Annotated in this window: 46 protein-coding genes (1 of these 46 only partly in view); 19 read left to right on the top strand and 27 right to left on the bottom strand. The window is 52.2% G+C overall.

The window, feature by feature from the left end; genetic code table 11:
• Window positions 1–122, top strand: the 3' end of a protein-coding gene (locus SE18_RS08375; protein ID WP_054533986.1) for a glyoxalase/bleomycin resistance/extradiol dioxygenase family protein. It extends 325 nt beyond the left edge of the window; only the last 122 of its 447 coding nucleotides appear in the window; the start codon falls outside the window, past its left edge; the stop codon is at window positions 120–122.
• Window positions 123–234: 112 nt separating this feature from the next.
• On the opposite strand, the gene SE18_RS08370 is transcribed toward SE18_RS08375, so the two are convergent.
• Complete coding sequence (locus SE18_RS08370; protein ID WP_054533985.1) at window positions 235–1389, bottom strand: helix-turn-helix domain-containing protein; 1155 nt, start codon at window positions 1387–1389, stop codon at window positions 235–237.
• Between the two features lie 207 nt (window positions 1390–1596).
• Here SE18_RS08370 and SE18_RS08365 point away from each other — a divergent pair, with 207 nt between their 5' ends.
• A complete protein-coding gene (locus SE18_RS08365; RefSeq protein WP_054533984.1) occupies window positions 1597–1803 on the top strand; it encodes a response regulator transcription factor in 207 nt (68 codons plus the stop codon).
• Window positions 1804–1946: 143 nt separating this feature from the next.
• A complete protein-coding gene (locus tag SE18_RS08360; RefSeq protein WP_054533983.1) occupies window positions 1947–2405 on the top strand; it encodes a hypothetical protein in 459 nt (152 codons plus the stop codon).
• 188 nt (window positions 2406–2593) lie between these two features.
• On the opposite strand, the gene SE18_RS08355 is transcribed toward SE18_RS08360, so the two are convergent.
• The 5 genes from SE18_RS08355 to SE18_RS08335 form a co-directional block, all read right to left on the bottom strand.
• Entirely contained in the window at window positions 2594–4291 is a 1698-nt protein-coding gene (locus tag SE18_RS08355; protein WP_054533982.1) for an ATP-binding response regulator, read from the bottom strand.
• Window positions 4292–4294: 3 nt separating this feature from the next.
• Window positions 4295–4741 (bottom strand): response regulator, encoded by a 447-nt coding sequence (locus SE18_RS08350; RefSeq protein ID WP_054533981.1) that lies wholly within the window; start codon window positions 4739–4741, stop codon window positions 4295–4297.
• A gap of 1 nt (window position 4742) precedes the next feature.
• Complete coding sequence (locus tag SE18_RS08345; protein ID WP_054533980.1) at window positions 4743–6980, bottom strand: ATP-binding protein; 2238 nt, start codon at window positions 6978–6980, stop codon at window positions 4743–4745.
• A gap of 70 nt (window positions 6981–7050) precedes the next feature.
• On the bottom strand, window positions 7051–7287 hold the full coding sequence (locus SE18_RS08340) for a hypothetical protein (protein WP_054533979.1): 237 nt from the start codon (window positions 7285–7287) through the stop codon (window positions 7051–7053).
• Window positions 7288–7490: 203 nt separating this feature from the next.
• Entirely contained in the window at window positions 7491–9146 is a 1656-nt protein-coding gene (locus SE18_RS08335) for a M20/M25/M40 family metallo-hydrolase (RefSeq protein ID WP_054533978.1), read from the bottom strand.
• Between the two features lie 166 nt (window positions 9147–9312).
• Between SE18_RS08335 and SE18_RS08330 the strand changes: the two genes are divergently transcribed.
• Together SE18_RS08330 and SE18_RS08325 are read left to right on the top strand one after the other, a co-directional pair.
• The gene (locus SE18_RS08330; protein WP_054533977.1) at window positions 9313–10521 is read left to right on the top strand and encodes a PQQ-dependent sugar dehydrogenase; all 1209 of its coding nucleotides are present in this window, start codon (window positions 9313–9315) and stop codon (window positions 10519–10521) included.
• 243 nt (window positions 10522–10764) lie between these two features.
• Entirely contained in the window at window positions 10765–12009 is a 1245-nt protein-coding gene (locus tag SE18_RS08325) for a hypothetical protein (RefSeq protein ID WP_054533976.1), read from the top strand.
• 6 nt (window positions 12010–12015) lie between these two features.
• Here SE18_RS08325 and SE18_RS08320 read toward each other — a convergent pair whose 3' ends face one another.
• The 3 genes from SE18_RS08320 to SE18_RS08310 all read right to left on the bottom strand — a co-directional run bounded on the left by SE18_RS08320 (window position 12016) and on the right by SE18_RS08310 (window position 14699).
• Window positions 12016–12705, bottom strand: a complete 690-nt coding sequence (locus tag SE18_RS08320) for a DUF4166 domain-containing protein (protein WP_054533975.1) — start codon at window positions 12703–12705, stop codon at window positions 12016–12018.
• A 1-nt stretch (window position 12706) separates the two neighbouring features.
• Complete coding sequence (locus tag SE18_RS08315; RefSeq protein ID WP_054533974.1) at window positions 12707–13387, bottom strand: hypothetical protein; 681 nt, start codon at window positions 13385–13387, stop codon at window positions 12707–12709.
• Between the two features lie 151 nt (window positions 13388–13538).
• On the bottom strand, window positions 13539–14699 hold the full coding sequence (locus tag SE18_RS08310; RefSeq protein WP_054533973.1) for a metallophosphoesterase: 1161 nt from the start codon (window positions 14697–14699) through the stop codon (window positions 13539–13541).
• Between the two features lie 231 nt (window positions 14700–14930).
• Here SE18_RS08310 and SE18_RS08305 point away from each other — a divergent pair, with 231 nt between their 5' ends.
• Window positions 14931–15410 (top strand): PRC-barrel domain-containing protein, encoded by a 480-nt coding sequence (locus SE18_RS08305; RefSeq protein ID WP_054533972.1) that lies wholly within the window; start codon window positions 14931–14933, stop codon window positions 15408–15410.
• Window positions 15411–15473: 63 nt separating this feature from the next.
• On the opposite strand, the gene SE18_RS08300 is transcribed toward SE18_RS08305, so the two are convergent.
• The gene (locus SE18_RS08300) at window positions 15474–15884 is read right to left on the bottom strand and encodes a hypothetical protein (protein ID WP_054533971.1); all 411 of its coding nucleotides are present in this window, start codon (window positions 15882–15884) and stop codon (window positions 15474–15476) included.
• 224 nt (window positions 15885–16108) lie between these two features.
• Here SE18_RS08300 and SE18_RS08295 point away from each other — a divergent pair, with 224 nt between their 5' ends.
• The 4 genes from SE18_RS08295 (at window position 16109) to SE18_RS08280 (ending at window position 19465) form a co-directional block, all read left to right on the top strand.
• Window positions 16109–16621 carry an RNA polymerase sigma factor gene (locus SE18_RS08295; protein WP_054533970.1) on the top strand — a complete coding sequence of 171 codons (513 nt, stop codon included), beginning with the start codon at window positions 16109–16111 and terminating at the stop codon, window positions 16619–16621.
• On the top strand, window positions 16618–17691 hold the full coding sequence (locus SE18_RS08290; protein ID WP_054533969.1) for an anti-sigma factor family protein: 1074 nt from the start codon (window positions 16618–16620) through the stop codon (window positions 17689–17691). The genes SE18_RS08295 and SE18_RS08290 overlap by 4 nt, the downstream gene beginning before the upstream one ends.
• Before the next feature lie 32 nt (window positions 17692–17723).
• The gene (locus SE18_RS08285; RefSeq protein ID WP_054533968.1) at window positions 17724–18551 is read left to right on the top strand and encodes a hypothetical protein; all 828 of its coding nucleotides are present in this window, start codon (window positions 17724–17726) and stop codon (window positions 18549–18551) included.
• A gap of 245 nt (window positions 18552–18796) precedes the next feature.
• On the top strand, window positions 18797–19465 hold the full coding sequence (locus SE18_RS08280; protein ID WP_054533967.1) for a Type 1 glutamine amidotransferase-like domain-containing protein: 669 nt from the start codon (window positions 18797–18799) through the stop codon (window positions 19463–19465).
• Window positions 19466–19587: 122 nt separating this feature from the next.
• Here SE18_RS08280 and SE18_RS08275 read toward each other — a convergent pair whose 3' ends face one another.
• The 3 genes from SE18_RS08275 to SE18_RS08265 all read right to left on the bottom strand — a co-directional run bounded on the left by SE18_RS08275 (window position 19588) and on the right by SE18_RS08265 (window position 22087).
• Entirely contained in the window at window positions 19588–20328 is a 741-nt protein-coding gene (locus tag SE18_RS08275) for a hypothetical protein (protein ID WP_054533966.1), read from the bottom strand.
• Window positions 20318–20884, bottom strand: a complete 567-nt coding sequence (locus SE18_RS08270) for an RNA polymerase sigma factor (RefSeq protein ID WP_054533965.1) — start codon at window positions 20882–20884, stop codon at window positions 20318–20320. Before SE18_RS08270 ends, SE18_RS08275 begins: the two co-directional genes overlap by 11 nt.
• Before the next feature lie 393 nt (window positions 20885–21277).
• Window positions 21278–22087 (bottom strand): hypothetical protein, encoded by an 810-nt coding sequence (locus SE18_RS08265; protein ID WP_054533964.1) that lies wholly within the window; start codon window positions 22085–22087, stop codon window positions 21278–21280.
• Window positions 22088–22371: 284 nt separating this feature from the next.
• Between SE18_RS08265 and SE18_RS08260 the strand changes: the two genes are divergently transcribed.
• Together SE18_RS08260 and SE18_RS08255 are read left to right on the top strand one after the other, a co-directional pair.
• The gene (locus SE18_RS08260; RefSeq protein WP_054533963.1) at window positions 22372–22824 is read left to right on the top strand and encodes a hypothetical protein; all 453 of its coding nucleotides are present in this window, start codon (window positions 22372–22374) and stop codon (window positions 22822–22824) included.
• Window positions 22825–22945: 121 nt separating this feature from the next.
• On the top strand, window positions 22946–23272 hold the full coding sequence (locus tag SE18_RS08255; RefSeq protein WP_054533962.1) for an MFS transporter: 327 nt from the start codon (window positions 22946–22948) through the stop codon (window positions 23270–23272).
• A gap of 238 nt (window positions 23273–23510) precedes the next feature.
• Here SE18_RS08255 and SE18_RS08250 read toward each other — a convergent pair whose 3' ends face one another.
• A complete protein-coding gene (locus SE18_RS08250) occupies window positions 23511–24803 on the bottom strand; it encodes an NAD(P)/FAD-dependent oxidoreductase (RefSeq protein ID WP_054533961.1) in 1293 nt (430 codons plus the stop codon).
• A 193-nt stretch (window positions 24804–24996) separates the two neighbouring features.
• Here SE18_RS08250 and SE18_RS08245 point away from each other — a divergent pair, with 193 nt between their 5' ends.
• A complete protein-coding gene (locus SE18_RS08245; RefSeq protein ID WP_054533960.1) occupies window positions 24997–25623 on the top strand; it encodes a hypothetical protein in 627 nt (208 codons plus the stop codon).
• Window positions 25624–25787: 164 nt separating this feature from the next.
• Window positions 25788–38009, top strand: a complete 12222-nt coding sequence (locus tag SE18_RS08240; protein ID WP_054533959.1) for a hybrid non-ribosomal peptide synthetase/type I polyketide synthase — start codon at window positions 25788–25790, stop codon at window positions 38007–38009.
• A 62-nt stretch (window positions 38010–38071) separates the two neighbouring features.
• On the opposite strand, the gene SE18_RS08235 is transcribed toward SE18_RS08240, so the two are convergent.
• On the bottom strand, window positions 38072–38647 hold the full coding sequence (locus SE18_RS08235; RefSeq protein ID WP_054533958.1) for a dihydrofolate reductase family protein: 576 nt from the start codon (window positions 38645–38647) through the stop codon (window positions 38072–38074).
• Between the two features lie 96 nt (window positions 38648–38743).
• On the bottom strand, window positions 38744–39232 hold the full coding sequence (locus tag SE18_RS08230) for a DUF1579 domain-containing protein (RefSeq protein ID WP_054533957.1): 489 nt from the start codon (window positions 39230–39232) through the stop codon (window positions 38744–38746).
• A 244-nt stretch (window positions 39233–39476) separates the two neighbouring features.
• Between SE18_RS08230 and SE18_RS08225 the strand changes: the two genes are divergently transcribed.
• Together SE18_RS08225 and cas6 are read left to right on the top strand one after the other, a co-directional pair.
• Entirely contained in the window at window positions 39477–40676 is a 1200-nt protein-coding gene (locus tag SE18_RS08225; protein WP_152976584.1) for a hypothetical protein, read from the top strand.
• A 364-nt stretch (window positions 40677–41040) separates the two neighbouring features.
• Window positions 41041–41994, top strand: a complete 954-nt coding sequence (gene cas6, locus SE18_RS08220; RefSeq protein ID WP_054533955.1) for a CRISPR system precrRNA processing endoribonuclease RAMP protein Cas6 — start codon at window positions 41041–41043, stop codon at window positions 41992–41994.
• Window positions 41995–42129: 135 nt separating this feature from the next.
• Here cas6 and SE18_RS08215 read toward each other — a convergent pair whose 3' ends face one another.
• From SE18_RS08215 to SE18_RS08185, 7 genes are all read right to left on the bottom strand, one after another.
• Window positions 42130–43107, bottom strand: a complete 978-nt coding sequence (locus SE18_RS08215) for an ABC transporter permease subunit (RefSeq protein WP_054533954.1) — start codon at window positions 43105–43107, stop codon at window positions 42130–42132.
• A gap of 30 nt (window positions 43108–43137) precedes the next feature.
• A complete protein-coding gene (locus tag SE18_RS08210) occupies window positions 43138–44232 on the bottom strand; it encodes an ABC transporter permease (protein WP_054533953.1) in 1095 nt (364 codons plus the stop codon).
• Entirely contained in the window at window positions 44229–45743 is a 1515-nt protein-coding gene (locus tag SE18_RS08205) for a sugar ABC transporter ATP-binding protein (RefSeq protein WP_054533996.1), read from the bottom strand. Before SE18_RS08205 ends, SE18_RS08210 begins: the two co-directional genes overlap by 4 nt.
• 81 nt (window positions 45744–45824) lie before the next feature.
• The gene (locus SE18_RS08200) at window positions 45825–46829 is read right to left on the bottom strand and encodes an ABC transporter substrate-binding protein (protein WP_054533952.1); all 1005 of its coding nucleotides are present in this window, start codon (window positions 46827–46829) and stop codon (window positions 45825–45827) included.
• Window positions 46830–46993: 164 nt separating this feature from the next.
• A complete protein-coding gene (locus tag SE18_RS08195; RefSeq protein ID WP_054533951.1) occupies window positions 46994–47995 on the bottom strand; it encodes an ABC transporter substrate-binding protein in 1002 nt (333 codons plus the stop codon).
• A gap of 197 nt (window positions 47996–48192) precedes the next feature.
• A complete protein-coding gene (locus tag SE18_RS08190; protein ID WP_054533950.1) occupies window positions 48193–49722 on the bottom strand; it encodes a sensor histidine kinase in 1530 nt (509 codons plus the stop codon).
• Window positions 49723–49739: 17 nt separating this feature from the next.
• The gene (locus SE18_RS08185) at window positions 49740–50984 is read right to left on the bottom strand and encodes a response regulator (protein ID WP_054533949.1); all 1245 of its coding nucleotides are present in this window, start codon (window positions 50982–50984) and stop codon (window positions 49740–49742) included.
• Window positions 50985–51302: 318 nt separating this feature from the next.
• Between SE18_RS08185 and SE18_RS08180 the strand changes: the two genes are divergently transcribed.
• Genes SE18_RS08180 through SE18_RS08170 form a run of 3 tightly spaced genes read left to right on the top strand, consistent with a single transcriptional unit; the run spans window position 51303 to window position 54843 of the window.
• Window positions 51303–52688 (top strand): hypothetical protein, encoded by a 1386-nt coding sequence (locus SE18_RS08180; RefSeq protein ID WP_054533948.1) that lies wholly within the window; start codon window positions 51303–51305, stop codon window positions 52686–52688.
• Window positions 52685–53683 (top strand): AAA family ATPase, encoded by a 999-nt coding sequence (locus SE18_RS08175; RefSeq protein ID WP_054533947.1) that lies wholly within the window; start codon window positions 52685–52687, stop codon window positions 53681–53683. The genes SE18_RS08180 and SE18_RS08175 overlap by 4 nt, the downstream gene beginning before the upstream one ends.
• On the top strand, window positions 53680–54843 hold the full coding sequence (locus SE18_RS08170) for a vWA domain-containing protein (RefSeq protein WP_054533946.1): 1164 nt from the start codon (window positions 53680–53682) through the stop codon (window positions 54841–54843). Before SE18_RS08175 ends, SE18_RS08170 begins: the two co-directional genes overlap by 4 nt.
• A gap of 73 nt (window positions 54844–54916) precedes the next feature.
• Here SE18_RS08170 and SE18_RS08165 read toward each other — a convergent pair whose 3' ends face one another.
• The 4 genes from SE18_RS08165 to SE18_RS08150 all read right to left on the bottom strand — a co-directional run bounded on the left by SE18_RS08165 (window position 54917) and on the right by SE18_RS08150 (window position 57651).
• Window positions 54917–55681, bottom strand: coding sequence for an MBL fold metallo-hydrolase (locus SE18_RS08165; protein ID WP_054533945.1), 765 nt, complete (start codon window positions 55679–55681; stop codon window positions 54917–54919).
• A gap of 41 nt (window positions 55682–55722) precedes the next feature.
• Window positions 55723–55935 carry a DUF4287 domain-containing protein gene (locus SE18_RS08160; protein ID WP_054533944.1) on the bottom strand — a complete coding sequence of 71 codons (213 nt, stop codon included), beginning with the start codon at window positions 55933–55935 and terminating at the stop codon, window positions 55723–55725.
• Window positions 55936–55984: 49 nt separating this feature from the next.
• The gene (locus SE18_RS08155; RefSeq protein ID WP_054533943.1) at window positions 55985–56743 is read right to left on the bottom strand and encodes an MOSC domain-containing protein; all 759 of its coding nucleotides are present in this window, start codon (window positions 56741–56743) and stop codon (window positions 55985–55987) included.
• 176 nt (window positions 56744–56919) lie between these two features.
• A complete protein-coding gene (locus SE18_RS08150; protein WP_054533942.1) occupies window positions 56920–57651 on the bottom strand; it encodes a GNAT family N-acetyltransferase in 732 nt (243 codons plus the stop codon).
• Between the last annotated feature and the right edge of the window lie 20 nt (window positions 57652–57671).

The raw sequence follows: 57671 nt of genomic DNA, 5'->3' as shown, positions 1-57671 counted from the left end.
TGTGGCAGCAACTGGCAGTTGAGGCAACGATCATCGAGCCAATCGCCCAATCGCCCTGGGCGCAGCTCTTTGGAATGCTGACCGATCGCTTTGGGGTTACATGGAGCTTTGATGTCGCCTAAACGGTAATTCGCAAAAAACCATTAAAAAAGCCTCTCGTTTATGGCGAGGGGCTTTTGGTATACGGCAGATAACAATAATAGCTCATTAGCATTCTTTCGGCGTATGGCTGCTTCAATTTTGCACTGGCATACGAACTTCAAAATTATCATAGGCATAGGTTGCAGTAGAGCCTTGCAACGGCAGGCGCATCATAAAATTGATTGTTCCCTCGGCTATGGCATCATCGAACACTTTTGCGACAAACGTTCCATTCATATAGATCCAGAAATAGCTATCATAGGCAATAATTTCAAACTTATTCGGCAAATCACGGTATATATCACTGAGGATAATATCGCTCAATGTATTTAAATCCTTGTGTAACTTCCGCATCACCATGCGCTTTGATGGTTGTTTGAGATACACAAAGTAACTATCTTCGTGATTAATGTTGCCACGCATCCGTAGCGCAATGCCTGCATCGTTATCAGGATCACCTTTGAGCTGTTGCAGATCAAAGGTGACATAGAAATTACCAACCGCAGGAACAAGCGTTTGGGTATCCCACGCGAGCGCACCTTCAGCTCTTAAGGCGGTTGCTGTCAATACATAGCGCCCATCAGTTATTTCAGATACAAGGCTGGCAGATGAATCGCCGCGTGTGCCAACCACCCATCCATGGCGATTATCATCAAATGCGTCGTGAAAGAGACTCTTCCATTGTTGGGCGTTTGCCAGCACCAGCTGTGGATCATCAATCGAGGGCAGTGCAGCAGCCATTTTCGGTCGAAAGACGAAGCCATCAATCGACAGATACAAAAGCCAAAGGATCAGCAGTTGAGCGCTTGCCAGCCGTACTTTTTGGCCGCCAGGCCTGCGCTGCTGCAAGGCAGTTTTTTCTGGCGGGTTCGTTGGGCTTTGTGGCAGTTGCTTGAGGGTTGGAGTTTGAACGTGATGCAACTGCTGCTCGAAGCCTTGGAGATACTCGATGACTTCGCTAATTGAATACTGTTGGGGCTTTGGAACTTTCCCAGTTGCAAGAATCAAGGCTTCGATTTCAATTGCCGAAAGTGCAAAGACTTTGCCAATGGTATCGAGCACAACTCGTTCGTTGGGTACAGTCGAATTATTCTTCCAATTGTAAATTGTTTGTGGCTTAACCCCTAGCGCTTCTGCCAAGTCAATAATCGTTCGTGGTTTCCACTTACTGCGCAGAAAATAGTCGAATACCTCAGCATAGTTGATAAATCCATCATTGCGTTGAAGCAGTGATCGTTTTTCACCCAAGGCTAGCTCCTTTGCCTATAGATCTAGACCAATCCATGTGTCCTGCATACGTTTGCGATGATTTGACTGCAATTTTGACATGAGATTTGATGATCGTCAAAGGCTGATTGGATTTATTGGCCTAAGCTTAGGGTGATTAATCACGCTAACTCATTAATGAGTTTTTACCCATTGCGCAATGGCATTCGCTTCAGGAAGGATGCCAGCATGAAAACCACGACCCAAACCAAGCTCTTGCAACTCACACCACAAGTTCGAGCAGTCGTCATGTTGCTGTTGGAGGGCAAATCAAATAAAGAGATTGCCAACACCATGAGTATCGCGATTAAGACCGTTGAACAATACCTAACGCTTGCCTATAGGACATTTGCCGTCGATGGCCGCGTCCAATTGCTGCTTGAGCTTTTAAAATAGCTTGCCGATTGCACATTAATGTTTTACAGGGTTATCCCTGATTGGGTTCAAAGCCTGCGCATTTTATACTATGGGCAATGCAAGGCCGCGCAGAATATCCACCAGTGATCGAATCCGCTCGATTTATTGAGGAGGAACCTAGAATGAAGAAATTGTTATCGATGTTGGCTGCATTGTTGCTGGTTTTCAGTGCCTTGATCGTTCCCCAACCGCAAGCAGCCGCTGCCGCCCCCGAGGCAGCACCAGTGATGACCTATATGCGCTTCAATCGCTATGGTGGCGATATTTATGCCACCTATTGTATCGCCTCAGCGATGAGCCATGACATTTATTGGGGTGCAACTGCACCTGTTCAGTGGAACACATGGGCAGGCTACGGGGCAATCAATAATTGCGTCACCAAATATCTGTTTTCGCAAGTAGCTTCAGGTGAGCAATTGTATGTAGATGTTTTTGCCTATGCTGATTGGGGGGAAAGATATTATTTTACAATCACCGCCAATGGTTCAACCAATATTTACTGCGAAATAGATAATAATACTTCAAGCGATGATATGCAACCCGGAGTCACTACGGCCACATCCTGCGCCTTTGTGCAATAGTGAATAACGGCTTAGTGGGAGCACTTCTAATTAAGTGCTCCCACTAAGCATGATTAAATAAAATCATAGTTACTCAAACTGAAAAAGGATCGCACAACGAAGCATTATCAGCATCAGAACAAGACTGAACACAGCAATGCCTCGGAGCAATGCGTAATGAGCTGGAGTTAGCAGTGCGTTGCGTGATTCTACTCCGTTGTTGGTAGTTCAGAACTCATGGTTGGAATCCGAATCGTAAAGCAACTGCCGATGCCTTCGTGGGATTCGATCTCAATACTGCCGCCGTGAGCCGCCACAATTTCTTTCACCACATACAAGCCAATCCCAGAGCCAGAGATCATCTGCATGCGCGCTGATGGCACACGATAAAAGCGTTTGAACACATGGGGCAAGGCTGTTTTGGGAATCCCAATCCCTTGATCGTGAATTTGGATGCTGACCTCGTGGGCGAGCATGGTTGCCTCGACCGTAATGGTGCCCCCGTCGGGGCTATATTTAACCGCATTTTGCAGTAAATTCATCAACACCTGCTCTAAGCGTCGGGCATCGCCATAGACCATCATTGAGCCAGGCGCTGAAACTTGAACGATATGATGACGGGTGGTCATTGCTTGGATCGCAAGCAGCACATCATCAAGCAACGAGCCAATGTCGACTGGTTGGCGCTGAATTTCAAGTTGGCCTTCCGTCAGGCGCGAAATATCCAGCAACTCGCTTAGCAACGTATTCAGCCGATTGCCTTGTTCAAGAATCATCGTCAGATCAGCTTGCATCTGGGCGAGTGGTGCTGAGCGGGCCATACGGCGTTGTAATAATTGAGTGCGTCCAAGTAAGCCAGCCAAAGGATTTTTGAGTTCGTGCGACGCGATCGATAAAAAAGCTTCGCGATCGGCAATTGCGGTTTGGGCATCGCGATAAAGCGCAGCATGCTCGAATGCATTGGTCAGGCGCAAGCAAATCTCTTGCAGAAACTGGGGATCAATTGCCGCAGACTCGATCGCTACTGATTGATAAATGCCAAAGATTCCATAACAATGATGGGCTGATTGCAAGGCAAACAGTTGGCTTCCGCCATCAACGGGAAAGAGCGTGGTTGTACTGACAAGTTGGGCAAATTCCAGACTATCTGCGGCCAGAATAATCTGGGTTAAACAGCGCTGAACATGAGGATCGCTTGCATAGGCATGCATTATTTGCGCGCCAAGCGCTGCACAATCGGGCGCACTCGCCAGCGCAAGTTCAGGCAACCATTGCTCATCACGGTCAAGCAAGGCCACAAAACAAAGCCAACCTTGGCCAAGCGTCTGAATAATCCGTTCCAACACCCCAGTAATGCTCGCCGGGTCGGTTTGCAAGCGATACAGAAGCATGCCAATTTCGGCCAAACATGTTGCTTGGGCCTCGGTGCGCGCTTGGGTGATCAATGCTGCGCGCAATTGTTGGTTGGTTGCCTGCAACGCCGCTTGCTGGGCCACAATCTGGCGGCGCAACTGAACCCGCTCGATCGTTTTTTGGAGCGTAATCATAAAGGTCTGATCAAGGGCCGTCGATTTGACAACGTAGTCGTAGGCGCCATGCTTCATGGCCTCGACCGCAACCTGTTCATTGCCAACCCCAGTCAGCATAATGCAGGCTACTTCATGATCGTGGGGATAGGCAAGAATCTCGATCAACACTTGCAAGCCATCGGTAGGTGGCAGCGAATAATCAAGAATTAGCACATCCAAGGCGGTTGTTTGCCAAATCTGCCGCGCTTGGTCAGCAGTTTCGGCTTCGAGTACCCGATAGGTTGCGGCCTGATCGCGCTGAATTAGGCGTCGATAGCGATAGCGATCAGCCTCCTGATCATCAAGAATCAAAATAGTCCAAGCATATGAATCGAGCATTCATTACCGTCCATAAGGATGACACACGACCTCAAACCAATACCGATAGAGAACATGCATCGTCTGTTGAAAGCCTGCGACATTAAGCGATTTAACCAGATAGCTATTGGCTCCATCCTGATAGCAACGGGTGATTGCATCGGGATTAGCTGATGTAGTAAGGATAACAACCGGAATTTGGCGCAACACTGGTGAGGTTTTGATCTGAGCTAGAACCGTAAACCCATCCATTGCAGGCAGATTCAAATCCAAGAGAATCAGGTCGGGCAACGAACTGCGTGGCAGCGTCACCGATGTTTCGTGTAACAAATGCAGTGCTTGATCGCCATCGTAACAACGCACAATCTCCAGCGTTGGATTAAAACGCGAAAAACTGCGCTCAATCAGAGCACAGTCTTCATCACTATCATCAATGACTAAGAGTTGGCGTTTGCGTAATGTTTGATACATCCTAGGCCCCACGAATGGTAAAGGTGAAGATGGTTCCCTTCCCGAGCGTTGATTGCACCGCTACTATACCACCATGGCGCTCGATGATCTTCTTTGCAATAGTCAGGCCAACGCCTGTGCCGCCACCGAACTGATCGCGCCCATGTAAGCGTTTGAACAGCCGAAAGATCGTTTCATAGTGCGCTTCAGCAATCCCAATCCCATTATCTTCGACGTCAATCCGATACCAAGGCTGCTGATCTGCATCCAAGGGCAGCGCTGTAGCGCTAATTTCAACCCATTTATGGGCTGCTTGCGAATATTTCAGCGCATTGCTTAGCAGATTTTGCACAACCTCGCTCAGATGCAGCGGATCAGCAAACAATATCGGCAATGGCCGAGGAATCCGAATTTCCAGCATTTCTGGCTGAATGAATAAGGTTTCAGCGACATCATGGATTAAACTGGCCAAATTAACTGGCTGAAACTGCAATTCAACCCGCCCAAGCCGGGAATGATGCAGCAGCGAATCGAGCAAGGCATCCATGCGTTGGGTCAAACGCAACATGGTTTGGAGCTTAGCTTGGCCAGCAGCATCAACTTTATCTGCATAATCTTCAAGCAGAAAATGAGCATAGGTGTGAATGCCGCGCAACGGTTCTTTTAAATCGTGTGAGGCGCTATAGGCAAAGGCATCAAGCTCGGCGTTACTTTGCTCCAAGGCGCGATTAAGTGTTGATAACGCAGTAGCTTGTTGCAACAGCAGCGTTCGAATTGTGTCACGGATTGTTTTGGCAACAGCCAGTTCTGCATCTGTCCAAGCAACACTATGCAAGGCTCGCTGCTCTTTCCATTGGGCAAACGATTGGCGTGGGCTAATCCGAATGCCATCGTCGGCAAGTGTGACTGCTTTGGTTGGTTCGCCAGCCCAGGTAATCGTTTGAATTTCTTCTGGGCGAAACCAGAGCAGATAGTGATCGGTCTCGCCAACCAAGGGCAATGCCAACACGCCACTTGCAAGCGCAGCCAAGGCCGCAAATGGCGGATGCTTGGTTGCCAACGACGCAGTATGATAGCCATCATCAATCGTCGCTGGCTGCGCCCGAATCCAACTAATAATTGTCCGAATATGATGCGTGCTAGGCGTTTGGCCAAGCACAACCAACTCATCGTTGGTATGAATCGCAACCCCACCAGCAGCAATTAAATCGAGTAGGGTATGCTGACCTGCAACCAAGCCATCCATCCAGCGCTGGGCGCTCGTCATCTGCTGCAACAAGCTGGTTTGAATCGTCGCGAGCTGCTGGGTGGCTGCATGATCGTGATAATGAACTTTGCTGGTCAACGCCAGCGATACCGACTGGCCCAAAACCTCACATGCAGAACGCAGGGTGCACGAAAGATAATGCGGCTCGGCATGATGGCAGGCAATCAAGCCCCATAACTGGCCTTCATAAACCAATGAAACCGACATCGAGGCCCGCACACCCATATTGGCGAGATACTCGCGATGCACTGGTGAGACACTGCGCAGAACGCTATAACTAAGATCTAGAGGCTGGTGATCGGGCGTTGCTACGGCCACAATCGCAACTGGCATATAGCGCGCATCGGGAATGAGCCGCAGCCAATTGCGTAGATACAAGGCCCGCGCTTGGGGCGGAATATCCGAAGCAGGATAATGCAAGCCGAGAAACGATTCTTGGCTGGGGTCAACGGCTTCGGCAATTACCGTCCCGTGACCATCAGCATCAAATTGATAGATCATCACCCGATCAAAACCAGTCAGTTGGCGCACTGCGCGCACGGTTTCAGCGCAAAATGGCTGAAACTCAGGAATTTGTTGCAAACGGGCAACGATGCTCCGTACCATTCGGTAAGCATCGTGCGGGCCTGTTGCGCTGGTGAGCGTAGGCTCGAATTCAAGAATAAGTGTATCCTGATGGCGATGTAAAATCCCGTCACATACCTTCTGCGTGGCTTGCAACGGAACCGTCCAAAGATAGAGCGGATTTTGATCAAGCTGTTCGTGGGCTACAACTGAACGCAGATACGCCAGTTGGTCGCTACTAATCAGCAGTTCTAATGATTGGTTGAGCAGTTGTTCAGGCGTATAGCCAGTAAAATCCAGACTATTGGCGCTAATTTGCAGAATCTTAAAATCCGGTTCGCTGAGCACCAGCAACAAACCATGAGCTTGAATCATGCCCGGAATATGAATGGGTTCGGTTGCACACTGGTCGAGATCGCTTATGGTCATGATCTATCCTTTCAGCAGAGAACCTACCCATAATCCTAGCACTAGTTTGGCGATCTAGCGCTCATGTTGATTAGGTGCTGTCATTGGCATCTGTTCCAGAGCTTGACCAACCATCGAGCAAATCGGCCCAAGGCGGCGTGCAGCCAGCTCGCTCCCATTCGGCAGCATAGCGCGCCAATTGATCTGGCCGATGCTGCTGCATCCAACGCAAATTTTCGATCATGGCGGGGGTAATCTGGTTGCGAACTGCTCGATACGCCTCCTGAACTGTCATCCCCGCCTGCATGAGGGTTTCAAGCATTGGCATATGCATTCCTTTCTGTGCAACGATCAAGCGCTTTAGCCAGACCATAGCAAGAAAATCGGGCTGCGTCAATCACTAATTTAAGGTTAATTAATGAATATTTATTATGTAAAATTAGGTTTTTGTCCAGCCCATTACTTTTAGTCAAAACAGGCCTAAACCCACAAACAACCCTCGCAGGAGTCGTTTGTGAGCGTGCACCCCAATCAATCAGCTAAAACGTCACATGCGACGCGCCAAATCAGCTCGGGCAGGGTATTGAGCAAATAGGGCATATAAACCCGTTCCAGCCGCTGATGGTAATCACGGCCCCAAGGCCCAATATTGATGGTCGGCAGATTGAGCGTGCGCACAAGCGTGTAATCGAATTTCAGGCGAGAACCCCACAGCGGCGTGTTGGCAGCAACAATTGCTTGATCGGACTGCTCCATTGCACTGCCATAAAAGCTCATATCCGAAATTCCAGCGAAAAATGGCCGCAGCTTAATCGTGGTGGAATATTCGGCGGCCAGTGCTTGGGCATGGCGTTCGCAGGCCGCGCGCAGGCGATGTTCGCGCTCGCTACGCCCAGTAACTAAACTGTGTGGATAATGCAGCGAGCCAAAGCCTACTACAGCAGCCGGGCCACTCATGCCAGCACAACGCCAGAGATAGGCAACCAATTGGCGGCTGAAGCTTGGGGCATCGAGAGTGTGATCGGCTAGTAGCGCTGTGGTAAGCGTGGCGAAATTGCTAGCAAATGAAGGACCGCCATGCTGCTGCGCCCGCAACATAAGCTCTGCATAGCTCAGCACCTGCGCCCGCCAACGCACTGGTGCTGCCGAGCCAACCAAAGCTGCATAGCGTTGGGCCTGCGCAAACTGGGTTGCGAGCACTGCGTCGAGGGCTTCACGAGTCACAGCCATAAATTGATCGAGAACCATGCTCGCTGGGCGGCCATGGGTCAAATAATTAAAATAGCACCAAGCAGTGCTCGGGGTTGTCACATCGTAGAACGCTTTGAGATCGCTTTGTTTGAGGCTAATTGGTGGAGGGGCAAGCTCGCCCTCGGCCTCATCGCAGAGATCAATATTACACTCAATGGCTTGGGTGACTGCTGCCGCCATGCGATTCACATTAATGCCATCGAATGGATAGCCAGCATGAGTTTCGCGCCCAACCAAATAGATTAATGGCAAAAACTTGCCAACCGTGCCCAAAAATATCGCTTGGCCTTGCTCCCCAGCAGCTTGATCGCTCGTAGCATCAAGATTAATTGCTGCTGCCAGCTCAAGGCCCCATTCCTTGGCCAGCTGATGCAAGTGAATGGTTGCCGAGCGTGCGCCATGTGAGGCTTCCTCTTCGTCGGGAGTCGCAATAAACAACAGATTACCCCGCCGCTCTGGATGGGCGGCAAAATGTAGCAGCACCGCTAGACCAACCGCCAAGCCGCTCTTCATATCCAACGCACCGCGTCCAGGCAGAAAGTCGCCTGAACGCAAATCGTCAAGCGCCAGCTGGTCGGTGCGGCTTGAACCATGCTCCAAGCTTGCAATCAAGCGCGGCAGCAACGCCTCGGGATCAGTGGCCCACTCAGCTAAATCGCCATAATTCTCGATACTGACCACATCGTAGTGGCCTGCCAAAACAACCGTAGTTGGGCCTGTGCCGCGCACGAGTGCATACAGATTCGAGCGCTCATAGCCATCATCGACGGTGCGCGCTAGGCGCAACTGGCTCGGATGAGCGGCAAAATAGGGTTGTTGGCCCAACCATTCCGCCAACTGTTGTGACCACTGGCATTCACCTGGGGTATTGGTGACACTCGGCCAACCTACGAGCTTAAGCGTCAGCTCGCGGACAATCTCAGACCATGCGTCCATTGCGATCTTCCTTTGCGTCAACGCCCAAACAACAGCGTTTGGGTTCAGGGTATGCGCCAAGCATAGCGCGTTTTGTCAAAGCTGGCTATTGCGCAGCGTGGTTGGTACGGAATGTGCCAGTAAGCCTGCAAGAGAATCCGGTTATAACCACATAGGAGGAAGCGCAATGGCACACCGTCGCGTTGGACGATTGCTTGGCATCGCGAGTATCGCACTAATGCTGAGTATACAAGGCCATGTTTTTGCCGAAAATGCCCCCCCACCCCCGAATGGCGAAATTGTAGAACCGACCAAACTGCCCTTTGACCCAGCCCTGGTGCAGCAACTCCGCGTGCCAGCTGGATTTTGGATTGACGTCTGGGCCAAAGATGTTGGCAATGCCCGTATGATGACGATGGCGCCCAATGGGATTCTTTACGTGACTCGCCGCGAACAAGGCGATATTTTGGCGCTTGAAGATACCGACCAGAATGGCCAAGCAGATCGCATTTGGACGGTCGCAAGCAACTTGCCCCTTGCCCATGGGCTGACGATTCATGAAGGCTGGTTATATGTTGCCACCGATAAAATCGTCCAACGAGCGGCCTTGCGCGATGATGGCTCGCTTGGCGAATGGACCATGCTGATTGATGATCTGCCTGATGCAGGCCAACATCCCAATCGAACGCTAGCGGTTGGCCCCGATGGCAAGCTCTATATTACGATTGGCAGCACCTGCAATGCCTGCGACGAACCAAATCCAGAAAGTGCGACGATTCTTGTGGCCGAACTCGACGGCAGCAATCGCCAAATTTATGCTAGTGGGTTGCGCAATACGATTGGCTTCGATTGGCATCCTGGTAGTCAACATCTCTGGAGCTTCGACCATGGTTCAGATTGGCGCGGCAACGATCAGCCTCCAGAAGAGTTAAATTTACTCCAGCAAGGCGCCAATTATGGCTGGCCATGGTGTTTTGCTAACCAACAAATTGATCCCTATATTCCCAATGCCCCAAAAGATCAATCCAAGGCTGAGTTTTGCGCCAAAACCCAAGCGCCGATTTTGACCTACACTGCCCATAGTGCCCCAATTGGCATGGCCTTTTATGATCAAAGCCAGTTTCCTGCTGAGTACCATGGCGATGCCTTTGTGGCGATGCGCGGTTCGTGGAATCGCAACCCACCAAGTGGCTATAAAGTCGTGCGGGTACGCTTTCAAAATGGCTGGCCGGTGGCAGTTGACGATTTCTTGACTGGCTTTTTGTTCGAGCAAAATGGCCAATATGCCCAATTTGGGCGGGTTGCTGGCATTACGCTCGCGCCATATGGCTCGCTGTTTGTCAGCGACGACATGAACGGGGTTATTTATCGTATTTCGTGGGCTGGCACACCCTAAGTTGCTATAGATCAATGATTTTAGCCAAGCAAGACAGGCATGGAGCACACCGCTCTATGCCTGTCTTGCTTAACAAATCAACCACACAGAATGAGTCAAACGCTGCCTAACAATTGGTCAATTTAAGTTGCATTGAGCCTCATACAACCGCTATACTAGCGTCATGCAAGCGCTGCCATGGTAGTCAATTCACCATTTTAGCCATTCGTTTTAGCCGATCGTGAGGATTGCATGGACCCTTCCATGACGATGTTGCAAACCTGTCTTGTCTCCTATCGTACCTTCCTTCAGCGTTTGCCGCCAAGTCAGTACACCGATTTTTGCCGCTGGGTTTTGCAACCTACGAATCCGCTTTTAACTGAATTTCTCCACCTCAGTAGCCTCACCCAAATGTGCTCGCTTTTTACCTATCTCTACGGACCAGCAACTAATGATCTTGCTCACTGGGATCATCTGTGTGCTGAGTTTAGTTCGTTGTTGCTCTACCAACGCTATGAAGTTGTGTCGGATAATTTGGCGATGGGCTTGGCATTAAGCGCCGCTGCTCATGGCGAGGTGGTTACAACCTTCAATACCATGCTGATCGATGTGCTGACCGATACAGCGCCAATTGCCCTCCCGCGCTTGCAACAGATCGTTGCTGCGGTTCCATGGCTTGATCAGCATCTTGCTGCCGAGCGCTATCGGGCGATTGTGCAGGCCTTCCGTGCCGATGCCGATCTTGAAGCATGGGTTGCGCTTTCGGCCAATATTGTTGCTTGCCGTGATGTGCTGAGCCAAATTTTGCATCCAGTCGCCAATGCACGTATTCGCCAAAGCTTAATCGCACGCTACTATGCCATGAACACGTTGTGCAGCCCTGGTGTACGCAGCATTGAGGAATTGCTTGCCTTACAAACTGCAACAATGCTGGTCATTCCGACCTTAGAATATTGTGTTAATTTGTGGAGCCAGATCTATCTTGATGATCGCACAGACCAAAATCGGATTGCAACCGATCCCAAGCTGCGAATGTTGATTAACGATGCCAATAGCTTGGTGCGTTGTCTCAACGATTGTGGCCCGTTGCTGCTCAGCGCCGATGCGCAAACGATTGCCCAGCACTACCGCCATTTACACCAGAGCGTTCCAGCCCACGACGATGAAGATTGGCTCGCATGGTTTGTGCGCGCCGCTGATCGCGTGCCTCATTTCTTCCGCCTCCATAAAGATGTTGCCTTCCGCGAGTTTAATCTGCTGTTTGCAGGGCTTACTGCTGAGCAACCGATCCCAAGCGTAATTGAGCAATTAATTAGCAACACCCAAACAATTGCCCAGCACTACCAAATCATTCTGCGCCACTTCGAGGCTGCCAGCCAGCAACTTAACCAAACGCCACTGTATAGCATTCCAGTGGGCATCATCACGCGCATGGTCACTTTCCACCAGCAACTCTATGCCAACCACTATGGCGATATTATGGGCGAATATGCGGTTGCGGCTGGCTAAGCCACGTTAGGCTCGGCGTTCAAGCCGCTGGGGAAAAGCCTTGGCCGGAAGCATTGTGGCGCACATTGGCCGCCACTCGACCGTAAATGCCCCCTGATAACCAAAGACTGGCCCCCACAGTGGGTTTGTCACTACCACGCTAATCCGAAATTGTGCCGTTGCGTCGTCGTACCATTCACATACCTCGGCAGTGCCCGAAAGGATGCGCGGAAACTTAAAGCCCAACCATCCCTCATAGAAACGTTGGGCACCTGAGCGCAAGCACATGCCGCCGCGTGCATCAACCCACATGGCTAAATCAACAGCAAAATGCTGATGCGTTCCAAGATAATCGACAATACAGGCCCGCTGATCGCTATAGACCATGTAGGCATCGAAGCGGCGTTTGGTCTGCGGATTGACCTGAAATGTGCGCAGCCATGTAACCGTCTCACGCCCCGCCGCATCGCGATAGGCATAATTTTCAAGCGTAAACGGAATCTGGGTGCCCCATTCAGCAAACATGATGTGGCGCGCTTGCCCAGCGTGCAACAATGGCCGCAGTGGCAGGCCACCATTCCAAATCATGCTCATCTGGCCTTGACCAATCGCCGCCATTTCGCTACTGCTAGCTAGCCCAAAGCGGCGCTGAATTTGCGGATGCAGGCGGTCGAAGTCAGCACCTAAGGCCTGTTGATAAATCGATTGAGTTTGCATCTTAGCGCTCCTTGTAGCTCCAAAAACAATGCTGTGCCGAAGGAATCTGGGCTGAACGAACTTTGCGATACCTGAGCATGCCAACTAAAAGCAACCCAGCGCTGACCAAGCCAAGTTGCCAAGCAACTAATGTGAAGCAAATAAACAGCATGCCAAGTATGGCAAGCACCGCGATCCGTTGCTTAAGCCATGTGCGCAAGGCAAGTGCTGGATCAAGCTGCTGCTCGACCCACAAGCGCAGGCGGTCAAAGCTCCATGCCGTTGCCCACGCCATCAGCGGGCGAAACAGCAGGCGATCGATCAGCCACCCCAGCCGCCCAAAGCGCGTCTGATAGTCGTAGCTGGTCGAAAAATCAATCCCGTCGCTCGTTGGGGTGTAGAGCCAATAGCCTGCCCCAGAGCGAATCAGCGACAGTGGATGCTCCGACCAAAAACGCAAGGCGGAGATCATACGTCCATCGGCGAGCTGCTTGGTGCTCGTTTCGCCGCGACCCGTAATCTGGAGGCCAAAGCCAATGTGGGTGGTATAGAGAAAGGCTTGGGGTTGAGCGTCATCAGCACGTTGGCAATACTCAATTGTCGAAAAGCGCAGATCCCAGCGCTGATGAAGATTCGGCTGTTGGGTTGCTTGCCACAGCGCCGCGAAAGAAGCATGAATTTTGGTTTTAACAACTATCGCCATCTGCACAGCTCCGCATAAGTACCATCCTCTGATGGGGCTAGCATAGCGAAGCGATGTTACACGCGCGTTACAATGGTTTTTAACAAACGAATGCCGATGATCAGATCGATCATCGGCATTCTTGAAAATAAAATGCGGGTTATCGCTTGGCCTATGGCTCAAAACGCAGCTTAATCTGCACAACTTCGGGAACCGTGCCAACCCGAATTGGCGGCCCCCACGTGCCAAAGCCCGATGAGACCACCAGATTGCTTGAGCCTTTGCTCAATTGACCCCATTGTTGCTCATAGCTCAGGCCCGTAATCAACGTGAAGGGAAATAATTGCCCAGCATGGGTATGCCCCGACACCTGAAGATCGGCTTCAACTGCAACCGAATCATCAAAGCGGTTGGGGTTATGATCCATAATCAGCAGAGGTAACGAGCGGTCAGCGCCTTGCAGAATCTCAGTCAAGGGCATACCGATCACATCGCTTGTGGTGCGTGGCCCGCCAATGTCATCGCGGCCAACCAACAGCAAGCTATTATCGACCGTGACCCATTCATCAACCAACATCTGAATGTCAGCCTGGGCTAGGTCAGCCCGAAAGCGTGCTAACTCATCGGCGCGCACATCGTGATTGCCCATAATCGCATAGTTGCCTAACCGCGACTCAAGCTTGCTCAGCTCGTTAGCCATCGCTTGATCGACAAAAGGTTGCAAATCGTCGTCAATAATATCGCCAGCAATGAGCACCAGATCGGGCTTAAGCTGATTGACCATCGCCACCATTGCTTGCACGCGGCCAACACCATTGCTGTAGCCAAGGTGCGTATCCGATACCACAACGATGCTTAATTCACGCGCTGGCCCTGCCTGTTTGGGTACGCTAATCGTATATTCGGCCACGACTGGAGTGCGTGCGCGCCATGTTCCATAGCCAATTAAGCCCACCAGCAGTGCAATAACTGTTGCGCCCGTGGCAAGCAGCGTGCGCCGCGAATAAGCCACGCCCTTGGGAGCGCTACCAGTCAAACGCAACAGCCAACGAATCAGATCAACAAGGCCGAGCAACATTCCTGCATAGACAAAAATGCTCATCCAATAGCCACCAATCGGCGTAAGTAGGGCCATCAGGCTCGTTGGCACGCGGCCAGCAATAAAGCGGCTCACAAATGGAGTACTAGCAAGGAGCCAAAAGCTGAGCCAAAAGAGCCAGCGCGGAATTCGCTGGGGAGCAATGGCCTGCAACCATTGCCATGTCCGCCGACCAATATACAGGTTGATACCGCCGTACAGCACGAAGACGAGCGCGAAGAAGACGAAGGTCATGCCAATACTTTCTCACTGATCGCCATAGGCCTATGGCGATGTTAATAGGCCAGAAAAATCCAGCGGGTTAAGCAGCCGCAGCGCTGAGCAGCATTCAATCGAACGCGATCAAACATGCTACAAGAATGATAGGCAGGTGTAGCAGCGCTGTCAATGCAATCTTATCCTTGGAATGAGATGTGCTTTGGAGTTACTTCAGAACAATCAACCTAGCTACAAGGAGTTTTGGGTATGTACACGGTCAACAGTTTGTTTGGCAAACCAGTTATCGCCCAAGCAACCGGAGAGCGCATCGCCACGGTGCAAGATGTGGTGCTTGATCAACCACCAACGCGGGTTGTTGCCCTGCTGATCGATATTGGCGGCTGGTTATCGACCGCTCGGGTCATTCGCTGGGAACAGGTCATTAGCCTTGGCGATGTTGTGTTGGTAAGTGGCGATCCGCTCTACACAACAATTAAAGAAGATCCTGAATTAGCAGCGCTCATTAAACAAGCCCATCAAATCACTGGCACAACGATCATCACGGTTGATGGAACCCAAATTGGCACCGTGGCCGATTTATCGATCGATGAGCGTGGCACAATCCTTGGCTACCAAATTAAACAAGGCTTCTTTCAAGATTTGCGTGGTCGCAGCCTGCTACCAGTTGAGCAGGTGCGTTCGTTTGGCAATGATGCGATTATTGTTGAACAGCCACCGCAAGCCTAAACTGATACCTCTGTGACACAGATTAATTTGACCTGCCATTGTGTAGCACATGGCAGGTTTTGTTTATTGGGTAACCTCAACATACCAACTCATGATTAATGCATCCATCTGCCACGGCTCATCAGGAAAAAGCAATTCCCACGCATGGCACAAAAAGCCATAGCGATCGGTCGGATAGCGACTAAATTCAATCAGCTGTTGCCAAACATCAAGAAAGTCATCATCCATAGCTGCATCATAGACATTAAGGCAATAACGTAGCGATTCCTTCATATGATATTGAGTACGAACCTCCGCAGGATTCGTGGTAGGCGCAAATTGTGGTTGGAGATAGTTGTGAATAAAGAGTGCTTGATTCTTGCGATCATCAAGATAGAGTGAGCGATTGAGTTGCGGGTCTGAAAGCGTCCATGTCCGAATCATCAAGGTATAAAATACAATATTCCGATCAACCTTAATCTGTCTCATTCCCATTGCTGTTGCCTCGTTACTCCGCTAATTACCTAAAACGAGTGTAGCATACTTGGGGTATGCAGCAAAAATTACTTACGCCTCAAATGTGCCATTTGCGCACGACATAGCACCGAAAAACCACAGATTTTGAGCAATTTTTGAAATTCGTTTGGATTGGTGAAATGCTAGGGCATGCTTATTCGTCTTTAAAGGCAATTCGTTTGATCTGGATTTAAGGATTGTGTATGGTGGTTGACTCAGTGCCTCTGGCCGAGGCTGCCGTGCGAGAATGCTTGGCCGCGTGGTTTGACCAATATAACCTCGCGATCTTTCGCTACCTCGTGCGCTTGATCGGCGATGAGGAACAGGCGGCTGATTTGCTGCAAGAAACCTTTACCAAGGCGCTTGTTGCCCTCCGCACCCAAGCCTTGCCAAATAACCCCTATGCGTGGCTCTGCCGCATTGCGGGCAATCTGGTGATTGATATGCTGCGACGTAAACGCCGCTGGAGCTGGCTGCCATTTCAAACCAGCACACCTTCGCATGAACACGCGATTGCAACCGCTCAAGATGTGCGCGATTGCTTGGTTCGGCTCAACCAGCGTGAAGCAGAACTCTTAGTGATGGTGCATTGCGTTGGCCTTAGCCCCAGCGAAATCGCCGAGTTGCTCAGCGAAAACGTCTCGACCGTACGGGTGCGCCTGCATCGTGCCCGTCATCGCTTCCGCGACTTGTATACCGGGGAGAGTGAATTGTGAATTGTGCTGAGATTAAAACCATATTGGCTCAGGCTGCGGATGTGGCTCCTGCAGATGCCGCCGCTTTTGAGCAGCACCTCGCAACTTGTCAGCAATGCAATGCGCTCTTGGCGGAACTAGAGGCCCAAACCGAGCAATCGTTTGCGCTGCTGGTGCAGAGCGATGCCCGCCCGCCAATCGCAACCGTTGCCGCAATTCATGCCCAGATTCTGGGCCAAACCCAGCCAACCCGCTTTTGGCAACGTCGCTCAGCACGCTTGCTCCAACTGGTGGTAATTGCCATGCTTTTGGCATGGTTCGGCATTGAAGCCCTCAATCGAATGCCAATCAAGCAGCCTTCAACGCTTGCGCAGCTGCAAACACTGCTGGCAAGTGCATCGCCCGCTGTTGCAGTCGTGCAAGCCACACCGACCTTGAGCGTCGTGCAGCCGAGTACGACCAATCAACCAGTTGCAACAAGTGCAACCAGCCAACCAGCGGTTACTCCAGATCCATCGAGCCAACCAACCATGGTCGCCAAGCCATTGCCAAGCCCAATTCAGGTCGTGCCAACCAGCATTCAGGTGCAACCAACCAGCGTGCCAACCAATCCACCGACGATTCCGGTGGCCTCACCGCCATTGGCCACCACCATTCCATTGCCAACCAATGAGCCAGTGCCTTCGCCGCAAGCGACCAATCAGCTACCATCAGCTACGCCCATGCCCGAAGTGAGCACCGAGCCAACCGAGGCACCTGCTCCAACCAAGGAAACAGGCCCAACCAGCGTGCCACCAAGCAGCCCTGTGCCAACAACTGGCTCGCAGCCGACGGCAAGCGCAACCCAAGGGTTTCCAACCATGCCGCCGATCGCAACCACGGTTCCAACCCAAAGCCCGAGCGAAACCGTGATTGCAGGCTCGCCAACACCGACAGAACCGTCGTTGCCGCCGCTGACTGCGATTGGCACCGTAGGGCCGCCAGCGACTTTAACCCCAACACCGACTAGTGTTGCGCCAACCCCAACTGACAGCTTGCCACCAACGCCACCGCCAACCAGCACGCCGTCGTTACCAACCGCAACCCCATAATTTTATTGTTATTGTTATTCGGAGGAAGCCCAATGCACAGCACCCATTTGATCAAGCGTCCATTGCTTCGCGTCTGGCTCATGATGGTCATTATTGCCTTTGGTGGCGCGTTTATGCGCATGCCAGTGGCCCAAGCTACCAACCAAGCTAGCCCATTCGCTCCGCTCAATTGCCCGCCAGGCGAAACCGAAGAACTGATTGAGCCAACCTTGCTCACCCTCTCACCAAGCAATCCGCTGCCAGGCGAAACAGTCCAAGTCACTGGCTATGGCGGTTATATTCAGTGTAGTGGTGGGCTGTATAACGAATCGGCGCGTTCGTTTGACCTAACCCTCGATGGTGCGGTTGTCGCGCAACTTGGTTGCTATGCCAATCGCTGCCAAACCACATTCGTCGTGCCAACCACGATCAATCCCGGCAACTACCAAGTCTCGACTGTTGGTGGCTCGCAGCTACGGATTGATGTGCAAGCAGAACGGCCAACCTTCTTACCAACAGTGTTCAACGGGCTAGCAACAAGTGCGGCCTTTATGCCACCAGTCGGTGGCCTTAGTGGTTGCCCTGCCAACGAAACTGCAACCCTGATTCCGCCCAGTTTAGCTAGCTTGAATCCAAGCAGCGTTGCGCCTGGTGGCTCGGTGGAGGTCGTTGGCAATGGTGGCTATATTCACTGTAGTGGTGGACTGTACAACGAATCGGCGCGTTCGTTCGACTTAATGCTCGATGGCGCGGTTGTGGCCCAACTTGGCTGCTATGCCAATCGCTGCCAAACCACATTCGTCGTGCCAACCACAATCAATGCTGGCATCTACCAAGTATCAACTGTTGGCGGCTCGGAATTGACCTTGGTTGTTGAATAAGATTGAAGCGTCGATTGGATGCTCTAGCGCCGCGTAGTTGGTTTAATCAAGTACGCGGCGTTTTGTTTAAAGTAATCAAATTATGTCAATCTGAAATATAGTTCAGCTGACCTTTGGCATAGTCCCTCAGCTATTTCAGCAGCACCCAGCAGTTTATATCCTTATCAATCTTAGTTCTAAGTGTATAACTTACGCTTGACAACAAGGCTACAATAGAACGGATGAGCTTATTTGGAGTATTGATGATGAAGTATCTGCTTACTTCGGCAGGCATGACCAACCCCAGTATTCATGCGGCGCTTGTTAGTTTGTTAAACAACCCAATCGCTGAATCAAACGCGCTGTGTATTCCAACTGCAAGCTATGCCAATCCTGGCGGCTTTGGCCAAGCCTGGAATTTCAGCAGCGGCAACGAGCCGCAAACGCCGATGTGCGAATTGGGCTGGAAATCCTTGGGAATTTTAGAACTGACGGCCTTGCCCAGCCTTGATCGGGCGCATTGGTTGCCGCAGGTTCAAGCCTGCGATGTGCTTTTGGTCGGCGGCGGCGATCCGCTGTATTTACATTATTGGATGCAGCAATCGGGCTTGGCTGAGCTATTACCAAGTTTGAGCGAAACGTTGTATGTTGGGCTTAGCGCTGGCAGCATGGTGCTTACTCCGGCGATTGGTCAATTTTTTGTCAATTGGACGCCACCGCATGGGGGTGACGACAAAACCTTGGGCTTAGTGGATTTTAGTATCTTTCCGCACCTTGAGCACCCAGCCTTGCCGCACAATACCTTGGCCAATGCAAAAACATGGGCCGCCAGCCTCAACGGGCCAAGCTATGCAATCGACGATCAAACTGCAATCAAAGTCGTTGGCTCGGCGGTTGAGGTCGTTTCTGAAGGTCAGTGGCAGCAGTTTGGCTAGGGAGTGTACGTTTATTGTTAATATTGTTCTGTTTAGCATACTATTTTGCAAAAATTAATATTTAAACAACTAGCCCTAGCCCTCACTTCCTAACCAATGAAGAAGTGAGGGCTAGCGGATCGTTATTGCAAACTTAGCGCGAAATTAATCAATTCTTGCTTGGAGAGGTTGACCGAAGAAAGCATATACGAGATGTCGCCAACCTGCCAGCGCAGCGTTTTATTGGGATAGTTCGAATTCCATACGGCAACCGTCCCATTATTAATAAAGCCGCCTTGGAAATATTCAGCACTGGCATTGCCCACTTGAACAATTTCAACCTCAGCGGTCGCACCAATCTGAAGATAGAGCGGCCCTTGTTTGGCGGTTAAGGAGACTCGTGCATTGTTACCTGCATCGAGATAATGGATGTGGGCAAACATATCTGGTTGTTCGCCATCGACATTGATTTCGATCGAATGGATTTCTGGCGGAAGTTGGGCGGGGGTCAAAATATCAAAGCCAACAAGGGCCTCAGCTTCGGCAACGGTTGCAACACTATCGGGGAAAATTATTGGCCCGCTGACTGATTCGACAGTATCCGATGGGGCACGATACAAGCCAAAGAACTCGCTCAGTGCTGCGACAAAACCGCTTGGAGCGGCAAACCACAGGCTTATGAGCAACAACGTAAGGCTCGCCATCAACATACCGTGCCAGCCAAAAGGGCGGCGTTGTTTAGTCACGCTCGCTTGCATCCATGGTGCCTCAGCGTGACGAGCATGAAATTCCTTGCTGGGATGCTCGCCAAAGTCGCGCAACAGGGCGCTAATTGCTTGCTCTGCTGCTGGGTGAATCTGGTCGTTTAATTGATTATGCGTCATGGAACAGATCCTCTGCTAAAGTTGGATAGCGGTTTTGCAGAAGTTTCAAGGCTCGATGGATACTGACCGACACTGAACTCTCGGAACAACCAAGATGTTGGGCGATTGTCTGCACGCGCCAGCCTAGAAAGTAGCGCATAATCAGATGATCGCGTTGGGTCAATGAAACATGATTCAGCAGTTCGAGTGCCAACTGCTGCCGCTCACGCAACAGGGCTTGTTGTTCAGGCGTAGGCGGCAGATCGGCCTGGTCTCGTTGCTGCGTTACTGCACTTGAAACCCGGCGATGTTGATCGATCACAATTCGCCGCGCAATCGTAATAATCCAGCCAAGCGCTGCCTCATCGTTGCCGCTGAAACGATGACGCTGCTTCCATGCCCGCGCAAACGCCTCGGCGGTGTAATCTTCAACATCGCTTTTTGGTGAGCCATGCAGCATATACACATAGCGAAAAACCACGGCATGGGTTTGCTGATAAAACAGCGCAAAACTGGCTTGGTCTGCCAGCGGATGAGCCACGCCAAACACATCACGGACTCGCGTTATAAGATCCATCGGCGCTCCTTCTCGGATGTATCGATAGGTTCTATAAAAGGAAACGCAGCACCAACAAAAATCTTACATCGCTGAGCAAGGAATCCCAGCACGCTGGAGGATTGTGCTAGGATTCGCCCACGGATGCGAGGCAGAGTGGGGGAAATCTGCGGCTCGTGCTGACTCATAATCACCAGATTAAACATCACCCAGGATCGCTGCATAATATTGTATACTGCTAGCGTGCGCTAGGCTAAAAGAAGCGCTTGGCAAAAGCAAATGGTTGTATTTGGCTGCATCGCTTGGGTTCTCTAAGCACCAACAAGTCTTGGTGCTCAGGCGTTTATCGGCGCTGTGGCGATACGCTGGTGGCCATAACGGTGCAGTCGTGTGCGCATCAACGAAGAAATAGCACTATCGTTGGAAAACAACATCACTAGCTGCCCCAAGCAGCATCACGCCACAGCCAACCATGGCATAGATAAACGATGGATCGCTCCATAAATTTGACAGCATGGTAATAAAATTCGGCAGAAAGAGGCATGCTAACACTATGGCGCTACTGCCGATAACCCGCCGAATAACACGTTCATCCCTGATGAAAAAACTGCTACAACTTACAAGAAGAATACAGAGACTAAGGCCGCCCGTCACCAGTCCATTGTGCTCAATCCCAATCCACGCTCCCCCATCTGCATACCGCTTCCAGAGGGTGGCCGAGACAGCGAGCGTTATCACTGCCCCCAGCCCACTGAGTCCGCCATAGAGGCGGCGGCCAAAACCCTGCGCAATAAACGAAACATGCTGCTGCGATGGACGCCACCACGAGGGAGCAGGCCGGATCGTACAGCAGACAGCAATCAGGATGAGGAAACTGCCCAGCACAGGAATCCATAGCACGGGCCAAAGCGTCCATCGGATGGCTGCCGGAAGAAATAATGCTCCAAGAATCAGCGCACCGCTTCCGATCAACCAGCGCAGAGGATCTTCATTCAACGCAAAAAAAGGAATAGATAAGATTAACAACATCAGACTGAGAAGTCCCGTTAATAGGCCTGTATGATCAACACCAACTACCGTTCCTTGAAACCCTCGGGCATCGATAAATCGCGCTCCAGCAAAGAATGACCCAAAGAGACAGCTTATAACCCCAAGCATACAGAGACAGCCCGAACGACGACCATTGGCAGCGACACCATGCGCTGGTGGAACCTGATACGACATAGCATATCCTCGCAAACTAAATGGCATAGGCTTCTACAGTAGACGGGCGGCAAATTTGCTGAAATAATGAGATCAATCAGGATACTGGTTGCCCGTGCAAGCCTGAGGATTCCAATCCATGATCCGAAGTGCGATCTGCGTGGAATAGCTGGTGGAACGTGATAGGCTATACAACCTCGAGACGAAGCAACAGGAGGATCGGTCAAAAGTATACGAATCTCACGCACGAAGGGAAATGATAGAATGCTGAAGAATTGGCTATTTAATGGTTAAAATCATCAATTATGTCAAATAAATATCTACATTGGTTGAGCTTGCTGACCATTATTTGCTTGCTTCTGAGCCTGAGCGCTTGCCAAACTCACGAGCAAGTCCTTCCGACAGCACCGTCGCGCGTAACCGCAATTCCAGCAGCGCTATTTCTACAACTTCAGCCAAACCTGCAATGGCCAGAGCCAGCAGCGCTGAGCAGAGGCGTGCTGAATATTCAGGATGGTTGTTTACGCTTGGTTTCGGCGCATGATCCCCAAGGCTATGCCGTAATTTGGAAAGCAACCATAATCTTTGATGGCAGCAATATCAGCGATCTGCAAACGAAGGTTCAAATCCAGCTTGGTAAGCCAGTAACGCTGGGCGGCGGCAGCGTGGGTGCTGATTATCTTGCCCATGTGCAGCAGCCGAATAGCTCATGCCTGGCGCCGTATTGGTTTGCCACCCATATTCCAGCCAGCCAATAATTGGTCCAAAGCTCGAAGCCGCAAATGGCGCTGCTAATGATCAGGGTTCAACCTGCACATTTAGTATACTCAGCTGGCTATCCAGCACATGAGTCATTAAATTGATGGGTAAGGAAATGCTATGTACAACGTACCACAGAATATTGAAAAACCAAACTGGCCGCTCTACCTCCTTGATGTGCTAGCGCCCGTGGTGGTAATTCTCAGCATCATCATCTGGGTATTAATCGAAGATCAACGCTGGTATGGGATCAATACAAAAGCGCTTACTGGGGCAGAACTGAGGTTCTATCAACAGTGGCATTATCTAAAATATGTTGAGTTAGGTTTAGCGATTTGCTTAGCCAGCTATTCATTCGCCAAACGGCGGAGTTTGAAGCTACGCGAACGGCTCTCCTGGCTGATGCCAATTGGGTTGCTTTGGCTCTATTGGATGCAGCTTCGCTAAGCATACCGCAGCTGAAAGTAAAATACCAAGGTATGGCATTTAAGAACAACGTTCGATTTTTGATTGTGCATCGATAAATTCCATAATTTAGCTTGTAATAGCAGCCAAGCTCGCGATTCAACCCATTTAATCCCGCGCTTTGACTGACTTCTCATACTGAACATTGTTCGATTATTGAATATCTATTGGAAAGATTAAAAACCAGCGCCAACTGAGCTTGTTGGCGCTAGTAGGTTATTTATTTGGTTGTGGCTTGAATATGCTCAAGCGCTGGGGCTAGATCAACATCGCCAGGCTTGCGATTGGCAGTAATCAAGCGAATTGCTTGATCATAAAAGAAGTAATTGTAGGCCCAGTTGATTAAGACGACCACGCGATTGCGAAAGCCAACCAAGCTCATCAGGTGAATGAACAGCCAGACGACCCAAGCAGGAAAGCCCCAGAACTGAAGCCCAAAAATATAGGCCACCGCTGCATTGCGCCCAATTGTAGCCATTGAGCCACGATCACGATAGACAAAGTTGCTGGTTGCTTGACCTGTGCTGTGTTGCAGAATATTTTTCGCTGCCGTCACCGCTTGTTGAATCGCAACTGGAGCAACTTGCGGCAATGCTTTGCCTGCCTGTTCGATATAGGCCAAATCGCCAACGATGTAGACCACCGGATCATCGGCGAGGCTCAGGTCGGGCTGCACTTGCACCCGATTGCCGCGCACGAGGGCCAATTCAAGGCTTTGAGCCAAGCTAACGCCTTGCACCCCAGCCGCCCAAATCAGGGTGTGGGTGGGAATCACCTCGCCACCTTTAAGTTGCACCTGATCGGCACTAGCGCCCTCAACCGCCGTATTTAAGCGCACATCAACACCCATTTGCTCTAAACGGCGCAAGGTTTTTTGTTGCAAACGTTTTGGAAACATGCCCAGCACTTTATCGGTGGCTTCAAGCAAAATCACTTGGACTTGGCGATTTTCGAGCTGGGGAAAATCGCGCACCAAGACATGCTTAACCAATTCGCGAATCGCGCCAGCCAATTCGACTCCGGTTGGGCCGCCGCCAACCACCACAAAGGTGTGTAAAGCTTGGCGCACCTTGGGGTCGGATTCGTAGGCAGCGCGTTCGAAGGTGCTTAATAAATGGTTGCGCAACTGCTCTGCATCGTTTAAGGTTTTCAGGCCAAAGCTATATTGCTCAAGCTCGCGATTGCCAAAATAGTTGGTTTGGCCACCAGCAGCGACAATTAAATAATCATAGCTAAAGCTGCCCATTGTGGTTTGCACCTGTTTGGCACTGCGGTCAATGTGCTCGACGCGAGCCATCAAAAAGCGCACCCCCGGCCAATTGTGCATAATGCCGCGCACGGGGTAGGCAATTTGCTCTGGCTCCAAGCCAGCAGTTGCCACTTGATAGAGCAGCGGTTGAAAACAATGATAATTTTGTTGATCGATTAATAATACATCGAGGTTTTTGCCAGCTAAGGTTTTGGCTGCTCGCAGGCCAGCAAACCCAGCCCCAATAATAATAACTTTTTGCATTTTGGGCCTCCTGTTGTTACCGCACGTTATCGATTCTACACCTTTGTGAAGTAAATAACAATAGGTAATTTGTACGATTTTTCACATAATTTGAGAGCAATATCGGCTAGTGCGCTTTGAACAAGGCATTTTTTACGCCAAGGAGCGCTATACTTAAGCTACTACGCTGAGATAACCGAAGAAAGGGGCAAGCATGCGCTGGTATTACCTTGGAATACTGCTGTTTGGGTTCGTTAGTGGCTGTGCTTCAGAACGCGATCGGGTTGCGCCAATTGTCATTCCGAATGTGGTTGTTACTGGCTGTAGACTCTCACCATCGCATAACTATCTGATCGCCTATATAGCTGAAGATCGCTATGAAGGTATCTCTGATGTTCAGATATTCGATCTCACTACTATCATGACGATCACAATTCCGCTTTCCACCACGGATCTTGATGTCATCCCGGAACTCCGTTGGTATGCCGCTGATGTGGTCTTGGTGGAGCAACGCTGGTTATACGATATTCCCAATGGCATCGTGACGGATACGACGACCTTAACACATCCACTATCACCGAGTACGTATAATGGGGAGATTCCGCAATGGAATCCCTCGCCCGATGGACGCTATGTGGCGAATGGATCACAGATTTGGGAACGTGATCCAGTGACAGGAGAGCGTGGAACCATTGTCATCGATCTCCCATCAACCCCCTACACGACTGGATGTAACAATGCATGGAGTCCTGATAGTCGCAGCTATTACTTTGTGGATTGGCAGACCGTAGGGCCGCGTCAAGCAGAACCAGGGCCAATTCGTAAAATTACGTTACCTTAGGTCAAAACACCATTCATCGGCGAGCTTGTGGTATTCTCTTAACGAAAAAATCGCTGCGCCGCCCATTGTACGCTGATACATGTCCAGAACCTTGGTCATTTCCATGAGAACGGCAATCCTGTTATCAACGTCTTTTCGAGGAAGGCTCTACTGGAGAATGCCGCATGGTTGCTGATTTGTTGTCGCGCACTATTCGGACGCTGCCTGATCTGTTGCGAGCTAGCGCAGAAACCACACCCGACCAAGTGATTATTCATCGGGCAGCTGCTGACCACGAACAAGCGATTAGCTATCGCGAACTGTATATAACAGCGCAACAGGTCGCTACGGAGCTAGGGCGCAATGGGCTGGTTGCAGGCCAAGTGCTATTAATTGCGCTCGAAGCAAGTGCCGATTTTCTGGCTGGTTTTTGGGGTGCAATCCTCGCTGGCTTGATTCCCGCCCCGCTTGCCGCCGAACCAGCGCGAATTCGGGCAATTTGGCAGACGCTTGAGCAACCAGCACTCCTTACTAGTGCCGCCATTGGTGAGGCATTGCTTGCTGAAGCCTCGCCGTTGCAGCACGAACAGCAGGCGCTTGCTGGACCATGGTCAACTGCAACGGTTCAATTATTTCGCTCAGACTCATCAAGTTCAACGCCAGCAGCAGCTGGCGATCTCGCCTATCTCCAATTTTCATCGGGCAGCACTGGCGAGCCACGAGGCATCGAGCTAACTCACGCTGGTTTGCTAGCCAATTTGCGCCAAATGGGCAGTGCCTGTGCGATTGATTCCAATGATTGCGTCGTTAGTTGGATGCCCTATTATCACGATATGGGCCTGATTGCCGCTCACTTATTGCCGCTAGCAGCTGGGATTAAACAGGTCAAAATTGATGAATTTTACTTTGCCCGCCGCCCAGCCAGCTGGCTAGAACAAACCCATCGCCATCGAGCCACATTGTTGACAGCAGCTCCGTTTGCCTTAGATTTGGTAACCCGACGGGTTAAACCAGACCAGCTGACAGGGCTTGATTTGAGCTGTGTGCGATTGTTGATTGTTGGCGCAGAGCCAATTGTAGCCGAGCGCTGTCGGGCGTTTCTTCGCCATGTGGCTGCGACAGGCTTCGCCGCACAAGCTCTGTTGCCAGTGTATGGCTTGGCCGAAGCTAGTGTTGGGGTTACGCTATCGCCGCTTGGCACAGGGATGTTGACCCATCTTGTTGATCGCCAGATTCTGCTTCAAGAAGAGCGGGTTAGGATCGTCGCTGAACAGCACAATTTGAACGATCAAACACGCTATTTAGAGCTAGTTGATGTTGGGGTGCCAATTCCTGATTGCCATGTACGAATCGTCGATGCTGCTGATCAGCCGCTTCCTGCTGACCACGTTGGCCATATTCAGGTTGCAGGGCTGCAGTTAATGCGCGGTTATTATCGCAGCAATGATCAGGCGACAGCATTTTGTGATGGTTGGCTGCGCACTGGCGACCTTGGTTTTCTGCACAACGGACGTTTGGTCATCACTGGGCGTGCCAAGGAAATTGTGATTGTGAATGGCCACAAGCATCATGCACCCGACCTTGAAGCCCTTGTAACCAGCATCAAAGGGCTGAATCCAAAACGCATCGCTGTCTGTGGCGTTGGCAATCCACAAGAGCGCGTCATCGTTTTTTTGGCGCTGAATGCTTGGCAATCTGTCTTGCCAGCAATTAATGAGCTGCTTCGCGCTATGCGCCGCACCACGGGCACGACCGCAATTGAGATTGTGCCACTACGTGCCAGCCAGTTCCCGCGCACAACCAGCGGTAAAATTAGGCGTACTGAGTTGCGCCAACGCTACGAAGCTGGCGAGTTTAGCGGCCTAATTGGCGCCGTCCAAACGGCGTTGGCAGAACGCAACCAACCAGCGGCCAGCATGGCTCCCGCCAGCATCGAACAAACAATCATTCAACTTTGTAGCCAAATCATCGGCATTGATCCCAGCCAGATTGGGCTGCACGATTCAGTGTTTGATCTTGGCGCTACCTCATTGCAATTAATGGATCTGTTGGCGGCGATTGGCGATCGCTTTAATGTCGAGCCTGATGTTGCTGCGCTGCGCGAACAGCCAACCCCTGCTGGCCTCGCTGCTTGGCTGCAAATGCAATCAACAGTTATGTCAAACCAGAATAGAGAACCGGAGCTAATCCAGTACCAGCCTAGCGCGACACCTGAGCCAATTGCTATTATTGGCATGGCCTGTCGGCTACCTGATGCTGCAACGCCTGAAGAATTTTGGGCCAATCTGGTGGCTGGCGTCGATAGCGTTAGGCAACTACCACGCGAACGGCTCGATGGCCTTGCTAGTCCTGCACCACAAGGCCAAGCATGGGGCAGCCAATTAGATGCTGTGAGTTATTTTGATCCTAGCTTTTTTAAGCTTAGCCCTGCCGAAGCAGCAGCGATGGACCCGCAACAGCGAATCCTGTTGGAATTGGCCTACCACGCCTTAGAACGTGCTGGCTATGCAGCCCAGCGGCGCGAACAGCGGCGGGTTGGCGTCTTTATTGGGGTTGGCGAGGCCTCGTATCAAGAGCTGTTGCTGCCGCTGCTAGCCAATAGCGAACAATTACACCCATCGGCGGCAACTGGCAACATGCGCAACCTGATTGCAGGACGGATTGCCCATTGTCTTGATTTGAATGGCCCAGCGATTGCGATCGATACTGCCTGCTCATCGACCTTGGTTGCGCTGCATCTAGCGCGCACCAGCCTCTTGGTTGGCGATTGCGATCTGGCGATTGTTGGTGGGATAAACCTCAACCTGACTGAAACGCCATTTCAGCTGTTGGATCGAGCTGGAGCACTCTCGCCAAGCGGACGTTGTCGAGCCTTCGACGATGCAGCCGATGGAATTGTGCTTGGTGAAGGGGCTGGAATCTTGATTATTGAGCGCCTAAGCAAGGCTCAACACCATGGCGATAACGTGCTGGCGTTGATTCGCGGCTCGGCAATTAATAATGATGGCCGCTCGCTCAGCCCAATGGCTCCCAATCCGTTGCGCCAAGCAGAAGCCTTGCGCCAAGCTTATACAGAGGCCCAGATCGATCCGGCGAGTGTTTCGTATATCGAGGCTCATGGCACAGGCACAGCAATTGGCGACCCAACTGAGGCTCGCTCATTAGCCCAAATCTTTCCGCCTGCGAGTAATGCAGCGCCACGCTTGATTGGCTCGGTCAAAACCAATCTGGGTCATTTACTCAACGCCGCAGGTATTCCTGCGCTGATCAAAGTGATTTTGATGCTGCAGCAGCGCCAAATTCCGCCAAGCTTGCACTATACAACGCCCAATCATCGCTTCGAACTGGAGCCTGCTGGTATGGCGATTAACACGACACTGCAAGCATGGCAGGGGCCGCAACCGTTGCGCGCTGGAGTTAACAGCTTTGGCTTTGGCGGCACGAATGCCCATATCATTCTTGAGGAAGCGCCACCAAATCCAGTCGCTGAAAACGCCGAGGCTATGCTACAGCTTATCCCAATTTCGGCTCGCAATGAACAGGCCTTGCGCCAACTTGCTGCTGGCTTGGCTGAACGAATTCGAGTTGAGCATTCGTTATGTGTAGCAGACTTGTATTTCAGTTTAGCAGAACGCGAAGTGTTTGCCCAGCGGGCAGCCATCGTCAGCGCTGATCTGGCAGCGGTAGCCACAAGCTTAGAGCATTATGCTGCTGGCACTGTTGAACCAAGCCTGTTGGTTGGGCCGCTCGTGACCAAACGGCGCAAAGTAGTGCTAATGTTTGCAGGCCAAGGCGCGCAATATCCGCAACAAGGAGCGTTGCTCTATCAACGAGAAGCTATGTTTAAGGACACCTTTGATGCAGCCTCGGAGCAACTTGGCCTGATCAAAGGTCGAACCCTGCTTGAATGGTGTTTTGCAGCAGATGTTGAAAGTGCAGATTTAGCTGATACTGAAGTTACTCAACCGCTGTTGGTTGCTTTTGAAGTTGCCTTAGCACGGCTAGTACTGAGTTGGGGACTCAAGCCCGACGCAGTTGTGGGCCATAGTGTTGGCGAGCTGGCGGCAGCATGCATTGCAGGCGTGCTTAGTTTTGAGGCAGTTTTGGAGCTAGCACGAGCGCGCGGCCAACTCATGGCAAGCTTGGCAGAGCCTGGCATGATGGCAGCAGTATTTGCGCCCGAAGCGTTGGTTGCGGCGCTGGTGGCCCAACAAACAGCGCCACTAAGTATCGCTGCCTACAACACGCCCAATCAAGTGGTTATCTCAGGCACGCGCAGCGCAGTCAAACGCACCCTAGAGCAACTAGAGCGTGATGGCTTTAATGCAGTGATCGTGAATCACACAATGGCCTATCACTCGCCCTTGACGCAGCCCGCTGTCCAAGCCATTGCCGAAGCAGCCAGCGCGCTTGAGCCAACAATTCCAGCCATTCCATTGTTGAGCAGCATCACGGTTGAATGGATGCGCGGCCCTGCCAAACTCGACGCTACTTACTGGGCCAGCCAAGTTGTTGCGCCAGTTCGTTTTGCGCCTGCCCTTGAACAGCTGATTGCTGAAGGCTTCGATATCTTTATTGAGATTGGGCCGGGCAGCACGTTGGCGGCTTTTGCGCGCCAAATCCTGGCAGGCCGCGAGTTTGGCTGGAGTGTTGAGGCTCTGCTCCGCCGTGGCGAGGATGATCAGGCCACAATTCGTAATGCAATTGGGCGCTTATGGGTTCATGGCGTTGATTTCGATTTGCCAGCGCTGGCAAGCGGAACAGGGCGCCGAGTGCTGTTGCCAAATTATCCTTTTGCCCGTGAGCGCCATTGGTTGCCAACCGCCCAACGCCTGCTGCCAAAAACACAAGCGCTTGAACTGCGGCCAGCACCCGACCAATCTGCGCACTTACACGGCCAGCAGATCAGCGCAGTCAGCTTGCAATCGACCCCAAATGGTTATCGCTTACAACTCAAGGCTGCCGATGGTCAGATATTGCTCACATTAAATGATTTGAGTAGTGCTCAAGCTCCGCAACCAAAATTTGCGCCAGCATTATTGCAACAGCTGGTTTGGCAACCGACTGTCCTCCCTGCAAGCGCTGAGCAGCTAATCGAGCACTGGATTCTGATTGCCAGTCCCGATCATGAGCTAGCCAAGCAGCTTGCAGCAATGCTCAACACCACCAATCAGCCCTGCGTGCTAACCAACGGCGAATCGCTGCCGAAGCAGCTGGCAACGCTCAACGGTCAGCGCTATGGCCTGATTATATTAGCTGATTGGCCTACAACATCCGATCAGCCAGCGACTGCTGGCGTGTTAGACCTTTTAGCAGTGAGCAAATTGATCCTAGCTCAACCCAAAGCAGCTCTGCCAGAAGGTTTGTGGGTTGTTACTGCTGGAGCCTACCCAATTGAGCAACAAGAGCAGATTGCCCCAGAGCAAGCATTAATTGCAGGCTTGGCTGCTGCCTTGCCAGATCAGCACCTTGGTATTCCATGTGTGGCGCTTGAGCTGGCGCTGAATGCTGAGGCTGCTGCACAACTCCAAGCACTTGCGCTTGAGTTGCAGTTCCAACCAAGCAACGGCGTGGTGGCGTGGCGTGGCGGTCAGCGCTTAGCCCGTGCATTAGCAACCTTGCCAGCGATCACTACCAGCCACAAACCTGCTGAACTGCCAGGCCGCGTGATTGTGATTGTTGGCGGTGCTGGTGGAGTTGGCGCCCAGCTGGCTCGCCATTTGGCCAGCAATAACCAACCAACCTTAATCCTGCTTGGCCGCTCGGCGCTCGACCAAGCGCGCAAAACTTTGCTTGCTGAACTTACCGCCTTAGGCGCAACTGCTCACTATCGCCAAGTTGATATTTGCCTTGCCCACGAGGTCGAGCAGCTTATCGCCGAGCTGGCAGCAACCGAGGCTGGGATTTTTGGCGTTATCCAAGCAGCAGGAATTGCTGATGTCGCGTCGCTGCATAGCAAAAGCGCTGAGCAATTTGCGGCGGTGCTTGAGCCAAAAGTTAAGGGCACATGGCTCTTGGCGCGGGCACTTGAGCGCCATCAGCAAAAACCAGCCTTCTTTCTTAATTGCTCATCGATTGCCTCGGTTATGCCAGGGCTTGGCGGTGGCATTCCCGATTATGTGGCGGCCAACGCCTTTCTCGATGCATTTGCCGCCAGCGAGCGCCAAGCAGGTCGGGCAATGACAGCGCTGAATTGGGGCGCATGGGATGGAATCGGCTTGGCGGCAACCCCAATGTTGGTCGAGCAGCTACGCCAACGTGGCTTGCCACCCTTGCAACCGAGCCAAGCGCTGCACGCCTTCGAGCAGGTGCTGTATGCAGATCAGCGCCAGATTGTGATTGTGGCACCTGCGGAAACCAACCAGCAGCCCCAAGCAATCAGCCAACCACTGCTCAAGCGAGCATCAGCGGCAAGCTTGAATTCAAATGAGCTTAGCCAACACATTCAAGCGTTGGTTGCCAAAGCCCTGAAACTACCAGCAGAGCAGATCGCTACTGATGCATCATTTCTGGCGCTGGGCCTTGATTCGCTGCAAGCTGTCGATTTGGTTAAGCAGCTTGAGCAAGCCACAGGCACGATTTTGCCCTTGACCCTGTTTTTTGAGTTTCAGACGATCAGTCAATTGGCGGCGCATCTCAGTACGTTACTTGACGCTGAGCAGCCCGCAACTCAAAGTATTGATACTGTTGTGCAGACCATTCCGCAAATCAGTAGCGCAGCACCATTTCCGCTTGCTCCAGCCCAGATTGCCTTTTACGTTGGCCATCAGCTCTATCCAGAAAGCCCAGCTTTTACCCTGATTTGCCAGCAGATTGCGGGCTTGCTCGATCCTACGGTTTTGCAGGCTGCGTTTAGCTATTTGGTGGCGCGGCATCCTATGCTGCGGGCCAAATTTGAGCCTGTTGATCAGGCCCAAGCTGAACCACGCCAACGCATCATAGATCCAAATCTGCTGCCACCTAGCCTATGGTTTGAGCAGCACGAGGCTCCAGCTGATCGGGCAGCATTCGAGCAGCACTTGGCGCATTATCACTTTGATCTGCTTAACCCGCCGCTGTTTCGGGTTGTGCTATGCAATGCTGCAGCCGATCGCTGGGACTTGTATCTGCTGCTACACCACAGTATTGCTGATGGCTGGAGCACCAGCATTTTGCTTGATGAGCTTTGGCAGGTGTATACCAAGCTGGTTCAAAAGCAGCCAATCGCGCTGCCTGCACTGACTACGAGCTTTGAACAATACACCATCCAAACCTTGCAAACAGCAGCAAGCATTCAAGCAAGCGCTGATCGCAATTGGTGGCAAGCTCTATTTCACCAGCATAGCGCCGCACTCGCATGGTCGTTGCCAAATGATGCGCCTGCGGATCAAACAATTGATTATCAGATTGGCAGCATTTATCGCCAATTGGATGCGACGACGAGCAGCCAACTGCGCCAGCATGCAGCCAGCAGCGATGTTTCACTCTTTCACCTGTTGCTGGCAATTTATGCTCGCCAGCTAGCGGCCTGGAGCCAAACCAACGCCATCGCGATCAACGTGGCCGAGCATGGGCGGGGCATTCGCCTAACGGGAATCGAACAGATCGTTGGCTGTTGCGCCGACCATTTGCCCTTGCCCTTGGAGCTTGCAGCCAACCAGCAGATCACCGATCTTGCGATCGTGATTCGCGATCAATGGGCACAAATTCAACAGCATGCCACGGTTGCAGCGCTTGATTTAGCACGCTTAGCGGGAGTTCGCCAGCAGACAGGGCCGCGCGCGCCAGGTGCCGCCTCGTTCAGTCTGGCCCGCTTTCCCGCAAGTTTGCCCGCCGATTGCCCCATTGAGATCGAAGCGCTGACGGCAAGCACGGCCACCGCAGCAACCAAGCTCTCGTTGCTTATTTCCGAAGTCAATGGCCAGCTGCAAGCCACATGGATGTATGCAACAACAGCCTTTCAAGCCCAAACCATCGAGCAGCTTGCAGATAGCTATCAACGCGAACTGGTAACGCTTGGACAACCAACAATCCAACATGCTGCGCCAGAATCGCCGCCACATATTGACCCAAGTTTACTGACCCCAGCTCGCATTCTTGCCCAATGCTTGCGCCACTCAGAGCGCATCGCGGTCAAAGCCGAGGGTGCAACCCTGACCTACGCCCAACTAGCAAGCAGCGCAGATCGGGTTGCGCGCTGGCTGTTGGCGAATGGTGCACGGCCTAATCAGCCAGTTGGGTTGCTAACCCAACCGACAATCGCCAGTGTTATAGGGATTGTTGGTGCACTATGGGCGGGCGTGCCATGGCTAGGCTTGAATGCGAGCTATCCATTACGTCAACTTGAAACCCAGATGGACCAAGCATCCGTGCAACTAGCGCTCTATCATGGTCAAACTAACGAGCTAGCGCAACAACTGCAAGCCAGCACAGCAAACCAGCTTGCGTTGCTTAATCTCGATCAGCTGTTGCAAGCGCCGTTTGAGCCAGCTTTAACGCCCAAGATCGCCAGCCCAAAACCAGACGATTTAGCATATGTTATGTTTACTTCTGGCTCAACTGGCCAACCAAAAGGCGTGCCGATTAGCCAGCGCTCGCTTGCCAATTACCTCAACTGGCTGGTCGAACGCTTTGATTATGGCCCCAACGATCGGCTGCTCCAGACCGCTGCCTTGAGTTTTGATGCAGCAATTAGCCAAATCCTTGGCCCGCTGACTGCTGGCGGCAGCGTGATTCTGCTTGCACCGCTGGTCGTGCGCGATCCGATTGGCTTACTCGAAGCGCTTGAGCGGGAGCGCCCAACGATCTGGCGTTCGGTGCCAGCGCTGTGGGAAAGCCTGATTACCACAATTGAGCGCAGAATCGCCGAGGGTCAAGCGCCGCCAACCTTGGCCGAGCTCCGCTTAATTGGAGTTGGTGGCGAAGCACTCCCTGCCAGCTATGTCCGCCGCTGGATGGATATCTACGGCCAGCGCCAGCAGATTGTTAATCATTATGGGCCAACTGAGGCCACGATCAACGCAACCGCCTATCTAGTCGAACAACGGCCTAGCACGGCTAGCGCACAGATTCCAATTGGCAAACCGATCAGCGGAGCCATCACGCGGGTGCTCGATCAGAAGGGCAATCTCTGCCCAGCGTTGACCACTGGCGAGCTGTATATTGGTGGAATTGGGCTGGCGACGGGCTACCTTGGGCGGCCCGATCTCACGGCGCGCCAATTTGTCCCCGATCCATTGGGTTCAGGAGCGCGCTTGTATCGGACTGGCGATTTGGTGCGCGAGCTTGCAGATGGCAATTTGGTGTTTATCGGTCGCGCCGATGAGCAAATCAAGCTACGTGGCTATCGCATTGAGCCAGCAGAAATCGAGGCGGCGTTGCATGAGCATCCAGCGATTACCAAGGCCGTTTGTCTGGTAGCTGATGCTGAGCAACCGACCCTCGTCGCCTATGTGGAGCCTAAGGCAAGCTTGCCAAGCGAGCTTGAGTTGCGGCGCTGGCTGGCAAAGCGCTTGCCACCGCAGATGATTCCGCAGCGTTTTCTGGAAGTAGCAACCATACCAATCAGCAGTTCAGGCAAGATCGATCGTGGCCACCTGCGCGGATTACCAATTCCTGCGCCAACCAGCGTGGAGCATGGCGCGCTGCCGCAAACCCCAAGCGAGCAGCTAGTTGCTGAAATTTGGCAAGCGGTGCTGAAACTGCCAAGCGTCACGCGCGATGCTGATTTCTTTGAATTGGGCGGCGATTCACTGTTGCTGCTCCAAGTGTTGACCCGTTTGGAAGGTCGTGTGCCCGTGCTACCACGCGCGGCTACCTTGTATCAACACAGCACGCTGGCCAGCTTTGCCCAAGCGTTAGATGCAGCAACCAGCAATCAGCAGCCCAATCAAACTCATCATTCTGCTCAAACTGCACATGCAAGTTTTGCGCTAACTCCGGCCCAGATTGGCTTTTTGCTGGCCGAAACGCTCGATCCTGCAACGCCAACCACCTGGTGCGCGCGGCTAGCGATCAACGGCCCGCTTGATCGAACCCTGCTTCAACAAGCTTTAACAATGCTTGTACAGCGCCACGAGATGTTGCGAGTGCGAATGTTGGTTGATCAACGCCCACCGCGCCAACAAGTTCAGGCCAATACTGAACCGATCCAAATCAGCTTCAACGACTTGATGCCAGCGCTAGCGGCTGGGGCCAATCCAACTCAGCTGATTGAGCATTATTGGCATGCAGAACAGGCAGAACGCTTTGAACTTGAGCAATTGCCGCTGCTGCGAATGCGGGTGCTGCAACTCGCCCCAAATCGCCATATCTGGCTGATCGCAGCCCATCATATTATTGGCGATGGTTGGAGCGCATGGGTTTTTGGCCAAGAATTGCTCCAAATGTATGATGCACTTGTGGCTGACAAAACCGCAAATCTACCAGCGTTACGCTCAAGCTTTCGCGATTATGTCAATATTATTCAACAATCAAACAATGCTTCGGCGGCAAGCTATTGGCGTGACATATTTCGCCAAGCCTATCACCGCCCACTGCTGCAAGCACGCAATCCAGCTCAAGCAAGCACGCCGTTGCTTGAGAGCCATGTGCTGCCGGCAACCACCCTCGGCCAATTGCGCCAGCTTGCAGCAACAGCGGGCGTAACGCCCTATCTGGTGCTGTTGAGCGTGTTTATTCACCAGCTGCGCCAATTAACTGGCGTTGATGACCTTGTGATCGGCACTGCCCATGCTGGCCGTGACCTAGCCTTGCCCGATATTGAACGGATATTTGGCTGTTTTGCGACCGCGCTGCCAATTCGTTTTAGCTATAGCCAGCCTGCTAAGTCGGCACAAGCGTTGTTAGCCCCAGTTGCCCAAGCCTTTCGCAACGCCTATCAGCATGCGCTGGCCCCAAGCGAGATTGCGCGCCTGATTGGCCTTAATAACGGAAATGCAGCAATCACCGCGACTGGAGCACAATTTTTCTTCACCTTTCTCGATTTTGATGCGCTAGGCAGCCTCAGCAGCGAAACCCTCACGCTTGATTGGGCCAATTCGCAAACCGAAATTCAACCACCGCTCGGCGCAACCGAGCTGCTCTTTGCCGCTCGCGCAGCCAATGGCGAGTTACGGCTTACGTTGCAAGCGGCCCCCACCAAGCTTGATCCTGCAACACTCCAGCATTTGCTTGATGGCATCATTGCAGACATTCAGCTGCTGCTTGCCAAACCAAACCAGAGTGCGAGCAGTATGATTCAATTTGATAATCGCCAGCGCAACGTGCAAACTGCACCCTTAGATGCAGCATTAATCGGCTATTTGCCGCCGAGCAGCAGCATTGCCGCGATCCTCGGCCTCAAAGGCGCTGAATCAACAATTCGCGAACAGCTGCGCAAATTGCTGTTTGCCGATGGCCAGCCGCGTTGGGTTGAACTGCTTGAAACTCCAATCGGCGCTTCGGCCATGCTTTGTTTACCTTGGTTTGCAGAGGAACTACGGCCAGAACATGCTGCCGAGCTTGAAAGCGCGATTGCAGCTAGCATGCTGCTCGCTCAAGCGCGGGGCGCACGCTGCGTCTCGCTGGCTGGGATGTTGCCAGCGCTGACTGGCTATGGCTTTGGGGTGTTGCGAGCGATCGAAGGCGATCAGCAAGCACGGCCAGCATTAACCACCGGCCATGCGACAACCGTAGTTGCAGTGAGCCAGACCGTGGAAGCTGTGCTCAAGGCAAGCAGACGACAGCTGGCAGACAGCGACTTAGCCATGCTTGGGCTTGGTTCAATTGGCCAATCAGTCTTGCAGGTTATCTTGCGCAGCTTGCCGCATCCGCGCTCGTTGGTGCTCTGCGATACCGCAGCCAATCAACAGCGGCTGGTCGATTTGATGACGCTAATTCGGCAAACAACTGGCTATATAGGCCCGATTGAGATTGTTGCTGCTGCGAGTGGTGTGCCCAAGGCCGTGTATCAAGCCCAAATTATTGTTGCCGCCACCAGCACGGCGGGGATTATCGAGGTTGAGCGCTTACAAGCAGGCACGATTCTCGTTGATGATTCGTTTCCGCCATGCCTTGACCCCAAGCGCGCGATTGAGCGCATGCAAACGCGTGGCGATGTGCTGATTGTGGGTGGGGGGCAACTGACCTGCGGACCAAGCCAGCGCACAATCGATCTGCCGCTTGGCGACGATTCAGTGCGCGAGCGAATTTTGGCCGAGATTTTGCCCGATGCCGCTGCAAGTTGCCAGCTCGAAGCCTTGTTATGGGCAACCGATCCGACGCTGCCATTAACGCGGGGCTTGGTTGAGGTTGAGGCAGCGCTGCGCTATCGCGACGCAGTGATTAAGGCTGGGTTTGGCCCAGCACCCTTGCATTTACAAGGCTTTTTGCCCAATCCGCAGCTGCTCGCGACGCGCGAAATTGCCCAAACCAGCGACCAGCAGTAAGCAACAACGTCAGCAGATCAAAAAACAGTTGGGCATGGAAAAACTCCATGCCCAACCCCGCTTTAAGCCTGCTTCAGCCCATAGCGATGGACAGCAACGCCACCTTCAAACGCCTGATGCTCAAGCAATTCGAGCTGAACTGGTTGGCCCAAGCCAGCAAACAATCGAATCCCTTGGCCAATCATCACGGGATTAACTTTGAGCACAAGTTCATCAATTTCGCTGATTAAGGCACTGGCCAACGAGCCACCACCACACAGCCAAATATCACGGCCATCCTCTTGTTTCAGGCTCTGAACTAAACCAAGCGGATCTTGGGCAACCAGCGTCACCTCTGGGCTATCAAGCTTGCCAAGCGACGAGGAAATAACATACTGGCGTAAATGCGCATAGGGACTGGTCACGCCTTCGGTCAAACCAACCGCATAGGTATGCCGCCCCATCAGCACCGTATCAAAGCGCTTTTGCTCAGCTGGAAGCCCCAGCATGCTCAGCACATGGGTTGGCATCGTTTCAGGGTATTCTTGGCGAATGTAGTCCATGTGGCCGCCAGCCAGCGGAAAGAAATTAAAGCCACCAGCTTCGTCAGCAATAAAACCATCGGCGGTACACGCCACAAAATAAACTAGTTTACGCACACCCAACCTCCTTAACAACTAGGCTTCTGTTGTGTGAGTATAGCATGGTGCATGCTGAAGCTATGGGTGCTTGGATGCAAGGGTTGGTTAAAAGCGCTAAGCGGCCGCCTCAACCCGGCTATAAATTATCTCAACCGCTTTGGTTTCAGGCTCATCAGGTTGGAGATTATAGGCCGTAATCAGCAGCCGATCTGGGCCATCAGCAACAATTTCGGTGCGCCAACCCCAATCGCTGCTACCTTCGACCTCATAGCTACCAAGCACGCTGAGCGTCAGCTCGGCAGGGTTGCCAGCGCTGGCCATAATGTTGGTCGGCATATGAAAACTATCAACCCAAGCTCCCTCAAAGCTATCGGTCAATTGATTATAGCCATAGATCCCTGCGCCATGCAGTGGTGTGGCCTCAAACGCACTTTCATATTCGTGAATGACAAAGCGACTGGTGCCAATTCGGCGCACGCTCCCGCGAATTGGCGATTCGTCAGCCAAGGTTTCTGGCCCAAACCAGGTTCGAGCGATTCCCTGCCACTGCCCAACCAAGCTTTGTAAAATCTGTTCGATCGCCTGCGTCCGTTGATCAGTCATCATTATGCTCCTTGCCCGAGGTTGCCAGCTTGAGCCAAAACGGCGCATTTCGCTACGCTGGCAGCCAAAAACTCCACAAGTATAGCACAAATGTTTGTATTTCATACTATAGATTAATGATTTTAATTCTATTGAAGCCAATTTTTGCGCTGCATGAGACTTTTTAGGCCCACAATGAGACTTTTCGCACCCTGCACTCCGCTATGCTAAAGCCAATCAAGAGTATGGTTGTATGGAGGTATCTATGGACGTTCGACGACTAAGTATGCGGATTGTGGCGGTTCTCAGCCTGATGGCCCTCAGCATTTTGCCCGCTGCGGCCACCGCCGATTTCGACCTGTTGGATAGCCAAAACGCAACTGCGGTTGATAATGTCTCAACCGCCAATGGCGGGACGTACAATGGTGGCCGGGTCTATGTGGCAGCGACCAAACAAACCAGTAACAACAATGCCCTGCGGCTCAATGGAATTTACACAGATGCCAACGGTGCGATTAGCACCAACTACGCCTTGACCGCAGGTCCAGTTCAAGATGTTGATGTGACGGAATATCGCGATAATATCGTCGTGGTGGCCGCAATTACCAGCGATCAGCTCAAATTAATTGCCTTCAAAACCAATGGCACTGGGGCTAATCGGCTGGAGCGGCTTGGTGATACTGCTGGCGTGGCCACGATTCCAGCCAGCGTCAATTATGTCCACGTTGTGCGGGTTGGCCCAACCACCAATCCATCAATCGTATCGGGAGTTCAACTCAGCGATGGCCGCGCCCGCTTTGATGTATGGGGCCTCAGCTCCGATGGCCAGACCTTTACCCATAAGTCAACCAGGATTTCGGTTGGCCAAACAGGCCGAATCGCGATGAGCGCCGATTATATTAAGAGTTCGCGCAACTTTGCGATGGCAGCCCAAGATGCCAACGACAATATGATCGTGACGCTCTGGCAAGTCGATGTCAACGGCGATCTGATCAAATTGGCCCAAAGTGCTCGTGGCGTAATCGGGTTTGCAGATATTACCTTATCGGGCAATCGGATTTATACTGCGGCAACCAACACCGCCTCGCCATTAGCAACCGCCGAAGTTGCCCGCTGGACAGTAGCAGCTGCTGGCAACGGCGCGCCACTGCCAAATATCTTGGTTTACGAAGACGAAGCAACCCTGCCAGTCTTCTTCTCGGGCCGCGTCCAACTCGTCGACCAAGGCAATGAAGTGGTAGTGGTTGGTCAAACGGCGAGCGCAACCGACGACAACGATTGGCAAACCATTCGTTTTATCACTTATACGTTCGACGGTAGCGATCTTAGCCTTGCTAATCCGATCAAGACCCTGACCAACAAAGCTGATGACTTCGATTTGGTCAAAAACGATGATCGCTTCTTCTTGATGATTGACGGCTTTGTCAATGGCCAAGATAGCCATCAACTCTGGCAATACAACTAGCTTCAACTAATGTAATCACAAACGTAATCACGAAATCAAATGGGTCTAGCCATTGGCTAGACCCATTTGATTTGGCGTTAAATTACCAGATTTCTGCCCAATCTTCCCAAATTAATTCATAGCCATGGTTGTTTTTAATTTGGCTGAATCATGGAGATACGGCTCAAACTGCTGAAGCTTGGAAGGCTTTACATCAAGCACGCAAGCCGCTACAATCAGACCCGTCGAGCCATCTGGAATAGCAGCCGCATACAGCGAAAATACTCCATGGATGCAGCAAGCGCAAGGCCTGCTTACCCCACGGTTACCACGCAGAGAACGATGGTTCAAACAATTGTGACCACCCTAGTGCGAGGATAGTGAGATGGATTTGGTGCCACCCTTGCCGATAATGCACTTACGTTTGGTATATGTATTTTTGAAGGATGCAATCCTGCCGCGTTGGAAGGGAGCTTTATTGCGGGGAGGCTGGGGGCGTGCCTTAAGTGCGACCTTTTGTGATGTCAATTGCGAGCAGCCAGCTCAGTGTTCGCGCAACTGCCCCTATCGCGTTCTTTTTACCCCTGAAGCAACGCCCGGCCAGATTGTGGGTGTTCGTGATGCGCCAAGGCCCTTTGTAGTTCGCCCACCCTTAGCCGATCAAACCCACTTTCGGCGTGGTGATCGTCTGACGTTTGACGTGCTTTTGCTCGGCTCGGCAATTCCCTATGCACAGTCGATGATCATGGCTTTTATCCATTTAGGCCGATTGGGATTAGGCGCCGATCGCAGCCCTGCAAACTTAATCCAAGCCTTCAGCTTTTCGGAGCAAACCAAGCAGTTCCTACCATGCTTTCAGGAAGGCCAATGGCTGCCCCTTGCTCCGCCCATCCAGCCGCAGTTTTTTGATGCTGCCGTTCAGAATCCAGGCGATCGCTGGCGGCTCCAATTTGTAACTCCGACTCGGCTCAAGCGCGATGGCACGGTAGTGCGCCAGTTTGACCTACCATTGGTGGTTGGAACGGCAATCCGGCGCTTACAGCAACTTAATACCTGCTATGGAACAAGCCCATGGGATGCGCCAATCGATGCACTGTTTGCCGCTGCGCGCGCAGCCCATACTGAGGAATCGCGGCTGCGCTGGGTGGATTGGGGGCGGACATCAGCAGCAACCGGCCAAGCAATGCAGTTGGGCGGTCTAATCGGAACGCTAGACGTGGGCGGAATGAACCCCGCATTGGCAACCTTCCTCACAATGGCCTCGCTGCTTCATGTTGGCAAAGCAGCGGTCTTTGGCAATGGCTGGTTTCGCTTGCAGCCACGCAACCCGACACCCTGATTGTGGCTTCGATATGCAAGACTGGGCCATTCAGCACATGCGCGCTGATTTATAATTTAGGCACATTATCAATTATGTCAATTTACATTAAATTACCTAGCCAATAATTGCATCGGCGTATGCTTCAGCTCATCATCATTTCTTTTTGCGTAACGCAAAGCCACTTTGGATGCCAATAAAGATCAGTGTCAGCACGCCAACGCAAATCCGAGTCCACCACGAGCTGAGCGTGCCGTTGTATTGGAGAATTGAAATGATCGTCGCTTCGATGAGGATACCAAACAGCGTGCCGATTACGTTGCCAACACCACCGGTGAGCAGCGTGCCGCCCATCACTACCGCCGCAATCACATCCAACTCCACCCCAGTGGCGAATTGCCCATAGCCAGCCAGCAACGAAATACTGAACACAATTCCAGCTAAGGCTGAACAAAAGCCACTAAGGCCATAGACCAAGACTTTGGTACGACCAACCGGAAATCCCATCAGGGCCGCCGACTGCTCATTATTCCCAATGGCGTAGACAATTCGGCCAAAACGAGTAAAGTAGGCAAGATAAATCGCCACCACCAAGAGCGCTGGACCGACGAGGGTCGGAATGTAAATATAGGCTTTGGCAAAAAAAGGCAGATAGATTGGGGTCAACGCCAAGTATTTATACAATGGGTCAGTAATTGTGACCGATGTTAGGCTAATGATGTAGGCCAGCCCACGGGCAAAAAACAGGCCCATCAAGGTAACAATGAACGGCTGCACTTTGAAGAAATGGATGAGGCAGCCCAACCCAAGCCCAATCGCTGTGCCCATGACCAACATTAATGGCATAACGACAAGTGGACTGACCCCGAGGTTGAGCAGCGCAGCCGATGCTGCCGTAGTCAGGGCCAAAACACCACCGACCGACAGGTCAATCCCTCCCGTGAGGATCACAAAGGTCATGCCAATCCCAAGGATGAGCAGAAAGCCATTGTTGATAAACAGGTTAAAAAATGCCTGCGGCCGTTGCATCGCAGGGTACAACTGCGCCCCAATGATGTAGGCCATAAGAAAAATCGTGATTGTCATCAGCAGCGGGCCATGCCGCAGCACGGAAAGCTTCAGCCGTTGTGTCATGGAAATACCTTTCAAAGCGCTGGTTCGATGCTATGGATGGGGCAGTCCTGGCTTCTCATCCTGCGACTGCACCGCGGTTGGGGTACTCTTGCTACGGCGTTTTATCAGCCGCCGATCGGAATAAAGCAGAATCACCAGCAGCACAAGCACCGCGCGTCCGGCGAGCAAGGCATTCGCTGGCACGCCGAGCGCATACATCGAAAGCGTGAATGTCCAGATAACGATTGCGCCAAGTACGCTTGCGAGCAACGAAAAGCGCCCACCAGACAACATCGTCCCACCCATCACCACGGCTAGAATTGCATCTAGTTCATAGTTAAGGCCATTGTTGTTGCCATCGGCGCTATGCACATACGAGCTAAGAATCAAACCAGCCAGCGCGCTGCAAAAACCGCTAAACGTGTAGGCTAGCAATTGAATATTCTTGGCGCTGATGCCGCTGTAATGGGTGGCTTTTGGATTAAGCCCCACCGCTTCGATAAACAGCCCAATTGGGGTTTTGCGCACACCAACCCATGCGAGGATGGCCACTGCGGTAACAATATAGATTGAAACAGGTAGCCCCAAGATGTAGCCGTTGCCAAACCAAAAATAGGGCGTGTAGTAGATGGTGATAATCTGACCGTTGCTAATAAGTTGGGCAATACCGCGACCTGCTACCATTAAAATCAGGGTTGCTACCAGCGGCTGAATTTTGGCCCGCGATACCAATAAGCCGTTCCAAAGGCCGCAGAGCGTTCCCGCCGCCAGCGTTGCGATCACAATGATTACCAATGGCGTGTTGGTAGCATTTCTGGTCAAGATCTCGTTTGAAACCAGCTTGTCACCAGGCGCTGGGTTGATCAAGACAGCACCCATGGCCGCTGAGATTGCCATCACCGCCCCAACCGAAAGATCAACCCCACCAGTAGCGATGACAAGCGTCATGCCGATCGCCACCAGCATCAGCGGCGCGCCATTGTTCAACACATCAATCAGGTTGCCATAGAGATGACCATCTTGAATGCCGATCCGAAAAAATTCGGGCACAAACAACGCATTAAAGCCAAGAATAACTGCCCACGCGGTGAGCACCCAAAACAGCCGACTTTCGCGAATTCGGCTGAATGAAATCCGCTTGTTCATGCCTCACCTGCCATCGTTTGCATAAGAGTTCGATCGCTTACCGCATGGTCATACTCGGCCACTTTCGCGTGGTCGCGCAAAACCACAATCCGGTCGCTCATCCGCACCACTTCTTCCAGTTCGGAAGAGATAAAGACGATCGACATACCATCCTTCACCAGTTCTAGCACCAGCTTTTGAATCTCGGCCTTGGCCCCAACATCGATGCCCCGCGTTGGTTCATCTAAGATCAGCAGGCGGGGCTGAGTAACCAGCCAGCGCGCCAAAATGACCTTCTGTTGATTGCCGCCGCTTAGATTTTTAACCAACTGGTCGGGCGATGGCGTGCGAATGCCGAGCAACTTGATATATTTTTCAGCAATTTCAGTCTGCTTCTGGCGGCCAATAAACTTGAACCAACCATAACGCCCTTGCAAGCCCAAGATAATATTTTCGCGAATGCTGAGATCGCCGACAATGCCCTCGGCCTTGCGATCTTCTGGGCATAAGGCAACCCCGCGCTTGATCAGCGCTTGCGGCGAGAAGCGGGTTACTTGCTGGCCATCGATCGATAGCGAGCCACTATCAGGGGTTGCGATCCCAAAAAGCAAGCTTGCTAGTTCGGTGCGTCCTGAGCCGAGCAGCCCTGCAATCCCAAGCACCTCGCCAACACCTACCGTCAAATCAAGTGGCTGCAACGCGCCACGTAAGCCCAGACCGGAGGCTTCGATCAGCTGTCCCTTTTCGGTCTGTGGCGCAACTTGGCCTTTATCATGAGCCAAGGCCTGTAATTCATCGACCACTCGCCCCAGCATCTTGGCCACAAGCTCCACTCGCGAGAGCGCCGCAATGTCGAAGCTGCCAACAAAGCGCCCATTGCGCAGAATCGTCACCCGATCAACGATTTCGTAAACTTGATCGAGGAAGTGGGTGACAAACACAATCCCGATGCCTTCCTGCTTGAGCGCACGCATAACCGCGAAGAGGCGGGCGGTTTCGTTGGCATCCAAGCTTGATGTTGGTTCATCCAAAATCAGAACTTTGGCCGAGGCAATCGCCAATGCACGAGCAATCGCAACCATCTGCTGGATTGCGATCGAGTAGATTCCCAAGGGTTGGGTCACATCCAACTCAATCCCGAGGCGCGCTAAGGCCTGACTGGCCAACTCATTCAGTTTTTTCCAGTGGATGCCGCCAAAACGTCGCGGCTCATGGCCAAGCATAATATTTTCGGCCACGGAAATGTTGGTGCAAAGATTGATCTCTTGGTACACCGTACTGATGCCAAGCGCTTGGGCATGCTGCGGCGACTTGATACTGATAGCGGTGTTTTCTAGCTCAATCCTGCCCTGGTCGGGCTGCTCCACCCCCGTGAGAATTTTGATTAGGGTTGATTTTCCAGCCCCATTTTCGCCCATCAGGGCATGGATCTCTCCTTTTCTCAGGGCAAAATCAACCCCTTCGAGGGCGACGACCCCGGGAAACACTTTGGAAACGCCGCTGACGGTGATAAGGTTCTGCGGATCAGCCATAATGATCACTCGCCTTTCCTCTAGCAACACATAAACCGTTGGAGGAGGTATCGAGCCTCCTCCAAAACGGTTGTTTGCTGGCTAGTATTTGCGCGTTGGCAACAATTCTGCGGCGTTTTCTGGGTAGTAAACCGTTTCATCGGTGAGCACTTCAGCATCAACTGGTTGGCCATTCATCAGCTTTAGCGCCAATTCGAATACCTGTGGCCCAAGCAATGGGTTACATTCAACATCTGCTTGGAACCAGCCATCGACCATCGCTTGGAAGCCACCACGCGTGCCGTCCACCGAAACGATTTTGAGATCGCCTGGTTTGACCCCAGCTGCCTTGAGCACTTCAATCGCGCCAATGCCCATATCGTCGTTGTGGATAAACAAGCCTTGGAAATCCTTGCCTGGGGTGTATTTTTTCAATAGCGCTTGCATTACCGGCACGGCTTCAGCGCGGGTGAAGTTGCCAGTTTGCGAGTCGAGAATAGTGATGTTTGAATTAAGTTTGTTGCGTAAGCCTTTGGCTCGTCCAACAGCAGCACCAGAGCCAGTCGTCCCTGAAAGCTCAAGGATGACGCCGCCGTCTGGCATCATTTTGTTGAATTCAGCCGCGGCTCGCTCACCTTCTAAGGTCATATTCGAGCCAATGTGGGTGCTATACAGCGATTTATCGGCGCTCACACTGCGGTCAACAATGATCACCGGAATCCCCGCGTTCTTGGCTTCGGTCAAAACAGCATCCCAGCCATCTTCGACCACGGGAGGCAAGGCAATCACATCTACGCCCTGTTGGATACAAGCACGCACGGCGGAAATCTGATTTTCTTGCTTCTGTTGGGCATCGGAGAAGACCAGTTGCTTGATACCCAAGGTTGCTGCTGTTTCTTTAATCGAGGCAGTATTGGCAGTACGCCAGTCGCTTTCGGCCCCAAGCTGTGGGTAACAGAGCACCATATCGCTGTAGGTTTTTGCTCCTGCCCCACTCGCAGGCGCGTTCGCTGGTGCTTCTGTCGCTGTTTGAGCACCGCAACCAACTAATCCGATAACAACCAGTAGCGCCATTAGACGCGCGGCGAATGATCGTGAACTGCTCATGGAAATTCCTCCTAGCGAAAATCGGGGTTGTAACCACTCGTTAGCCATGGAAAATAGCGTTTTGGATGGAGCGCCTCGGGAACGAGCGCGGCCGGATCCGCAGCACGCAGCCTGTGCGCACCGAAAAGGAACATCGATAGATTCAAACTCTGGAAAAGAAAGTGCTAGTAGAGCCGATTGGGCAATTCCTGCGCGGCGGTATCTTGGCGGTAAACCCCTTCATCCGGCTTGATCCATTTTTCAACCGGAAGATCATTGGCCAAGTTGAGTGCTGTTGCGAAGAAAAGTGGGCCAAGCAGCGGGTTGCATTCAATTGTGGCATTCAGCTTGCCAGCGATCATTGCTTCGAAGGCAGCTCGCACCGCATCAATCGAAACAATTTTGATGTCGATGCCTGGCCGTAACCCATACTCCTCGATGGCCTCGATTGCGCCAAGCGCCATGTCGTCGTTTTGGGCAAACACGCCGTCGATGCTGTTACCATGAGTTTGCAGTAAAGCAGCCATCTCCTCTTTGCCGCGAGCGCGAATAAAATCACCTGATTGGCTGGCGAGCACGTGCAGGCCAGGATACGTTTGTAGACATTCTTGGAAGCCAGCGCCCCGCCCAAGCATTGGGGCCGAGCCTTGAGTGCCTTCCAAAACCACAATTGATCCTTGGCCATCGAGCAGCCTCGCTAACTCGCCGCAAGCCCGTCGACCTTCTTCGACAAAATCTGAGCCGATGCGAACGCTGTAGAGCTCAGCTGGCACATTGGCGCTGCGATCGAGCAGAATGAGCGGGATGCCCGCCTGCTTGACCTCGGCAAAAACCTCGTCCCATCCGGTTTCAACAACTGGTGAAACCCCGATGACATCGACACCTTGGGCGATAAACGAACGGATAGCGTTGATCTGATTGGCTTGCTGTTGCTGAGCGTCGGAAAGATCCAATTCGATCCCGAGTTGGTCGGCGGTTGTTTGGATCGAACGCGTGTTGGCGGTACGCCACTCACTTTCGGCTCCAATTTGCGCAAACCCAACAACAAGTTCGGGATAGGTTTTGAGCTTGACAGCATGTGGGGTTGATAGTGCTCCGCTCGCTCTAGGCGCAGACTCGCCGCATGCTGCCAGCGTTAAAACTATGGCTAGCACAAGGCCACTGCGGTAGAGGGCACGAGCAATCATTGAGGTCGCCTCCTTTGGCGCGTTCCAACCAGTCATGGTCGGCAGCTACATGTGATCATTAGCGTTGGAATGCTGGATATTATAGCGGCTGGGCGGGGCCAAACAAGCCTGATTTCTATGCAGAATAGCTGCTATTTTAATGTTTTTTTAGTAATCAGGGTGTTCGTTTTTTTAAGCTTGTGGTTAATTTTTTACGATCAGTTGCGGCTAGGCGCTGGGCTACGTTGCTGCGGAATGATCAGGCTCACACAGGTGCCACGGCCATACGTGCTCTCAATCGCTAGCCCATACTCGGGGCCATAGTAGAGCTTGATTCGTTGATTAACATTGCTAATGCCATAGCCATCTTCGACGATTGGCATCGCGCCTGCCACCCAGAGGTTGCCCGCAGCCAACAGCTCGCGAATCTGGGCAAGCCGCTCTGGGGTCATACCAATCCCGTTGTCTGCAACCTCAATCTGGAGCCGATCATCAGCCAGCCAGCGGCCACGCACCACAATCGTGCCGCCATTGCGCTTGTTCTTAATGCCATGGTAGAGCGCATTTTCCACCAGTGGTTGAAGGGTCAGTTTGAGCATCTCACCGCTACGGGTTTCCTCAGGAATATCGATCTGATAGTCGAGGATGTCACGGTAGCGAATCTTTTGGATCGCCAAATAGCTTTCGATATGCGCGATCTCATCACGGACGGTGATCCAATCCCTGCCTTTACTGAGCGTAATCCGGAAGAAGCGAGACAAGGCCGAAACAAGCTCGACGATCTGGGCTGTACGCTTGGATTCAGCCATCCAAATAATTGCATCGAGCGTGTTATAGAGAAAATGGGGGTTGATCTGCGCTTGGAGCACCCGCAGTTCAGCCTTTTTGAGGTTCTCGTGTTCTTCAAGTTTGGCATCAAGCAATTCTTTGATTTTGCCAACCATGATGTTAAAGCTCAAGCCAAGTTCAGTAATCTCGTCGGCGTTATCGGCGATAACAAGAGCCTCAAGATCGTGACGTGCGATCGTGGTGGTCACGTCGTGCAACTTCTTGATTGGAATATAAATGCCTTTTGAGATGCGCCAAGCAGCGACGATCGAGAAGCCAATTGAGGTCATGATCACGCTTAGGCCGCCAATCGCCCAGCTGGTGAGGTCGCTTTGCATCGCCTGATATTGCTGTTGGGTGCGCTTCACTTCAAACAGCGCATACGCTTGGACGTTGCCCTCAATTAATTGGGTAATGCTGCGAATCTCCTCCATAAGCACTAAATTTTCGGCAAACGTTTTGCCTTGAGCAATCTGAATCCCAACCCGATCGATCGAACTGCGCAGAGTTTGCAACGTATGCTGAATAATGCTGAGCTTGATCCGACCTTTTTCCGAACTGGAGTTATCGATCATCTGCTCGATACGATGGTCGACATCGCTCAAAATCGCATATTGGTTTCCTTGGGCAAATGGTTTCTTGCCAGCAATAATCTCCCAAAGTTCTGCATCAATCGATGGTTTAATATAGCCATTGATACTATTGGCAGTTGTAATGTTCTGAATTAGCCCATCATACTGGGTTTTATATTCGAGGCCAGGCACGATCAGGAAGATATAGGGTACGCTCATGAGAATCACGACCATCAGCAAGGCCAACAGAATTTTGTCGCGGATCGAGAGCCGCATGCGCAGACGAGGGAGCGTAAACCTACCCGCCAAGCCGCTGATCCGAGCGCGATCAAAGAGATTGATATCCATAGAGAGCCTCTTGTAGCCTAGGCACGTTGGCGAAACTCGTTGGGTGGCTGCCCGACAACCTTGCGGAACACCGAGTAAAAATAGCGTGGGTTCTGATAGCCAATTCGATAGGCGATCTCGCTGGCGGTCAGCGAGGTTGAGCGTAGCAGTTCGATTGCTTTGCGAATCCGGAGCTTGGTCAGGTAGTCGATGAAGGTTTCGCCAACCTCGCGATGGAAGAGTGCGCTAAAATAGGTTGGGCTTAGTAAGGCTTGGGCGGCAGCTTGGCCCAGTGAGATCGCCGGATCAGCATAGTTAGCATCGATGTAGGCCAGCGCCTTCATAATCATCGGATCGGCGTGCAGCTGCGCTTGATCGTCAAGCCCGACCTCCGCAGAACGCTCACCAGCGTTGATCTGAATCAGGGCCTGCGCAAATGATTGGGCAATCATGCTCAGCCGCTCGGTTGGCTCGCCGCTGCCGATGCTTGCCCGCCAATTCGCCTGCTCGGCCAGCTGTCGATTCAAGGCTGCAACAAGCATAGCTGCACGTTGGGCCACCTCAGCGCGAGTTTCACCCTTGATAATCAGAATCGTATCTTCGAGGCCATGCTTAAAGGCCACAACCGACAGCGAATCAGCGAGAATTAACCCGACAATCGCGTCAACTTGTTGGCAAACAGCATACAGCGGGAGGGCGCTGGCATGCGGCGGCATAACGTGCAGCACAAGCACCTGATACCATGGTGCCAGCAGATCAATCTCAAGGCTACGGGCTTGCTCCATAAAATCGGTCGCCGAGCTACTCCCAGCAACCAAGTCAAGCAGACAACGCTCGCGCAACATTGGTTGATGGTCGGACATTTGGGCTTGCAGCGTCTCCAAGTGCGCCCGCGACTGTCGTTCTTCAGCGATTTGGCTAGCGATTTTACCAAGTGCCGCCAGCAGATCGTGAGCGATAATCGGTTTCAACAGATACTCAGTAACGCCGATTTGCAGCGCTTCTTGGGCATAGCGAAACTCATCATGGCCGCTGAGAATCATAATTTTGGTGGTTGGTAGCGTTTCCTTGAGAATGCGACAAAGCTGTAAGCCATCCATAAACGGCATCTTTATATCGGTGATTACAATGTCGGGCCGCCGTTCGCGAATCAGCGGCAGCGCAATTTCGCCATCTGGGGCCTCGCCGCAGAACTGATAGCCTGCCGCCGCCCAGTCAACCGCATCGCGAATCCCTTCGCGGGTTATAATCTCGTCTTCAACTAAAAAGAGTTTGTAGGTCATCGTTGCGCCTCTCATGCGTCGTTGCACGCCCAGCGGTAGCGTCTCGCGCCTCAGATAGCTTGTATCAAGCAGATGAATTGAGGATTTTGCCAAGGCTGTTTATTTGGATTTGAGCTAGGCTGTGCCTGCTCGCTGGTTGGTTTGAAGATATTTGGGTAGTGTAGTGCTATCATCGCATATGTGTCAAGTTTGGGTTTGGAAGCTTAACCAGCGGACACATACGCCAAAAGAGCCATTCCATTCAATGGTACAATCAGCGAAGGTTAGCCATTTGGGGATTTGAGTAGCGCAATGAGCAATCTATCGGGAGGGTTTCCTGTGACAAATCAGCAATTATCGCTTGACGAACAAGCCATAATCCAAGCAGCGTCTGACCCGACAACCACACCTGAAGAACTGTTGCGGATTGCCAATTATCTTGAGTTGGTATCCGACCCCGACTTTGAACGCCCCACTTCTGGAACCGACTTCCTGCGCTTTGTTGGCCGCCAAGGCCCATTAGCAGTTGTTTTAGATCCTCATCCACGCACGGCGATTGTTACCGCCTTGGTTGCCAACCCCAATACGCCGCAAAAAACACTCTTACACTTTGCCGCTGACGTTCCCGAAGCGTTTCTCGCCAATCCTGTTTTGCTGTTGCTGTTGCTTGAACATCCCGATTTATTTCGCCAGATGGATGAGTTGCGCTTATTATTATTTCTGCGTCATGCGTCAATCCCTGCTAATCTGCTGAATACGATTCGTGGCTATGCTTCGCCAAATGTTGCTCACGCCATTGCCTACCATATCAATAGTTATGGCGAGGCTGGCGCCGATTGGCAAGCGCAAGCTGAAGCCCTACTGGCCCAGATTCCGCTACCATCAATTGATGGCCAAGAGGCGTTGATTGAGCATCTGATACTGCGAACAATGCCAGCATGGCTTGAGCAACGCCTTCATGAATCAACCGAGGAACACATTCAACAAGCCTTGCAGCAAACAGTCACGGTCTTGGAAGACGAAGTGTTTGCGGCGATGAGCTATACAATCAATAACCAACCCTTTGATCAGGCCAGTATTGGTACCGCAGATCGCGAGCTACGCAAACTTGCCGCTGAATCGAGCGACCCCGTCATCCTCAGGCTGCTCGCTGATGATGACGACCCAAGCGTGCGTGCCCGGGTTGCCTTTAATGTTAATACCCCGCTCGATGTGTTGTCCCGCTTAGAGCTTGACGATGTGCAGCCGGTACGCAATGCGCTGGCGTTAAACCCCAATCTTCCCGCTGAGTTATTGGCGACGATGGCCCGCGATTATAGCTGGTCGGCCTTACGCATGCGCAAGGCAATTGCCCAACATCCCAACGTCACCCCTGACATTTTAGCCCACTTGGCCACCGATGAATCGATTCAGGTGCGCAATGCAGTCGTCCGCAACCAGCAAACCACCATTGAAGCGCGCCAACAATTGCTTGATCGGGCGTTAACCGCAGCACTGTATTCGGCACACCCGATGTTTCACTTTATTGCCATGGCCAATCAATACACCGATCCGCAACATTTGCGCAAAGGTCTGCGCTCGCCCTATTGGTATGCGCGCTATGCTTTGGCGCTCAATCCGGCAGTTCCAATCGAGATTGTCAGGGCATTGACCGTCGACGCTCATTGTTTTGTCCGCCGCGCAGCCCAAACTGCGCTTGAGCAACGAGTGAAGGAGCAGGCATGAATCCGTTAGAATTACAGCACTACCTCGATACGCTAGTGCAAAAAAAGCTGTATCTCAGCACGATGATCTGGGGACCGCCAGGAATTGGTAAATCGAGCATTGTGGCCCAAATTGCCCAGCACAGGGGCATTGAGTTTATTGATGTCCGGTTATCGCAGCTTGCACCAACCGATCTGCGGGGCTTGCCAGTGCCTGATAATGGAATTTCACGCTGGTTTCCACCAGAGTTTCTGCCCCAAACTGGGCAAGGTATCTTGTTTCTTGATGAATTAAACATGGCACCCCCAGCCATGCAAGGGGTTGCCCAACAACTGATTCTTGATCGACGAGTTGGCTCGTATACGCTGCCTGAGGGCTGGTTTGTTTGGGCCGCAGGCAATCGCAAAGAGGATCGAGCCTCGGTTTTCGATATGCCAGCACCGTTGGCGAATCGCTTTGTCCACCTCGAAGTTGCGCCCGATTTTGATAGTTTTAAGGCCTATGCGCTGAATGCGAATGTGGCTGAGCAGGTGATTGCCTTTCTCTCGTTTCGCCCAACCTTGTTGCATAAGCTCAATCCGCAGCATCCAGCGTGGCCGTCGCCACGCTCATGGGTTATGGCCAGCCAACTCTACCAAGCAGCGCTTGATCTTGCTCCGGTGGTGGGCATTGATGCAGCAGCAGAATTTTACTCCTACATCGAGCTGTATCAAACCCTACCAGATTTTGAGGCGATTCTGCGTGGTGAAGGCGCAAACCTCGCCTTTCCAAGCGAGCCTGGGGCACGCTATGCCAACACGATCGGCTTGACCTTACGGGCTGCAAACGCCGATAGCGCCTATCAAGCCTTTTGTTGGATGGCGGCCCATGCACCAACTGAATGGGTGCAGGTCTTTATTGCCGATCTGATGCGGCAGTTACGGCTCAAGGGCCAAATTGGGGCCTTTGCAGCCTATGTTCAGGGCGATGCCCAATTGCAAACCTTCTTCCAAGCATATCAACGGATGCTGGCATGAGTGCCGCCGAATTTGAACGCATGATTAGTGCGTCGGTGCTGCGGCTACGCACTCGTTCTGCCTACTTTGCTAGCTTGGTGTTATTTGCGCCCGTGGTTGCTGCAACGAATGTGAATCAGGCGGCAACTGATGGTGAACGGGTGTATGTCAACGCTGACTATTTCGCCACTCTACGCCAGCAAGACCAAGATCGTTTGATTGTGCATCAGGTGTTGCATGCTGCCTTGCTGCATCTTCCCCGCCGTGGCAGTCGCAACCCACGGATTTGGAATACTGCCTGCGATATTGTGTTGAATGGCATCATCAGCACTATCGAGGGCATTGGCTGTGACCCAATGACCCAGCGCGACCCTGAGCTTGAAGCATTAAGCGTCGAAGAAGTGTACGAATTGTTAGTCCGCGACCCCAGCCGCTACCCGCTGAGCGATAGCCTTGATTTGCTCGACGCAACCGAGGCTGATCGATCGGGTCTCAGTGGCCAAGGCGGCTTTGAACAAGAGACGCGCGGCACCAAACGCAACGCAGTATTGGAAGCCCATTGGCGCAATGCGCGCCACCAAGCAGATCTGATTGCGCTGATGGTCGCCCAAGGCAGTTTGCCCAGCAGCATGCGCCGTGAATTGAGCAGCACCGACCCTGAGAAACTCGATTGGCGTACCTATTTATGGCGCTATTTGGTGCAAACACCCACCGATTTTGTGGGCTTTGATCGGCGTTTTTTGAGTCGGGGTCTCTATATCGATGCCTTAGCAGGCGAGAGTCTGCAAGTTTTTGTGGCGGTCGATACCAGCGGCTCAATCGATGAGCGTCATTTGCGGCTCTTTATGGATGAGGTGCAGGGGATTTTGCGCGCCTATCCGCATATCACCTGTGAGTTGTTTTATGTTGATGCAGAAGCTCATGGGCCATTTCAACTCACCGCCCATAGCCCAATTCCTGCGCCAATCGGCGGCGGTGGCACCGATTTTCGCCCCTTCTTTGCGGCCCTTGAGGACTTAATCCGCCCTCATATGCCAATTGTCGCAGTCTATTTGACCGATGGTTATGGCAGTTTTCCATCAAGGCCTCCTGAATATCCATTATTGTGGGTGGTAGTTGCTGGCGGCCTTGATAGCGAGGCTTTTCCCTTTGGCGAGGCCATTCGGTTACTCCTTGAATAACCAACACGTTGCATGGCACGAAGCTCAACTTCGTGCCATGTGTAGTTTGCGCGAGAGCAGCGAATCAGAACAGTCATGCTGATGAATCGTCGAAGCGCAGCAGCTCACCATCGTTGGGAATTAAGAGTTGCGCCTCGGAAATTCCAGCAGCCTTGGCAGCCATACGCAGTTCTGTTCGCGACACCTGACCATGATCCAGCGAATCCAGATGAATCGCAACGACCGTACTGGCGGTTGTGGCCTGACACAGCATTATAGTTTGCTCAGCATCCATCACAATCGGCGTTCCTGCCTCCCAAATCGCGCCAGAAGAATGGGTCACGATTACGTTTGGCTGAAACTTTTCAATCGTAGTTGCAACCTCGGGATACCACACGCTATCGCCAACCCAATACAGCGTTGGTTCAAGCGCCGCCGCCAACACAAATCCAGATACTTGGCCCATGCTTGCGAGGTCAGCGCCAAAGCCATGCTGACCCGCTACGCGCGTAATCCGCATGCCCTGCCAATTAACGACGTGATCGACCGGAATAACAGTGCGAAACCCATAGCCTTGAATCCGTTCAGCATCAACTGGTTGGCAAAAAATGGGAATATCTTTTGGCAAAAGCTGTTGCGCCTCAGCATCAAAATGATCGGCATGCAGGTGAGACAGCAAAACCGCCTCGATACCTTCCACAATCGCTTCTTTGGCCAGCGGCAAATCAACCAGCGGATTGCGTGAACGCCCAGTAAACGAATCACGCGCATGGCGTGGCGCAAGATCAGGGTCAGCAAGCAAGGTATGCTGGGCATAGCGCAGGCGCATCGTTGCATTGCGCAGCAAATGAATTTCCATCGAATTTCCTCACGAGTAATGCAGGCCACAAGCGCGCTGGGCTACTGCTGCTGTGCCCGATAATAGGCAACTAGCGCATTGGCATGGCCATGGCCCATAGCATACTCGGCCTTCAGCGTAGCAACCATCTGCATATGGGTTTTGTCGGCCATCCCATCAAGAATCGTCATCCAATGATCGATCGATTGGCCATAGGTTTTTTCGATTGCTGGAAAATAGGAGGCTGGGCCTTTGACCGATGGTTCCTTGGTCATAGATATCCTTTCTGCATGGATGCTAGTTTAGTGTATGCACAATGCCACGCTACCCATAGCGCTTAAGATCGAGTTGATACGCTGCTGGATCAATGCTATCAAGCTTAACCAATGCGATACCCTCGGCGCGTAAAGCCTCAAGTTGGCCAGGAATATAGTGGGGTAGCAACAGCCCTTGTGTATCAACCACCCGATGAATCGGATACTGCTCAGGATCTGTTTTTTGCAGATAGTGTGGAATAACCCGCATAAAACTGTTCGCCACCCCCATCCCAAGCACAATTTCTTTGTAACTTACAACTTGAGCATAGGGAACAGAAGCAATAAAGCTCAAAAATCGGTTATAGGGTATAGGCGAGAGCGGCGGCTGAGTCTCCGCGCCAACTACGACCGCATCGCCACAGCGTAGCTCGCCATCAGCAAGCACCGTGCCTAAAATACCACGTTTGCCAATAATGTCCTTAATCGGCCTGCCGAGCACATGGGCGATTCGCTTACACGGTTCACAATGAAAGGTAAGCCGAATTTGCACGCTCTTGCCTAAATGGAGAACAGCGCCAGGCACAAATTCAGCCGCTGTCAGCCCAGCAAGCACGATATTTTCGCGCAAATCGCCTGGGTGCAGCATAAAAGCCTCAAGATCTTCGCGCCGGAGCACTAACACTTGCCGAGGACTCAAAGGATGGCCCTGGCAATCGCCAACAATTCCATAGCCTTGCTGCATGGTCATGCCTAGAGTGCTGACATCAACTAGCGCTTGACCTTTGGCTGGTTTGAGAAAGAGCGCCTGAATCGTAGCTCGGGGCATCGCACAATCCTTTGTGATAAGCACGCATCGGGTGCGGGCGTAGGCAGCACTGGCAAGTATAGTGGATCAAGCCAAACAGAAAAAGCTTTTTTATTATGTAAATATAATTCCGTAAAGTGATTGTTGCCATCAATTAACAATCAAGCGAATAGCCGTAGCAGCAGAATAAAGCATTGTTATTGAATCCAGCAGCTATCAGCATATTCCCGCATACCAAGCCGACGGGCAATTGCCTGCGAGGCGTAATTATCCCAGCTGGTGCTGTACATGGGAAGGATACCGAGGGCGTGGATGGCAGCAGCCCAACCAGCAACCGCTGCCTGCGCATAGCCATGGCCTCTGGCCGATTCGGTGGTTTCGACCCCAGCCTCAGCCGCAATCGCGTTGAGCCGTGCACAATAACAGACAGCAACCGCCTGCTGATCGACAATCGTCGCAACCAGCGGCCCAGCGTCATGCAGTGCGCGTTGGCTTTGTTTCCAAGGAAAATGTGCAGCCAACACCTCTGCATTAGCGGGCGTGATGAGGAGCACTATTGCCGGAACAGGCAGCAGCTCTGGCATCCAATAGCATGGCCCGCTTGCATGCTCGCTCATCGGAGCATGCACGGCTAATAGATCGCGAATTGCAGCAATCGGCGGCGGCAAAAGCATGGGATCAGTTCGCGGTGGGATGGTTTGGGCAATTGCTTCAAGGCTCTCACTCAGGTCGGCAGGTAAATCGGCTCGCAACCGCCAAAGCACATGATCATCTGTTCGGCCTAGCCAAAAACGCGGTGCTGGCTCAAGTTCATGCTCAGGATAGCCAGGATCGGCGTTGAACCGTAGCCGACCAGCCGCATCACTGATAAAAAGCGTGTCTGCATGAATCTGAAGCAATTGCTGAGCACTATACTCTGCAAGGTTCATTCGAAGCTCCTTCAATAAGA

Origin of the sequence: Herpetosiphon geysericola, assembly GCF_001306135.1 — a bacterium.
GTDB classification, from domain to species: Bacteria; Chloroflexota; Chloroflexia; order Chloroflexales; family Herpetosiphonaceae; genus Herpetosiphon; species Herpetosiphon geysericola.
This window is presented reverse-complemented; position numbering and strand designations above follow the sequence as displayed.

What these genes read in the sequence shown, in the direction of transcription:
- SE18_RS08240 (WP_054533959.1), top strand. Translation starts at nt 25,788, where the DNA reads ATGGTTGCTGATTTGTTGTCGCGCACTATTCGGACGCTGCCTGATCTG.
- SE18_RS08355 (WP_054533982.1), bottom strand. Translation starts at nt 4,291, where the DNA reads ATGCTCGATTCATATGCTTGGACTATTTTGATTCTTGATGATCAGGAG.
- SE18_RS08275 (WP_054533966.1), bottom strand. Translation starts at nt 20,328, where the DNA reads ATGACGCATAATCAATTAAACGACCAGATTCACCCAGCAGCAGAGCAA.
- SE18_RS08330 (WP_054533977.1), top strand. Translation starts at nt 9,313, where the DNA reads ATGGCACACCGTCGCGTTGGACGATTGCTTGGCATCGCGAGTATCGCA.
- SE18_RS08230 (WP_054533957.1), bottom strand. Translation starts at nt 39,232, where the DNA reads ATGACTGATCAACGGACGCAGGCGATCGAACAGATTTTACAAAGCTTG.
- SE18_RS08345 (WP_054533980.1), bottom strand. Translation starts at nt 6,980, where the DNA reads ATGACCATAAGCGATCTCGACCAGTGTGCAACCGAACCCATTCATATT.
- SE18_RS08265 (WP_054533964.1), bottom strand. Translation starts at nt 22,087, where the DNA reads ATGTCGTATCAGGTTCCACCAGCGCATGGTGTCGCTGCCAATGGTCGT.
- SE18_RS08335 (WP_054533978.1), bottom strand. Translation starts at nt 9,146, where the DNA reads ATGGACGCATGGTCTGAGATTGTCCGCGAGCTGACGCTTAAGCTCGTA.
- SE18_RS08225 (WP_152976584.1), top strand. Translation starts at nt 39,477, where the DNA reads ATGGACGTTCGACGACTAAGTATGCGGATTGTGGCGGTTCTCAGCCTG.
- SE18_RS08190 (WP_054533950.1), bottom strand. Translation starts at nt 49,722, where the DNA reads ATGGATATCAATCTCTTTGATCGCGCTCGGATCAGCGGCTTGGCGGGT.
- SE18_RS08200 (WP_054533952.1), bottom strand. Translation starts at nt 46,829, where the DNA reads ATGAGCAGTTCACGATCATTCGCCGCGCGTCTAATGGCGCTACTGGTT.
- SE18_RS08350 (WP_054533981.1), bottom strand. Translation starts at nt 4,741, where the DNA reads ATGTATCAAACATTACGCAAACGCCAACTCTTAGTCATTGATGATAGT.
- cas6 (WP_054533955.1), top strand. Translation starts at nt 41,041, where the DNA reads ATGGATTTGGTGCCACCCTTGCCGATAATGCACTTACGTTTGGTATAT.
- SE18_RS08175 (WP_054533947.1), top strand. Translation starts at nt 52,685, where the DNA reads ATGAATCCGTTAGAATTACAGCACTACCTCGATACGCTAGTGCAAAAA.
- SE18_RS08325 (WP_054533976.1), top strand. Translation starts at nt 10,765, where the DNA reads ATGACGATGTTGCAAACCTGTCTTGTCTCCTATCGTACCTTCCTTCAG.
- SE18_RS08155 (WP_054533943.1), bottom strand. Translation starts at nt 56,743, where the DNA reads ATGCCCCGAGCTACGATTCAGGCGCTCTTTCTCAAACCAGCCAAAGGT.
- SE18_RS08165 (WP_054533945.1), bottom strand. Translation starts at nt 55,681, where the DNA reads ATGGAAATTCATTTGCTGCGCAATGCAACGATGCGCCTGCGCTATGCC.
- SE18_RS08365 (WP_054533984.1), top strand. Translation starts at nt 1,597, where the DNA reads ATGAAAACCACGACCCAAACCAAGCTCTTGCAACTCACACCACAAGTT.
- SE18_RS08195 (WP_054533951.1), bottom strand. Translation starts at nt 47,995, where the DNA reads ATGATTGCTCGTGCCCTCTACCGCAGTGGCCTTGTGCTAGCCATAGTT.
- SE18_RS08310 (WP_054533973.1), bottom strand. Translation starts at nt 14,699, where the DNA reads ATGACCTTCGTCTTCTTCGCGCTCGTCTTCGTGCTGTACGGCGGTATC.
- SE18_RS08160 (WP_054533944.1), bottom strand. Translation starts at nt 55,935, where the DNA reads ATGACCAAGGAACCATCGGTCAAAGGCCCAGCCTCCTATTTTCCAGCA.
- SE18_RS08305 (WP_054533972.1), top strand. Translation starts at nt 14,931, where the DNA reads ATGTACACGGTCAACAGTTTGTTTGGCAAACCAGTTATCGCCCAAGCA.
- SE18_RS08300 (WP_054533971.1), bottom strand. Translation starts at nt 15,884, where the DNA reads ATGGGAATGAGACAGATTAAGGTTGATCGGAATATTGTATTTTATACC.
- SE18_RS08260 (WP_054533963.1), top strand. Translation starts at nt 22,372, where the DNA reads ATGTCAAATAAATATCTACATTGGTTGAGCTTGCTGACCATTATTTGC.
- SE18_RS08340 (WP_054533979.1), bottom strand. Translation starts at nt 7,287, where the DNA reads ATGCCAATGCTTGAAACCCTCATGCAGGCGGGGATGACAGTTCAGGAG.
- SE18_RS08280 (WP_054533967.1), top strand. Translation starts at nt 18,797, where the DNA reads ATGAAGTATCTGCTTACTTCGGCAGGCATGACCAACCCCAGTATTCAT.
- SE18_RS08360 (WP_054533983.1), top strand. Translation starts at nt 1,947, where the DNA reads ATGAAGAAATTGTTATCGATGTTGGCTGCATTGTTGCTGGTTTTCAGT.
- SE18_RS08295 (WP_054533970.1), top strand. Translation starts at nt 16,109, where the DNA reads ATGGTGGTTGACTCAGTGCCTCTGGCCGAGGCTGCCGTGCGAGAATGC.
- SE18_RS08320 (WP_054533975.1), bottom strand. Translation starts at nt 12,705, where the DNA reads ATGCAAACTCAATCGATTTATCAACAGGCCTTAGGTGCTGACTTCGAC.
- SE18_RS08205 (WP_054533996.1), bottom strand. Translation starts at nt 45,743, where the DNA reads ATGGCTGATCCGCAGAACCTTATCACCGTCAGCGGCGTTTCCAAAGTG.
- SE18_RS08150 (WP_054533942.1), bottom strand. Translation starts at nt 57,651, where the DNA reads ATGAACCTTGCAGAGTATAGTGCTCAGCAATTGCTTCAGATTCATGCA.
- SE18_RS08185 (WP_054533949.1), bottom strand. Translation starts at nt 50,984, where the DNA reads ATGACCTACAAACTCTTTTTAGTTGAAGACGAGATTATAACCCGCGAA.
- SE18_RS08270 (WP_054533965.1), bottom strand. Translation starts at nt 20,884, where the DNA reads ATGGATCTTATAACGCGAGTCCGTGATGTGTTTGGCGTGGCTCATCCG.
- SE18_RS08215 (WP_054533954.1), bottom strand. Translation starts at nt 43,107, where the DNA reads ATGACACAACGGCTGAAGCTTTCCGTGCTGCGGCATGGCCCGCTGCTG.
- SE18_RS08285 (WP_054533968.1), top strand. Translation starts at nt 17,724, where the DNA reads ATGCACAGCACCCATTTGATCAAGCGTCCATTGCTTCGCGTCTGGCTC.
- SE18_RS08250 (WP_054533961.1), bottom strand. Translation starts at nt 24,803, where the DNA reads ATGCAAAAAGTTATTATTATTGGGGCTGGGTTTGCTGGCCTGCGAGCA.
- SE18_RS08315 (WP_054533974.1), bottom strand. Translation starts at nt 13,387, where the DNA reads ATGGCGATAGTTGTTAAAACCAAAATTCATGCTTCTTTCGCGGCGCTG.
- SE18_RS08255 (WP_054533962.1), top strand. Translation starts at nt 22,946, where the DNA reads ATGTACAACGTACCACAGAATATTGAAAAACCAAACTGGCCGCTCTAC.
- SE18_RS08210 (WP_054533953.1), bottom strand. Translation starts at nt 44,232, where the DNA reads ATGAACAAGCGGATTTCATTCAGCCGAATTCGCGAAAGTCGGCTGTTT.
- SE18_RS08170 (WP_054533946.1), top strand. Translation starts at nt 53,680, where the DNA reads ATGAGTGCCGCCGAATTTGAACGCATGATTAGTGCGTCGGTGCTGCGG.
- SE18_RS08245 (WP_054533960.1), top strand. Translation starts at nt 24,997, where the DNA reads ATGCGCTGGTATTACCTTGGAATACTGCTGTTTGGGTTCGTTAGTGGC.